The sequence below is a fragment of the Burkholderia sp. IO2 genome, from assembly GCF_029522185.1.
GTDB lineage: Bacteria > Pseudomonadota > Gammaproteobacteria > Burkholderiales > Burkholderiaceae > Burkholderia > Burkholderia cenocepacia.
In genome coordinates, this window is the sequence record NZ_JAKWFH010000017.1 from 57512 (window position 1) to 114554 (window position 57043).

50 protein-coding genes and 1 riboswitch (2 of these 51 cut by a window edge) are annotated in these 57043 nt (G+C 68.6%); of the genes, 36 read left to right on the forward strand and 14 right to left on the reverse strand.

What is annotated here, in order from left to right; all coding sequences use genetic code 11:
* From MMB92_RS13295 to MMB92_RS13330, 8 genes are all read left to right on the forward strand, one after another.
* On the forward strand, nucleotides 1-1233 hold the 3' portion of the coding sequence (locus tag MMB92_RS13295; RefSeq protein ID WP_012493173.1) for a methyl-accepting chemotaxis protein. 444 nt of this gene lie to the left of the window's left edge; the window shows 1233 of its 1677 coding nt (coding positions 445-1677); its start codon lies off the left edge, out of view; it ends in the stop codon at nucleotides 1231-1233.
* A complete protein-coding gene (locus MMB92_RS13300; protein WP_006490979.1) occupies nucleotides 1230-1751 on the forward strand; it encodes a chemotaxis protein CheW in 522 nt (173 codons plus the stop codon). Before MMB92_RS13295 ends, MMB92_RS13300 begins: the two co-directional genes overlap by 4 nt.
* Entirely contained in the window at nucleotides 1748-3169 is a 1422-nt protein-coding gene (locus tag MMB92_RS13305) for a CheR family methyltransferase (RefSeq protein WP_012493174.1), read from the forward strand. The genes MMB92_RS13300 and MMB92_RS13305 overlap by 4 nt, the downstream gene beginning before the upstream one ends.
* Nucleotides 3170-3215: 46 nt before the next feature.
* On the forward strand, nucleotides 3216-3920 hold the full coding sequence (locus tag MMB92_RS13310) for a chemotaxis protein CheW (protein WP_059722549.1): 705 nt from the start codon (nucleotides 3216-3218) through the stop codon (nucleotides 3918-3920).
* Nucleotides 3917-6226 (forward strand): response regulator, encoded by a 2310-nt coding sequence (locus tag MMB92_RS13315; RefSeq protein WP_006497326.1) that lies wholly within the window; start codon nucleotides 3917-3919, stop codon nucleotides 6224-6226. The genes MMB92_RS13310 and MMB92_RS13315 overlap by 4 nt, the downstream gene beginning before the upstream one ends.
* The gene (locus MMB92_RS13320; protein ID WP_006497325.1) at nucleotides 6223-7242 is read left to right on the forward strand and encodes a chemotaxis response regulator protein-glutamate methylesterase; all 1020 of its coding nucleotides are present in this window, start codon (nucleotides 6223-6225) and stop codon (nucleotides 7240-7242) included. The genes MMB92_RS13315 and MMB92_RS13320 overlap by 4 nt, the downstream gene beginning before the upstream one ends.
* Before the next feature lie 79 nt (nucleotides 7243-7321).
* Nucleotides 7322-7425: riboswitch (Fluoride riboswitch) on the forward strand.
* A gap of 79 nt (nucleotides 7426-7504) precedes the next feature.
* A complete protein-coding gene (locus MMB92_RS13325) occupies nucleotides 7505-8746 on the forward strand; it encodes a voltage-gated chloride channel family protein (RefSeq protein ID WP_059722551.1) in 1242 nt (413 codons plus the stop codon).
* A gap of 88 nt (nucleotides 8747-8834) precedes the next feature.
* Nucleotides 8835-9419 carry a hypothetical protein gene (locus MMB92_RS13330; protein WP_006497323.1) on the forward strand — a complete coding sequence of 195 codons (585 nt, stop codon included), beginning with the start codon at nucleotides 8835-8837 and terminating at the stop codon, nucleotides 9417-9419.
* An 18-nt stretch (nucleotides 9420-9437) separates the two neighbouring features.
* Here MMB92_RS13330 and MMB92_RS13335 read toward each other — a convergent pair whose 3' ends face one another.
* From MMB92_RS13335 to MMB92_RS13345, 3 genes are all read right to left on the reverse strand, one after another.
* Complete coding sequence (locus MMB92_RS13335) at nucleotides 9438-10151, reverse strand: riboflavin synthase (RefSeq protein WP_006497322.1); 714 nt, start codon at nucleotides 10149-10151, stop codon at nucleotides 9438-9440.
* Between the two features lie 124 nt (nucleotides 10152-10275).
* Nucleotides 10276-10848, reverse strand: coding sequence for a GNAT family N-acetyltransferase (locus MMB92_RS13340; RefSeq protein ID WP_006487806.1), 573 nt, complete (start codon nucleotides 10846-10848; stop codon nucleotides 10276-10278).
* Nucleotides 10849-10943: 95 nt separating this feature from the next.
* Nucleotides 10944-12806 (reverse strand): ABC transporter ATP-binding protein, encoded by a 1863-nt coding sequence (locus tag MMB92_RS13345; RefSeq protein ID WP_059722555.1) that lies wholly within the window; start codon nucleotides 12804-12806, stop codon nucleotides 10944-10946.
* Nucleotides 12807-13288: 482 nt separating this feature from the next.
* On the opposite strand from MMB92_RS13345, the gene MMB92_RS13350 reads away from it, so the two are divergent.
* On the forward strand, nucleotides 13289-14170 hold the full coding sequence (locus MMB92_RS13350) for a Dyp-type peroxidase (protein WP_012493176.1): 882 nt from the start codon (nucleotides 13289-13291) through the stop codon (nucleotides 14168-14170).
* A 97-nt stretch (nucleotides 14171-14267) separates the two neighbouring features.
* On the opposite strand, the gene MMB92_RS13355 is transcribed toward MMB92_RS13350, so the two are convergent.
* Nucleotides 14268-14669, reverse strand: a complete 402-nt coding sequence (locus tag MMB92_RS13355) for an OsmC family protein (protein WP_058902850.1) — start codon at nucleotides 14667-14669, stop codon at nucleotides 14268-14270.
* A gap of 98 nt (nucleotides 14670-14767) precedes the next feature.
* A complete protein-coding gene (locus MMB92_RS13360) occupies nucleotides 14768-15691 on the reverse strand; it encodes a LysR family transcriptional regulator (RefSeq protein ID WP_006487817.1) in 924 nt (307 codons plus the stop codon).
* A 496-nt stretch (nucleotides 15692-16187) separates the two neighbouring features.
* Here MMB92_RS13360 and MMB92_RS13365 point away from each other — a divergent pair, with 496 nt between their 5' ends.
* From MMB92_RS13365 to MMB92_RS13390, 6 genes are all read left to right on the forward strand, one after another.
* Nucleotides 16188-17264, forward strand: a complete 1077-nt coding sequence (locus tag MMB92_RS13365; RefSeq protein WP_006487833.1) for a helix-turn-helix domain-containing protein — start codon at nucleotides 16188-16190, stop codon at nucleotides 17262-17264.
* Nucleotides 17213-18529 carry an Nramp family divalent metal transporter gene (locus MMB92_RS13370; RefSeq protein ID WP_043205679.1) on the forward strand — a complete coding sequence of 439 codons (1317 nt, stop codon included), beginning with the start codon at nucleotides 17213-17215 and terminating at the stop codon, nucleotides 18527-18529. The genes MMB92_RS13365 and MMB92_RS13370 overlap by 52 nt, the downstream gene beginning before the upstream one ends.
* A gap of 80 nt (nucleotides 18530-18609) precedes the next feature.
* Nucleotides 18610-19200, forward strand: a complete 591-nt coding sequence (locus MMB92_RS13375; RefSeq protein ID WP_059722558.1) for a phosphatase PAP2 family protein — start codon at nucleotides 18610-18612, stop codon at nucleotides 19198-19200.
* Nucleotides 19201-19690: 490 nt separating this feature from the next.
* Nucleotides 19691-20479 carry an SDR family oxidoreductase gene (locus tag MMB92_RS13380; protein ID WP_006497301.1) on the forward strand — a complete coding sequence of 263 codons (789 nt, stop codon included), beginning with the start codon at nucleotides 19691-19693 and terminating at the stop codon, nucleotides 20477-20479.
* A gap of 37 nt (nucleotides 20480-20516) precedes the next feature.
* Entirely contained in the window at nucleotides 20517-21533 is a 1017-nt protein-coding gene (locus MMB92_RS13385; protein ID WP_006487809.1) for an NADP-dependent oxidoreductase, read from the forward strand.
* 196 nt (nucleotides 21534-21729) lie between these two features.
* Complete coding sequence (locus tag MMB92_RS13390) at nucleotides 21730-22242, forward strand: hypothetical protein (RefSeq protein ID WP_060268371.1); 513 nt, start codon at nucleotides 21730-21732, stop codon at nucleotides 22240-22242.
* Nucleotides 22243-22288: 46 nt separating this feature from the next.
* On the opposite strand, the gene MMB92_RS13395 is transcribed toward MMB92_RS13390, so the two are convergent.
* From MMB92_RS13395 to MMB92_RS13410, 4 genes are all read right to left on the reverse strand, one after another.
* Nucleotides 22289-23341, reverse strand: coding sequence for an AI-2E family transporter (locus tag MMB92_RS13395; protein WP_006487821.1), 1053 nt, complete (start codon nucleotides 23339-23341; stop codon nucleotides 22289-22291).
* Nucleotides 23342-23576: 235 nt separating this feature from the next.
* Nucleotides 23577-24161, reverse strand: a complete 585-nt coding sequence (locus tag MMB92_RS13400; protein WP_006479499.1) for a YSC84-related protein — start codon at nucleotides 24159-24161, stop codon at nucleotides 23577-23579.
* Nucleotides 24162-24225: 64 nt separating this feature from the next.
* Entirely contained in the window at nucleotides 24226-24612 is a 387-nt protein-coding gene (locus MMB92_RS13405; RefSeq protein WP_006487804.1) for a DUF883 family protein, read from the reverse strand.
* Between the two features lie 297 nt (nucleotides 24613-24909).
* Nucleotides 24910-26766 carry an ExeM/NucH family extracellular endonuclease gene (locus MMB92_RS13410; protein ID WP_277562724.1) on the reverse strand — a complete coding sequence of 619 codons (1857 nt, stop codon included), beginning with the start codon at nucleotides 26764-26766 and terminating at the stop codon, nucleotides 24910-24912.
* Between the two features lie 206 nt (nucleotides 26767-26972).
* On the opposite strand from MMB92_RS13410, the gene MMB92_RS13415 reads away from it, so the two are divergent.
* The 8 genes from MMB92_RS13415 (at nucleotide 26973) to MMB92_RS13450 (ending at nucleotide 33987) form a co-directional block, all read left to right on the forward strand.
* A complete protein-coding gene (locus tag MMB92_RS13415; RefSeq protein ID WP_006482933.1) occupies nucleotides 26973-27326 on the forward strand; it encodes a YciI family protein in 354 nt (117 codons plus the stop codon).
* A gap of 125 nt (nucleotides 27327-27451) precedes the next feature.
* A complete protein-coding gene (locus tag MMB92_RS13420; RefSeq protein WP_006482945.1) occupies nucleotides 27452-27871 on the forward strand; it encodes a YciI family protein in 420 nt (139 codons plus the stop codon).
* 25 nt (nucleotides 27872-27896) lie between these two features.
* Nucleotides 27897-28313 (forward strand): VOC family protein, encoded by a 417-nt coding sequence (locus MMB92_RS13425; protein ID WP_058902855.1) that lies wholly within the window; start codon nucleotides 27897-27899, stop codon nucleotides 28311-28313.
* Nucleotides 28310-29578, forward strand: a complete 1269-nt coding sequence (locus MMB92_RS13430; protein ID WP_006482940.1) for an RNA polymerase sigma factor — start codon at nucleotides 28310-28312, stop codon at nucleotides 29576-29578. The genes MMB92_RS13425 and MMB92_RS13430 overlap by 4 nt, the downstream gene beginning before the upstream one ends.
* Nucleotides 29579-29815: 237 nt before the next feature.
* On the forward strand, nucleotides 29816-30238 hold the full coding sequence (locus tag MMB92_RS13435; protein ID WP_006497294.1) for a rubrerythrin family protein: 423 nt from the start codon (nucleotides 29816-29818) through the stop codon (nucleotides 30236-30238).
* A 123-nt stretch (nucleotides 30239-30361) separates the two neighbouring features.
* Nucleotides 30362-31699 carry a heterodisulfide reductase-related iron-sulfur binding cluster gene (locus tag MMB92_RS13440; RefSeq protein WP_277562725.1) on the forward strand — a complete coding sequence of 446 codons (1338 nt, stop codon included), beginning with the start codon at nucleotides 30362-30364 and terminating at the stop codon, nucleotides 31697-31699.
* Nucleotides 31700-31728: 29 nt separating this feature from the next.
* On the forward strand, nucleotides 31729-32310 hold the full coding sequence (locus MMB92_RS13445; protein WP_006482947.1) for a DUF3501 family protein: 582 nt from the start codon (nucleotides 31729-31731) through the stop codon (nucleotides 32308-32310).
* Nucleotides 32311-33045: 735 nt separating this feature from the next.
* On the forward strand, nucleotides 33046-33987 hold the full coding sequence (locus MMB92_RS13450; protein ID WP_006482942.1) for a DUF6566 family protein: 942 nt from the start codon (nucleotides 33046-33048) through the stop codon (nucleotides 33985-33987).
* A gap of 130 nt (nucleotides 33988-34117) precedes the next feature.
* On the opposite strand, the gene MMB92_RS13455 is transcribed toward MMB92_RS13450, so the two are convergent.
* On the reverse strand, nucleotides 34118-35674 hold the full coding sequence (locus MMB92_RS13455; RefSeq protein ID WP_059722562.1) for a mannose-1-phosphate guanylyltransferase/mannose-6-phosphate isomerase: 1557 nt from the start codon (nucleotides 35672-35674) through the stop codon (nucleotides 34118-34120).
* Between the two features lie 431 nt (nucleotides 35675-36105).
* On the opposite strand from MMB92_RS13455, the gene MMB92_RS13460 reads away from it, so the two are divergent.
* The 10 genes from MMB92_RS13460 (at nucleotide 36106) to MMB92_RS13505 (ending at nucleotide 48923) form a co-directional block, all read left to right on the forward strand.
* Nucleotides 36106-37479 carry an undecaprenyl-phosphate glucose phosphotransferase gene (locus MMB92_RS13460; RefSeq protein ID WP_034203384.1) on the forward strand — a complete coding sequence of 458 codons (1374 nt, stop codon included), beginning with the start codon at nucleotides 36106-36108 and terminating at the stop codon, nucleotides 37477-37479.
* 74 nt (nucleotides 37480-37553) lie between these two features.
* Nucleotides 37554-38966 (forward strand): UDP-glucose/GDP-mannose dehydrogenase family protein, encoded by a 1413-nt coding sequence (locus MMB92_RS13465; RefSeq protein ID WP_006497289.1) that lies wholly within the window; start codon nucleotides 37554-37556, stop codon nucleotides 38964-38966.
* 30 nt (nucleotides 38967-38996) lie between these two features.
* The gene (locus MMB92_RS13470; RefSeq protein ID WP_006482944.1) at nucleotides 38997-39440 is read left to right on the forward strand and encodes a low molecular weight protein-tyrosine-phosphatase; all 444 of its coding nucleotides are present in this window, start codon (nucleotides 38997-38999) and stop codon (nucleotides 39438-39440) included.
* Complete coding sequence (locus MMB92_RS13475; RefSeq protein ID WP_006482941.1) at nucleotides 39434-40612, forward strand: polysaccharide biosynthesis/export family protein; 1179 nt, start codon at nucleotides 39434-39436, stop codon at nucleotides 40610-40612. The genes MMB92_RS13470 and MMB92_RS13475 overlap by 7 nt, the downstream gene beginning before the upstream one ends.
* A gap of 50 nt (nucleotides 40613-40662) precedes the next feature.
* Entirely contained in the window at nucleotides 40663-42888 is a 2226-nt protein-coding gene (locus MMB92_RS13480; RefSeq protein ID WP_006497287.1) for a polysaccharide biosynthesis tyrosine autokinase, read from the forward strand.
* Between the two features lie 62 nt (nucleotides 42889-42950).
* A complete protein-coding gene (locus MMB92_RS13485) occupies nucleotides 42951-43910 on the forward strand; it encodes a glycosyltransferase family 2 protein (RefSeq protein ID WP_277562726.1) in 960 nt (319 codons plus the stop codon).
* Nucleotides 43911-43953: 43 nt separating this feature from the next.
* A complete protein-coding gene (locus MMB92_RS13490; protein ID WP_059722565.1) occupies nucleotides 43954-45099 on the forward strand; it encodes a glycosyltransferase family 4 protein in 1146 nt (381 codons plus the stop codon).
* Nucleotides 45100-45109: 10 nt separating this feature from the next.
* On the forward strand, nucleotides 45110-46576 hold the full coding sequence (locus MMB92_RS13495) for a hypothetical protein (RefSeq protein ID WP_006482820.1): 1467 nt from the start codon (nucleotides 45110-45112) through the stop codon (nucleotides 46574-46576).
* Nucleotides 46573-47757, forward strand: a complete 1185-nt coding sequence (locus MMB92_RS13500; RefSeq protein ID WP_277562727.1) for a glycosyltransferase family 4 protein — start codon at nucleotides 46573-46575, stop codon at nucleotides 47755-47757. Before MMB92_RS13495 ends, MMB92_RS13500 begins: the two co-directional genes overlap by 4 nt.
* Nucleotides 47757-48923 (forward strand): glycosyltransferase family 4 protein, encoded by a 1167-nt coding sequence (locus MMB92_RS13505; protein ID WP_006482818.1) that lies wholly within the window; start codon nucleotides 47757-47759, stop codon nucleotides 48921-48923. Before MMB92_RS13500 ends, MMB92_RS13505 begins: the two co-directional genes overlap by 1 nt.
* Before the next feature lie 133 nt (nucleotides 48924-49056).
* On the opposite strand, the gene MMB92_RS13510 is transcribed toward MMB92_RS13505, so the two are convergent.
* Nucleotides 49057-50292: an MFS transporter gene (locus MMB92_RS13510; protein WP_058902864.1), complete on the reverse strand. Its 1236-nt coding sequence runs from the start codon at nucleotides 50290-50292 to the stop codon at nucleotides 49057-49059.
* 154 nt (nucleotides 50293-50446) lie between these two features.
* On the opposite strand from MMB92_RS13510, the gene MMB92_RS13515 reads away from it, so the two are divergent.
* Entirely contained in the window at nucleotides 50447-50917 is a 471-nt protein-coding gene (locus tag MMB92_RS13515) for a helix-turn-helix domain-containing protein (RefSeq protein ID WP_012493181.1), read from the forward strand.
* Between the two features lie 81 nt (nucleotides 50918-50998).
* On the opposite strand, the gene MMB92_RS13520 is transcribed toward MMB92_RS13515, so the two are convergent.
* From MMB92_RS13520 to MMB92_RS13530, 3 genes are all read right to left on the reverse strand, one after another.
* A complete protein-coding gene (locus MMB92_RS13520; RefSeq protein ID WP_080322338.1) occupies nucleotides 50999-52507 on the reverse strand; it encodes an MFS transporter in 1509 nt (502 codons plus the stop codon).
* Between the two features lie 126 nt (nucleotides 52508-52633).
* Nucleotides 52634-53407: an AraC family transcriptional regulator gene (locus tag MMB92_RS13525; protein WP_006482167.1), complete on the reverse strand. Its 774-nt coding sequence runs from the start codon at nucleotides 53405-53407 to the stop codon at nucleotides 52634-52636.
* 26 nt (nucleotides 53408-53433) lie between these two features.
* Nucleotides 53434-53775, reverse strand: coding sequence for an FKBP-type peptidyl-prolyl cis-trans isomerase (locus MMB92_RS13530; RefSeq protein ID WP_006479474.1), 342 nt, complete (start codon nucleotides 53773-53775; stop codon nucleotides 53434-53436).
* A 581-nt stretch (nucleotides 53776-54356) separates the two neighbouring features.
* Between MMB92_RS13530 and MMB92_RS13535 the strand changes: the two genes are divergently transcribed.
* Nucleotides 54357-55274, forward strand: a complete 918-nt coding sequence (locus MMB92_RS13535) for a metal-dependent hydrolase (RefSeq protein WP_277562728.1) — start codon at nucleotides 54357-54359, stop codon at nucleotides 55272-55274.
* 444 nt (nucleotides 55275-55718) lie between these two features.
* On the forward strand, nucleotides 55719-57043 hold the 5' portion of the coding sequence (locus MMB92_RS13540) for a sigma-54 dependent transcriptional regulator (RefSeq protein WP_059722728.1). It continues 166 nt past the right edge of the window; the window shows 1325 of its 1491 coding nt (coding positions 1-1325); its start codon is at nucleotides 55719-55721; its stop codon lies beyond the right edge, outside the window.

Below are 57043 nucleotides of genomic sequence, written 5' to 3' on the forward strand. Positions count from 1 at the left end.
GCGGTGCAGAAGGGCCGCGTGTCGCACGAGGAAGCGGTCGCCGCGTACGCGAAAGTGCTGCCCGCGTGGACCGAGGTCGTGCGCAACGCGAACGTGCTGGTGCAGGAGAACCGCAAGTTCGCCGAGCAATCCGCGAAGCTGATCCGCGAATCGGTGCAGGACACCGAGATCGTGCTCGCGACCGCGCTGGCGTTCGTGCTGCTGTCCGCGCTCGGGCTCGGGTACGTGCTGTACCGTTCGGTCACCGTGCCGATGGCGCGGCTCGTCGAGGTGCACGACGTGATGCGTACCGGCAACCTGACGCGTCGCCTCGATCTGCGCCGTCGCGACGAATTCGGCACGCTCGAGACGGGCTTCAACCGGATGGCCGACGAGCTGACCGAGCTGGTCTCGCGCGCGCAGCAGTCGTCGCTGCAGGTGACGACGTCGGTGGCCGAGATCGCCGCGACGTCGCGCGAGCAGCAGGCGACCGCGAACGAGACCGCGGCGACGACGACCGAGATCGGCGCGACCTCGCGCGAGATCTTCGCGACGTCGCGCGACCTGCTGCGCACGATGAACGAGGTGGCCGGCGTGGCCGAGCAGTCGGCGACGCTCGCGGGCGTGAGCCAGAGCGGACTCACGCGGATGGGCGAGACGATGCGCAGCGTGATGGATGCGGCCGGCTCGGTGAACGCGAAGCTCGCGATCCTCAACGAGAAGGCGCTGAACATCAACCAGGTGGTCGCGACCATCACCAAGGTGGCCGACCAGACCAACCTGCTGTCGCTGAACGCGGCGATCGAGGCCGAGAAGGCCGGCGAGTACGGCCGCGGCTTCGCGGTCGTCGCGACCGAGATCCGCCGCCTGGCCGACCAGACGGCCGTCGCGACCTACGACATCGAGCAGACGGTCAAGGAAATCCAGTCGGCCGTGTCGGCGGGCGTGATGGGGATGGACAAGTTCTCCGAGGAAGTGCGCCGCGGGATGCTCGACGTGCAGCAGGTCGGCGGGCAGCTGTCGCAGATCATCGCCGAGGTGCAGACGCTCGCGCCGCGCTTCCAGATGGTCAACGAAGGGATGCAGACGCAGGCGAACGGCGCCGAGCAGATCACGCAGGCGCTGTCGCAACTGTCGGAGGCCGCGCAGCAGACCGCCGAATCGCTGCGCCAGTCGTCGCAGGCGATCGACGACCTGACGCTCGTCGCGAACCAGCTGCGCACCAGCGTGTCGCGCTTCAAGGTCGACGCGTGACGCGCGCCGATCCGCAGAACGGCGCCCACGCGCTGTTCCTGATGTTCGAGCTCGACGGCGAGCGCTATGCGCTCGACGCGGCCGGCATCGACGAGGTGCTGCCGCTCGCCGTCATGAAGGCGGTGCCCGGCGCGCCGGACTGGATCGCCGGGCTGCTGATGCGCGGCGGGCAGCCGGTGCCGGTGATCGACCTGCCGATGCTGGCGCTCGGGCGGCGCGCGCAGGCGCTGCGCTCGACGCGGCTCGTGATGGTCCGCTGTCGCGCGAGTCACGCCGGCCACGCCGACGGCGAACGCACGATCGGCCTGATCGTCGAGCGCGCGACGCAGACGATGCGGATTGACCGCGCGGCGTTCCGCGTGAGCGGCATCGCGACCGCGCGCACGCGCTGGCTCGGGCGGGTCGCGAACACGCCCGACGGCGTCGTGCAGCAGGTGTCGGTGTCCGACCTGATCGACGACGTCGCACGCCTGTCTCTGTTCGACGGCCTGCCGGGCCACGGGGAGGAGTCCGCATGAACGTGTCCGAATCGCGATTTCGCGGCTGGTTGCTGCGCGAGACGGGCATCGACCCCGATTCGCTCGGCAACGATTTCCTGATGCGTGCGCTGACCGATCGCATCCATGCGTGGCAGGCGGACGGCGAGCGCGTGCCGTCGGCCGCGCGGCCGCCCGTGACGCCGGAAGCGCTCGACGCGTACTGGCAGCAGCTCAACGCGTCGGCCGACGAACGGCGCGCGCTGATCGAGCTGTTCGTCGTCCCGGAAACGTGGTTCTTCCGCGACCGCGAGGCGTTCGCGACGCTTGCGCGGCTGGCCGCCGAACGGCTCGCCGCGATGCCTGGCCGCGTGATCCGCGTGCTGAGCGCGCCGTGCTCGACGGGCGAGGAGCCGTATTCGGCGGCGATGGCGCTGCTGGATGCGGGGCTCGAACCGGCCAGCTTCGCGATCGACGCGATCGACCTCAGCCCGCGCGCGATCGAGCAGGCGCGGCTCGGCTGTTACGGGCGCAATGCGTTCCGCGGGACGGCGACGGAGTTTCGTACGCGCTACTTCACGCCGACCCGCGACGGCTGGCTGCTCGACGAGCGCGTGCGGGCGTGCGTGCAGTTCAGTCACGCGAACCTCGTCGAACCGCTGGCCGATACCGGCATTCGCTACGACTTCGTGTTCTGTCGCAACGTGCTGATCTATTTCGACCGCGACGCGCAGGATCGCGTGATCCGCTCGCTCGACGAGCGTCTTGCCGACGACGGCGTGCTGTTCGTCGGGCCGGCGGAGACGGGTGTCGCGATGCGGCACGGAATGCGCTCGGCGCGGGTGCCGCTCGCGTTCGCGTTTCATCGCGAGCCGGCCGGCGCGGCGGCCGAGGCTGGCGCGGCGCGACCGGTCGCGCCGCTGTCCGCGGCGGCGCCGTATCGGGGCGCGGAGCGCTTCACGATCGCACCGCTCGCCGCGCCGCGCCCGGTGGTGGCCGTCGCGCCGCCCGCCTGGCTCGGCGACGTGCGTCAGCCGTTCGCGGCGGTGCCGCCGCCGGTCGTGCCGGCGGCCGCGATCGACGCCCGGGCCGACCTCGCGCTGGCAACCGCCGGGACGGCCGCCCCGGCCAACGACGGCATCGCGGCGGCGCTCGACGATGCTCCGACGCTGGAGGATGCGCAGGCGCTGGCGAACGCGGGCGCGTTCGACGAGGCCGAGCGTGTGCTCGCGCAGTTCTCGGCGCGCGTCGGCCCGCATGCCGATGCGTTTTATCTGAACGGACTGATCGCGGATGCGCGCGGGCGCGCTGCGGAAGCCGGCGACTTCTATCGCAAGGCGCTGTACCTGCGCCCCACGCATCACGAGGCGCTGACGCATCTCGCGACGCTGCTCGACGTCGGCGGCGATCGTGCGGGCGCGCAATGGCTGCTCGAACGCGCCCGGCGTTCGGCCGGCTGACACGATGACGGAAACGGGATCGACACCGCGATGACCAGAGGAATTCATGAACCGCGACGCCGCTGCCACTGACGACGCGACGCTCGACGTCGACGATTGCTGGAACCGGATCGGCACGCGCGGCGACCGCTCGTGCGAGCGGCTGAACGACTGCCTGCGCTGCCTGAACTGCCCGGTCTACGCGTCGCACGCGGCGAAGCTGCTCGAGCGTCCGCTCGACGTGGCCGAGATGACCGACGTCACGCGCCGGATGAGCGCGTTCGGCACCGCGCAAGCGGGCGACGACGGCGATACGCGCCATGCGGCGCTCGCGTTCCGGGTGGCCGACGAATGGCTCGCGCTGCCGATCGGCGTGCTGCGCGAGATCGCCGGCACGCGCCCGATCCATTCCTTGCCGCATCGCCGCAATTCGGCCGTGCGCGGGGTGGTCAACATCCGCGGCACGCTGCGCATCGCGATCTCGATCGGCGCGCTGCTCGGCCTCGATGCCGGCAAGGCGGGCAGCGGCAGCGACGACGGCCGGTTCACGCGGCTGCTGGTGGCCGCGCACCAGGGCGAACCGGTCGTGTTTCCGGTCGACGAAGTCGAGGGCGTGCTGCGCTTCGGCGCGTCCGACTGGGTGCCGGTGCCCGCGACGGTCGGGCGCGCGAGCGCCGGCCTGTCGCGCGGCGTGCTGGCGTGGCGCGGCAAGTCGGTGGGGCTGCTCGACGACGATCGTCTGTTCGACGCCGTGACACGGAGCATGCGATGAGCGGCGATGACGACCTGAGCCACCTGTCGCTGCTCGAACTGTATCGCGAGGAGACGCGCACGCAGACCCAGGCGCTGTCGGAGCGGCTGCTCGCGCTCGAATCGGGCGAGCCCGATTCCGTCGCGCTCGAGGCATGCATGCGCGCCGCGCATTCGCTGAAGGGTGCCGCGCGGATCGTCGGCGTGCCGCTCGGCGTCGACATCGCCGGGCGGATGGAAGAATGCTTCGTCGCCGCGCAGGCCGGCACGATCGCGCTGACGGCCACGCACGTCGACGTGCTGCTGGCCGGCGTCGACTTGCTGGTGCGCGTCGGCGATCCGCAAGGGCCGCCCGTATCGCAGACCGAGATCGACGTGTTCGCGGCGGCACTGACGGGCGCCGACGGCGCGCAGACGATGCAGGCGCCGGCCGCCGTGCCGCCGCCGATACCGCCGTCGGTCGTGCCGTATCGCGATCACGACGGCGCCGCCAACGAGCCGGTCGGCGCGAGTGCCGCGGTGCCGCCGCTCGCCGTGTCGGGCACGGTGCCCGATCCGGCCCAGGCCGGCCGCGTGGCGGGTGCCGGCGCGATGCGCCGCGTGCGCGCCGATACGCTGAACCGGCTGCTGAGCCTGTCCGGCGAATCGCTGGTCGAATCGCGCTGGCTGAAGCCGTTCGCCGAATCGATGCTGCGCGTGAAGCGTGCGCAGCGCGACGCGGCCCGTTCGCTCGACCTGATGTACGAGCAATTCGCCGACGATCTCGACGCCGGCATGCTCGCGTCGATGAACGAAGTGCGGCACATGCTCAACGACCTGCAGCGCTCGCTCGCCGAGCGCATGGACGAATTCGACCGCTTCGAGCGGCGCAGCACGCATATCGCCGAGCAGCTGTACGACGAGGCGCTGCAGTGCCGGATGCGCCCGTTCGGCGACGCGACCCGCGCGTATCCGCGCATCGTGCGCGATCTCGCGCGCTCGCTCGGCAAGCAGGTGCGTTTCTCGATCGTCGGCGAAGGCACGCAGGTCGATCGCGACATCCTCGACCTGCTCGACGCGCCGCTCGGCCATCTGCTGCGCAACGCGATCGACCACGGCGTCGATTCGCCCGACGCGCGCCACGCGCGCGGCAAGCCGGCCGAGGCGAGCGTCACGCTCGAGGCGCGTCACAGCGCCGGCTCGCTGCTCGTCAGCGTGATCGACGACGGGCCGGGCGTCGACATGGACGCGCTGCGCGCGGCTGTCGTGCGCCAGCGCCTGACCGACGACGAGACCGCCGCGCGGCTGTCCGATCCCGAACTGCTCGAATTCCTGCTGCTGCCCGGATTCTCGATGCGCGACGCGGTGACCGACGTGTCGGGGCGCGGCGTCGGCCTCGACGCGGTGCAGGAGATGGTGCGCGGCGTGCGCGGCGCGGTGCGGATCTTCAACGAGCCGGGCGCCGGCATGCGCTTCGTGCTGCAGTTGCCGCTCACGCTGTCGGTGATCCGCAGCCTGCTCGTCGAGGTCGGCGGCGAGCCGTATGCGTTTCCGCTCGCGCACGTGCGCCGCACGCTCGAACTCGCGCACGACGACATCGACGTGCTCGAAGGGCAGCCGCATTTTCCGTTCGACGGCCGGCGCGCGGGCCTCGTCGCCGCGCACCAGCTGCTCGACGCGGGCGAGCCCGACGTGGCGCGCGCCAGCACGGCGGTCGTGGTCGTCGGCGGCGAACCCGAGCTGTACGGCGTCGCGGTCGACCGCTTCCTCGGCGAGCGGATGCTCGTCGTGCAGCCGCTCGACAGCCGCCTGCACAAGATCCAGAACATCGCGGCCGGCGCGCTGCTCGAGAACGGCGACCCGGTGCTGATCGTCGACGTCGAGGACCTGATCCGCTCGGTCGACAAGCTCGTGCGCGGCGGCCAGCTCGCGCGGCTCACGCGCGATCCGCAACTCGCGCTCGCCGACCGGCGCCGTCGCGTGCTCGTCGTCGACGATTCGCTGACGGTGCGCGAGCTCGAACGCAAGCTGCTGGAAAAGCGCGGCTACGACGTGACGGTCGCGGTCGACGGGATGGAAGGGTGGAACGCGGTGCGCAGCGATGCGTTCGATCTCGTCGTGACCGACGTCGACATGCCGCGCATGGACGGCATCGAACTCGTCACGCTGATCAAGAGCGACCCGATGCTCAAGCGCGTGCCGGTGATGATCGTGTCGTACAAGGATCGCGACGAGGATCGCCGGCGCGGGCTCGATGCCGGCGCCGATTACTACCTCGCGAAGAGCAGCTTCCACGACGAGGCGCTGCTCGATGCCGTGCACGACCTGATCGGAGATGCGCGCGGATGAACATCGGCATCGTCAACGACCTGCCGCTGGCCGTGGAGGCGCTGCGCCGCGTGATCGCGCTGCGTGCGGACCATCGCGTGCTGTGGGTCGCGACCGATGGCGACGAGGCGGTGGATTTCTGCGTCGCGCATCCGCCCGACGTCGTGCTGATGGATCTCGTGATGCCGAAAGTCGACGGCGTCGCCGCGACGCGCCGGATCATGGCGCGCGCGCCGTGCGCGATCCTGATCGTGACGGCGAGCGTCAGCGCGAACACGTCGTCGGTGTACGAGGCGATGGGCGCCGGCGCGCTCGATGCGGTCGACACGCCGACGCTCGCGCTCGGGCTGTCGACCGACGCATCGCCGCAGGCGCTGCTCGCGAAGATCGACCAGATCGGCCGGCTGCTCGAAAGCCGCTCCGTGGCGCTCGTGCCGCCGGGGCCGGCGCCCACGCGCGGACAGCCGACGCTCGTCGCGATCGGTGCGTCGGCGGGCGGGCCGACCGCGCTCACCGCGCTGCTGCGCGCGTTGCCGGCCGATTTCCCGGCCGCGATCGTGATCGTCCAGCACGTCGATCAGGCATTCGCGTACGGCATGGCCGAATGGCTCGACGGCTATACGCGGCTGCCGGTGCGCGTCGCGCGGCAGGGCAGCGTGCCCGAGGCCGGCGCGGTGCTGCTCGCGGCGACCAACGACCATCTGACGCTATCGCCGCGCGGCGTGCTCGGCTATACGCGGCATCCGGCCGAAACGCCGTACCGGCCGTCGATCGACGTGTTCTTCAACAGCGTCGCGGACGGCTGGCAGAGCGAGGCGCTCGGCGTGCTGCTGACCGGCATGGGGCGCGACGGCGCGCTCGGCCTGAAGGCGATGCGGGCGAAGGGCTGCTACACGATCGCGCAGGACGAAGCGACCAGCGCCGTGTACGGGATGCCGAAGGCGGCGGCGGCGATCGGCGCGGCGTCGGCGATCCTGCCGCTCGAACAGATCGCGCCCCAGTTGATCGCGCGGATCGCGCTCGCGCCGCGCGACTGACCGCGCGCCGGGCACGCGCTGTCGCTGCGTGGCGGCGCGGCGCCTGCATTGCGTGCGTGGCGCGGCGTCGCGTACAATGGCGGCCTGCGGAGATGGCATGCCTCCCTGCGGTCGTTGCCGGCGCGTAGCGTGCGGTGCGGCCCTCAACCGCCGGTTTGCCCGGCTGATGATGCCTGCGTGTTCCTGGGTCGTCAGGAGGTCGCAGGCCGTCCACGCGGTATTCTGCCGCCCAGGTTTTGATGTTCCGTCGAATCTGGAAATCATGTTTTTCACGACTTCTGCCGATCTGTTCGCGACCGCGCGCTACGTGTGCCGCTGGCTCGCGCTTTCAGCCCTGCTCGGCGCGCTGGCCGGCACGGCTTCCGCGCTGTTCCTGATCGCGCTCGACTGGGCGACCGGTACGCGTGTCGCGCATCCGTGGCTGCTGTGGGGGCTGCCGGCCGCCGGTTTCGCCACCGGCTGGATCTACCATCGATTCGGCCAGTCGGTCGCGCGCGGCAACAACCTGCTGATCGACGAGATTCACGACCCGAAGGCGCTCGTGCCGAAGCGGATGGCGCCGCTCGTGCTGGTCGCGACCGTCGTCACGCACCTGTTCGGCGGCTCGGCCGGCCGCGAGGGCACGGCCGTGCAGATGGGCGGCGCGCTCGCCGATCGCGTCACGCACGTGTTCCGTCTCGATCGCGAACATCGCCGCGTGCTGCTGATGGGCGGCATCGCGGCCGGCTTCGCGTCGGTGTTCGGCACGCCGCTCGCGGGCGCGGTATTCGGGCTCGAGGTGCTCGCGATCGGGCGCGTGCGGTACGACGCGCTGCTGACCTGCGTCGCGTCGGCGATCGTCGCGGACGTCGTGTGCCGCGCGTGGGGCGTCCATCACACGGCCTATGCGATTCCGTTCGTGCCGGCCGTATCGGCGACCGGGCTGGCCGTGACGGTCGTCGCGGGCATCGCGTTCGGCGTGGTCGGGCGGCTGTTCGCGTTTGCGACGCATGCGCTGACCGCGTGGTTTCGCCGCGTGATCCGCTATGCGCCGCTGCAGCCCGTGCTCGGCGGCCTGATGGTCGCCGTGGCCGCGACCGTGTTGAACGTGCCGCAGTATCTCGGTCTCGGCATCCCGACGATCGAGGCCGCGTTCCACGGCCCGCTGCCGCTTTACGATTTCGCGGGCAAGTTCGCGTTCACCGTCGTCACGCTCGCGTCGGGGTTCAAGGGCGGCGAGGTGACGCCGCTGTTCTACATCGGCGCGACGCTCGGCAATGCGCTCGGCCAGGTGTTGGCGCTGCCGGCGCCCGTGCTCGCGGGGCTCGGCTTCGTCGCGGTGTTCGCGGGCGCGGCGAACACGCCGATCGCGTCGACGATCATGGCGATCGAACTGTTCGGCGCGGATATCGGCGTGTATGCGATCGTCGCCTGTGTCGTCGCGTATCTGTTTTCGGGACACGCGGGGATTTATCGCGCACAGCGTGTGGCGGTAGGGAAGGGCGCGCAGGTGGAGGCGGAGTGACGCAGGGTGGCAGCCGTGGTGCGAAGTCGTTCGAGCGCGGCGGCCCCGTGCGATATCCGGAGTACAAGAATCGACTGACGGACGCTCAATGACACTGGAAGACTTTCTGACCGAAGCGAAGCGCCTCGCCAGGCCGTGCCACGCGTACCGCTTCGCGGCCGGCGGCGAACCCGTCACCGGCTACTGGCATGGGATCGACGCCGGCGCGTCGTGCATCTCTGTGGAGCGCGACGGCGCCTGGCTGAACGTGTATCTCGACGAAAGCGGTACGGGCGGCCGCGTGGAGACTTCCACGCAACCTGTCCGCTCGGATCACCCGCTGTGCCGATCCGGTGCAACGTCGCTTCCGCCCGTCGATGCGGTGTTCCGCTTCGGCTCGGCCGCGATCGGCGCGTACCTCGACGCACACGGCTGGCAGCGCGACTGGGGATTCAACGACAACTTCAAGGGCGCGGCCGCGCACGACTACGCGCGCGAATGGATGGCGCAATGCCCGCTCTACACGGGCGGGGTGGTGGCCGTCACGGGCGGATGGAACATGCCGTGGCCCGACGACGACTGGCATGAACTGACGGACCTCGACCTCGTCCTCTGGACATTCGAGGAGTCGGAGCCGTGGATCGAGGTGTTTTCCGACGGCACCCGGTTCTCGGTGATCCAGCGGATCACCTAGCACGGTGGAAATTCGCCGTTACTGCTTCGGCAGCCGCGCGACGTTGCGCGCCAGCAATTCCTCGATATCGATGCCTTTTTCCGCCAGCAGCGCGGTGACGACGCCGTTCAATTCGCCGAGCGTCTCCTTGACCGATTCCCGGATCGTATCCACGACGACCTGGGTGCTGCGTTCGATCTCGATGTTGACCTTGTCGTTGACGCCCTTCGCATCGAACGTGGTCGCGCGGCGCGTTTCGGGAATCAGCCAGACCTCGAACCAGCCTTCGTCGCGATTGACGTCCGACACGGTGAGGCTGCAGCCGTTGATCGCGATGTAGCCCTTCGCGAACACATAGCGCTTGAACTCGGCCGGCACGCCGATGCGGATCATCCGGTTGTGTTCGGACGATGCGATGTGCACGATGGTCCCCGTGAAATCGACGTGACCGGACAGCGGATGCCCGCCGATCTCCGCGCCGTCCTTCGCGGCCCGCTCGACGTTGACGCGCGCGCCGGTCGTGAGGTCGGCCAGCGTGGTGATCCGCAGGCTCGGCAGCATCACGTCGAAGTCGATCAGCACCGGCGAATGGATGGTCGTCACCGTCAGGCACACGCCGTCGACCGACACGCTCGCACCGATCTCGATATCGTCGGTGAACCGCTCGGGGAATGCGATGCTGAACGTCCTCAGCTCGCCGTGATCCTTGATGGCGTTGATGGTGCCAACACCCTGAACAATGCCTGTAAACATGGTCTGCCTTTCGTCGCGAATTGCCTGGCCGACATGATAAGTGATCCACGGGAGGGGCGCGTGTCCGCGGCGGTCTGACGGCGGCAGGCCGCTTTCATGGAAGTCCCCGCCATGGGCCGGATCACTACGAACAAGGTCGATCGTCGCGAGTTTGCCGCCTATGCCTGCCCGGGCTTTCGCAGGTCACCGGTGCCGGTATCTGATAAACGACCGACACGAATTTCGGGGTCTCGCCACGGCCCGTTACAGTGCCGCCGAGGGACTCGGCGATACGTCGGCTCGGATGGTTCTCCTCGGCAACGGGATAGTTGAAGCGCCGGACGTTGAGCGTCACGCACGCCCATTCCACGACGAGCCTGACCGCCTCTCGTCCGATCCCTTCGCGATGCCGATCTTCGCGGATCCAGACGCCCAGTTCCGGGATGGCCTGCTTGACGTGATGAATCCCCACCAGGCCGAGGAAGGTTCCACCGTCGCGTTGTCGAATCACGAACACGTAGTCTGTGCCGTCGGTTTGTGCATGCAGCCACGTCTGCCAGACGCGATCGAAACTTTCCCTGTTCGCCGGAGGGTCCCAGCCCATATAGCGAGTCAGCGACGGCGTAATGCATGCAAGCGTCGCATCCGCGTCGTTCGCCGAAAACGGTGCGAGCGAAAGGCGATTCGATTCGATACGGGTTTCGTCCGGTTGAAACATCATTTCCTCGTCGTGCGTCGATCACGCCAATCGGATCGCCGGCATGGCCCGGCGATTGAAGCCATGTCGCCGGGTCATGTGACGACCTGCCTGCATCAAACCTCCGCCGGCTCTCCCAACGGCCCGGCATCGCGATCGGCCACGCGCCGCGGCGAATCGGCGAGCCCTTTCGCCAGCTCCAGCGCCTGCCGCTCGAACAGCCGGCGGTAGATGCCGCCGTCGATGCGGATCAGCGCGTCGTGATTGCCTTCCTCGATCACCTTGCCGCGATCGAGCACCAGCAGCCGGTCGAGCGAGCGCACCGTCGACAGCCGGTGCGCGACGACGAGCGTCGTGCGGCCGACCATCAGCCGCTCCATCGCCTGCTGGATCAGCAGCTCGCTTTCGCTGTCGAGGCTCGACGTCGCTTCATCGAGGATCAGGATCGGCGCATCGGCGAGGAACGCACGCGCGATCGCGACGCGCTGGCGTTCGCCGCCCGACAGCTTGATCCCGCGTTCGCCGACCAGCGTGTCATAGCCGTCCGGCAGTGCGACGATGAAGTCGTGCGCGCTGGCCAGGCGCGCGGCGCGCTCGATGTCCGCGCGGCTCGCATCGGGGCGTGCATACGCGATGTTCTCCGCGAGCGTGCGGTGAAACAGCACGGGCTCCTGCTGGACGATCGCGATCTGGCTGCGCAGCGAATCCTGCCGCACCTGCGCGATGTCCTGGCCGTCGATCGTGATGCGGCCGCCCGACACGTCGTACAGGCGCTGGATCAGCTTGATGAACGTCGTCTTGCCCGACCCCGAATGGCCGACGAGGCCCACGCGTTCGCCGGGCGCGATCCGCATCGAGAAATCGTCGTACAGCGGCACCGGATGGTTGCCGTAGCGGAACGTCACGTGCTCGAAGCGGATCTCGCCTTGGCCGATCCGGATCGCCGGCGCGCCGGGGCGATCGTCGATGCCGAGCGGCTGGCGTTCGAGCGCGACGAGTTCTTCCATGTCGTTTACCGAGCGCTGCAGGTTGCGGATGTGCATGCCGACGTCGCGCAAATAGCCCTGCAGCATGAAGAACATCGTCAGCGCGAATGCAATGTCGCCGACGCTCGCTTCGTTGTTCACCCACAGCCGCAGCGCGACGCCGATCATCGCGGCCTGCATCGCGACGAGCATCGCACCCTGCAGCCCGCCGTTGAACGTGCCGCGCACCCACGTGCGGCGCGTGCGCTGCCGCCACTTGCCGATCACGCGCGCGAGCCGCGCTTCCTCGCGCGTTTCCGCGCCGAACGCCTTGACGACCGCGTTGCAGCTCACCGCGTCGGCGAGCGCGCCGCCCATCCGCGTATCCCACAGGTTGCCGAGCCGCGCGGCCGGCGCGACGATGCCGAGCGACACCGCGACCGTCACCGCGATGTACAGCAGCGAACCGGCGCCGACGACGAGCCCCATCACGGGCCAGTGCGTGCCAAGCAGCACGGTCGCGCCGACCAGCATCGTGACCGACGGCAGCAGCGCGATCAGCACGGTGTCGTTGAGCAGGTCGAGCGCCCAGATCCCGCGGGTGATCTTGCGCACGGTCGAGCCCGCGAAGCTGTTCGCGTGCCAGTCGGTCGAGAAGCGCTGCACGCGGTGGAACGACGCGGCGGCGATCTCGCTCATCATCTTCAGCGTGAGCGTGATGATGTTCAGGTAGACGCCCTGGCGCAGCACGGTCGCGCCGATGCCGAGCGCGGCGAGCGTGCCGAACGCGGCGAGGGCCGAATGCCACGCGGCGGCGCGGTCGGTCAGGCCGGTCGACAGCGCGTCGACGAGGCGGCCGGCGAACAACGGCGTCAGGACGTCGGCGAGCGCGGCGAGCAGCGCGAGGCCCGCGACCGCGGCGATGCGCGCCGGCTGCTTGCGCCAGTAACGAATGGTGAAGCCGAAGACGGCCTGGAATGCATGGCCGCCCAGATGGGAGGTTTTTCTGGTCATGTATCGTTGCCCGGCGCATCGCGCGACGGGGCTTTCCGGTTCGGAGAACGTCGAAAACGCAACAGCCGGGCCGCGCGAAACACGCGGGCGGAACGAAACGGGCTGTCGGGAAAAGCGCGGCTGACGGGTCAGCGGAAAACTCGGGAGCCGGCGCGGACGGCGGGCTGGATCAGCTGCGCCGTGGGACCACGTTCGGGAAGGTGGCTGGCATTCGGAACATCTGCACCTCCCTGAAGTGAACGGTTGAAAGGACGCCGAAAAGACGTGCAAGGATTCTATCAGGACAGCCGCGCACGCTGCAACGTCTGACGAATGCGGCGTTGCAGCGTCGATACGGTTAGTATTCGGGGTTTTGGCCCCTTTTCGCGGACGTTGTGCGCTGGCAGACCGGGGCCGGCGCGCGCATCGATTACACTTGCGCGTCCGCGGCGCGCGACGAGGCGGCCCGTACAGATTCACTTCGAACCATTCCCGAGGAAACGATGAGCGACGTTCAGCAAGGCATCCTGGCTCCGATCGATACGGCAGCGCGATACCTCACTTTCACGATGTCGAACGACGGCAATGTCGCGGCGGCGCTGGCCGCGCTGCGCGAGATCGTCGACGGACGCGACACGGTCGTCGGTTTCGGGCACGCGCTGGCTGCATACCTCGGCCATCCGGTGCCGGGCCTGACCGACTACCCGGCGTTCGCGGTGAACGACCGCACGCTGCCGATGACGCCGGCCGACGTATGGGTCTGGCTGCGCTCGGACGATCGCGGCGAGATCGTGCTGCGCGCGCGGGCGATCGAGCGCGCATTGGCGCCGGCGTTCGTGCTGCAGGAGGCCGTCGACGGCTTCCGCTATTCGAACGATCGCGACCTGTCCGGCTACGAGGACGGTACCGAGAACCCGGAAGGCGACGACGCGGTGGCCGCGGCGATCGTGACGGGGCAGGGCGCGGGGCTCGACGGCGCGAGCTTCGTCGCGGTGCAGCAGTGGCTGCACGACTTCGACCAGATGGAGCGCATTGCGTCGGGCGACATGGACCACATCATCGGGCGCCGCCGGTCGGACAACGAGGAACTCGACGACGCACCCGAATTCGCGCACGTGAAGCGCACCGCGCAGGAAAGCTTCGAGCCCGAGGCGTTCATGCTGCGCCGTTCGTCGCCGTGGTCGGACGCGCGTCGCGCGGGCCTCTACTTCGTCGCGTTCGGCTGCTCGTTCCGCGCGTTCGACGTGCAGATGCGCCGGATGAGCGGCGCGGAAGACGGGATCGTCGACGGCCTGTTCCGCTTCACGCGGCCGCTGACGGGCGCGTATTTCTGGTGCCCGCCGATGAAGGACGGCAAGCTGGACCTGTCCGCGCTCGGACTGTAAGCGCCGGGCGGGATCGATGAACGGGCGGGGCGCGCACGGATGCGCGCCCCGCCCGTTTCGTTTGTCAGGCGGCAGACCGGACGGCCCGCCGCGTGCGTCAGTTCAGCGTCGTTTCGATCCGCGTGCCGCGCTTGATGAACTGCGTCACCGGGGTTTTCTCGCAGATTTCCGCGAGACGCTGGCGTTGCGCATCGTCGAGCGGGCCGTCGAGCGTGACGACGCGGCGCACGTATTGCACACCTTCGCGATCGGCATGCAGCTCGGTGCGCACGGCGATGCGCGCGGCCGGCCACGTCTTGCGCTGCATGTACATGCGCAGCGTCGCGGCCGTGCATTGCGCGAGCCCGGCCAGCACGAATTCGTATGGCGCCGGCCCGCGATCCTGGCCGCCTTCGCGCGGCGCTTCGTCACCGGTCAGCGCATGCGTGCCGGCCTGCAACTGGACGACGTAGTTGGGCGCGTCGGCATCGAGGACGGCGGCGGCGTGGATGAGCGACATGGCAAGTCTCCGGTAAGCGGATCAAGGAAAGCGGGCGCCGCATGGCGGCGTGCAGCCGTCAGCATACCGTCCCGTTCGCGCGGGCGCCTGCTGCGCTGCTACGCGTCGGCGATGCCGGCGCTGCTGCGCACGAGCGCGGCGATGCGTTCGCGCACCCACTGATGCGCGCGATCGGTGTCGCGCGATTCGTGCCAGTACGCGAGCAGCGGAAACGGCTTGAGCCGCAGCGGCAGCGGTCGCACGACGATCGGCAGCAGCGCGGCCATGCGCAGCGCATAGGTGTGCGGCAGCGTGACGAGCAGGTCGCCGGCCGCGGCGATCTGGCAGGCGGCGAAATAGTGCTGGCACGTGAGCCGGATGTCGCGGAAGCGTCCGTCGTTGCCGAGCAGGACGTCGAGCGATTGCGGCTCGCCGAGCGACGACACGGCGATATGCTGCGCCGCGAAATAGTCGCTGCGTCGCAGCGCGTCGCGCGCGAGCGGATGATCGCGGCGCAGCGCGACGACGAGCGAATCGTCGAGCAGGTGTTCGGTGGCGATGCGCGGGCCGGTCTGTACGCGCCGGTCGACGACGAGGTCGAGATTGCCCGAAGCGAGCTCGCGCTCGATGTCGGATACCGCGATGCGCCGGCTGACGAGCCGCAGGCCCGGCGCTTCGTCGGCGAACGCGGCGACGATGCGCGGCAATGCGATGGATTCGAGCACGTCGCGAATGCCGACCGCGATGCTCAGGTCGAGCGTCGCGGGATCGAAGGCGGCCGGATCGCGCGCGGTGCCTTGCAAGCCTTTCAAATGCAGCTGCACGTCCGCGATGATCGACCGCGTGCGTTCGGTCGGCACCACACGGTTGCCCTGGCGCACGAACAGCGGATCGTCGAAATGCGCGCGCAGCCGGTTGAGCGCATGCGTGACGGCCGGCTGCGTGAGATGCAGCGCGCGGGCGGCCGCGCCGATGCCGCCGTGCACGTAGACGGCGTCGAGCACGCGAAACAGGTTCAGGTCGAGACGGTGAGCGGCGGGCACGGAGCGCGGGCGGCGTGGTGAAGGACGATCGATTCTAAAGGATGTGCAGGCAACGGATGCGCCGGTTGACATGCGCGGCGATCGCGCGCGTTCGATGCGTGTCGATGCCGTTCGGGCCGATACGCGAACGTCTGTTTTGCCGATGGACATCGCCCTCGAATACGCCTGTCATTACCCCCGTCATTGCGGATGACGGCCGCAATAATCGACCGCATCGCATACGCGATTCTGTGCCGGCATACCAGCGGCGGGCAGCAGCCTGTAGTAATCCGCCATCATGCTGTCCCCGTCGGCCATTTCGCGCCAAAGGCGCTACCCGTTCGGCTAAGATGCCGTCGCTTCATATTTCGGGATAGCCGTCCTGTCGCACGCATTCAAACCAAATATAAGCCTGACAGTTCGACGGTATTAGAAGAAGTCGAACAAGTCGGGGGCTTGGCCAGTGAATGCAGCAGATCAGCGGTGGGTCGTTATCTATTTGAGTACGGGGTTTTCGTTGGCCCAGGCCGCGCGCCTCGGCGAAGCTTTCAATCTGGCGAATCGCCTGCACGCGTACAGCGCGGATTACCAGCTGAAGTACGTCTCCGAAAGCGGGGGACTGTTGCAGTCGTCGTCCGGCGTGCGCATCGCGGCCGATCCGCTCGGCGACGAACACAGCCGCCGGGCGCTCGCGTTCTTTCATCTTCATGGCGAGCGCGCGGCCGTCAACTGGGACGACGCCTTGCAGCGGCGCCTGACCGACATTCGCCGGCATGCGCGCTGGATCGTCGACGCGATGGATCTGCCCGCGCTCGCCGCCACGCGACGGCCCTCGTCGGCGATCGACGTGCGGCCGGGCAGGGCCGCGCGCCGCGCCACCACGACGATCGAATTGCAGGCCGGCGAGACCGACGTGTTCGCCGCCGCGCTCGACATGTTCCGCGTCGACCTCGGCGACAGCGCCGCGCAGGAGATCGCCAGCAACATGATGCGGCCGGTCGAGCAGCGCTATGCGCAGTCGATGTGGGCGTTCCGCGAACTGAGTGCGAGCCCGTCGATCCGGATGTCCGCGCAACGGCTGCGCGCGCAGAGCGTGAACCGCATCTCGATTGCGAGCGCCGCGCAGGCGGCCGCGATGAGCGAGCGCAATTTCCTGCGGCGCTTCAAGAAGGAAATCGGCGTGACGCCGACCGAGTTCGTCCAGCACGTGCGGCTCGAACGGGCGTGCCACATGCTGATCCATACGACGCTGCCGGCCGACAAGGTCGCGCGGCGCACCGGCTTCGGCAGCGGCGAGCGGCTCGCGAAGCTGTTTCGGCAGCGGCTGCTGATGTCGCCGACCGAGTTTCGCGTCGCCGAGCGGGAAAAGATCCTCGCGCAGGGCGCGGCGTCGCCCGTTCCGGACGAAGGACGAGCCGCCGCATGTTGCGACGGCGACGGCGACGTTGACGGAGCGGGGTGCGACGCGTGCGTGGTCGCGCACGATAAAACGGGACGGATACCCGTAAAATCGACGGATCGCGATCTCGATTCCCGGTTTCCATGCCCTTCCTCCCCACTACCGCCACCGCCCCTTTCTGCCCGTCGGAAGTAAAGGGCAGCATCACGATCGACGCCGCCGCGCCGCGCTGGCAGAAGCTCAGGCGTTTCTTCGGCCCCGGCCTGCTGGTCGCGATCGGCTACATGGACCCCGGCAACTGGGCGACCGATATCCAGGCCGGCTCGCAGTTCGGCTATTCGCTGCTGTGGGTCGTCGCGTTCTCGAGCCTCGCGGCGATCTTCCTGCAGATGCTCGCGGCGCGGCTCGGTCTCGTCGCGGGCAAGGATCTCGCGCAGGCCAGCTACGACCGCTACGGCCGGTTCGGCCGCGTCGTGCAGTGGATCACGGCCGAGGTGTCGATCATCGCGTGCGACATCGCGGAAGTGCTCGGCTGCGCGCTCGCGTTCAAGCTGCTGCTCGGCGTGCCGCTCGCGTGGGGCGTCGTGCTCACCGCGCTCGACACGGTGATCGTGCTCGGCCTGCAGGGCAAGGGGTTCCGGCAGATCGAGGCGATCGTGCTCGGGCTGATCGCGACGATGGCGTTCTGCTTCGTCGCGCAGGTGGCGATCACGCCGCCCGACTGGCATGCGGTGGTCGGCGGGCTCGTGCCCGGCGATCCCGGTCACGACCGCAAGGACGCGATCGTGCTCGCGCTCGGCATCGTCGGCGCGACGATCATGCCGCACAACCTGTATCTGCATTCGTCGGTCGTGCAGACGCGGCACGTCGTCGGCGGTGCGCGCGGCGTGATCCGCGACACGCTGGCGCTGGTGCGCATCGATACCTGCGTGTCGCTGTTCGTCGCGATGCTCGTCAACGCGGCGATCCTCGTCGTCGCGGGCGCGGCATTCCATGCGACGGGCCAGCACAACGTGACCGACATCGAGCAGGCGTACCGGCTGATCACGCCGATCGCCGGCGGTGCGGCCGCGCTGTTGTTCGGCATCGCGCTGCTCGCGTCGGGTCAAAGCTCGACGCTGACCGGCACGATCGCCGGCCAGGTCATCATGGACGGCTTCCTGCATACGAAGATCCCGTGTTACCAGCGCCGGCTGATCACGCGCGGGCTCGCGCTCGTGCCGGCGCTGATCGGCGTGCTGTGGCTCGGCGACGGCTCGGTCGGGCAACTGCTCGTGTGGAGCCAGGTGCTGCTGAGCCTGCAGTTGCCGTTCGCGATGTGGCCGCTGATCCGCTCGGTCAGCGATCGCCGCACGATGGGCGAGCACGCGATCGGGCGCGGGATGCAGGTGGCCGCGTGGGCGCTGTTCGCCGTGATCACCGGCACGAACCTGCTGTTGATTACCGGTGTCGCCGGTTGATACAGCCTGTCACAGGCTGACACAGGCACGCTGCGTGCCTGCGGTAAACTGCGGTCTTTCGATCGTCTCCGAAGTCCATCATGTGGAGTGAAATCAGCAACATCGGCGATGCCGCGCTGACCCTGCCGATCGCGTTGACCTGCGCGGCGTGGCTCGCGCTGACCGACTGGCGCCTCGCCGCCCGCTGGGGCGTGCTGCTGGCCGCCGGGATGGGCGTCGTCGGCGCCACGAAGATCCTGTATGCCGGCTGCGGCATCGAGCTTGCGCAGTTCGATTTCCGCGTGATCAGCGGCCATACGATGCTGTCGACGTCCGTATGGACGGTCGCGCTGTCGATGCTGTGGCAGGCGTTCCGGCACGGCAAGGCGCCCGGCATCGCGGCCGGGCTGGCCATCGGCGCGATCACGGCCGTTGCCCGCGTATTCGATCACTCGCACACCGTGCCGGAAGTCGTCGTCGGCTGGGTGCTCGGCGCGCTGGTCGCGCTGGTGTTTCTGCGCGGCTACGACGGCGTGCGGCAGCGCGCGTTCTCGCCGCGCGTCGCGGCGGTCTGCCTGTTGCTCGTGTCGGGTATCGCGTACGGGCACCGTGCGCCGTTCCAGCAGATGATCGACACGCATTCGCCGCAACTCTGCGCGTTCGTGCGCGCGCCGTCGGGCGACGGCTTCTGACGGTTGCCGATGGCGGGCGCTGCGGCCCGCTTTCCTGCCGCCGGCGTTCGTCCGGCGCTTTCCGGCGCTTTCCGGCGCGGTGCAGGATTCGACGCCGGATCATCTTCTCGATGGCTTCCTCGCCCACGCGGAACGCAACGCCCGTTATCCCGATAATCGACGAGCCGACGCAGCCCATCCGACCGGTCGCGCCGTGCTGTTCGCGCATGGGCGCCGGTACGTTCGGCTCATGAACGGTGCCTATGGCCGGGCATAACGAATATTCATTTCATCGATCGGCGGCATTCGCGTACGCTGGCTGTCGTTCGAGCGCGGGCGCGCCGCCCGGCCGGTCCGGCGCGCGCCGCGTTCATCTCGATATACTCCCGGAATCCGTGCGGCGCGCCGTCATGTCGGCGCAGCGGCGACCGGCGCACGTCGGTTGGCAGCGACACGGAAACCCCGTCGCGGCAGCGTTCCGCGACGACGATTCACGACAGGAGCTGGTCACATGACAATCGTTTCTTCGCGCCTCGCTGGCAAGTGCGCATACATCACGGGCGCCGCCGGCGGCCTCGGCCGCGCGATCGCGCGCCGGATGGTCGAGCAGGGCGCGCGCGTGTTCCTGACCGACATCGCGGAAGCGGCGGTGCTCGACGCGTTCGCGCAGGAACTCAACGCGGGCCACGCGACACCGGTCGCGTTCGCCGCGACCCAGGACGTGCGCGACGAAGCGCGCTGGCAGGCGCTGCTCGCGCAGGCGACCGATGCGATGGGCGCTCTGTCGGTGCTCGTCAACAATGCGGGCGTCGGCTCGATCGGTTCGCCCGCGCAAATCGAGCTGGACGAATGGCGCCGCGTGATGGCGATCAACGTCGAGAGCATCGTGCTCGGCTGCAAGCACGCGCTGTCGTATCTGGCCGAGAGCCATCCCGCGTCGATCATCAACATCTCGTCGGTCGCCGCGTTCAAGGTCGAGCCGGATTTCACCGCGTACAACGCATCGAAGGCGGCGGTCGCGTCGCTGACGAAGTCGATCGCGATCGACTGCGCGCGGCGCGAGATCGACGTGCGCTGCAATTCGATTCACCCGGCGTTCATTCGCACGGGAATCGTCGAGCCGCTGTTCCAGTCGCTCGGCGAACGCGACGCGACGCGCAAGCTCGCGCGCGGCATTCCGCTGCGCCGGCTCGGCGAGCCGGACGACGTGGCGCATGCGGCCGTGTATCTCGCGTCCGACGAGAGCCGTTTCGTGACGGCCGCCGAACTCGTGATCGACGGCGGCATGTGCGCGGTCTGACGCGCATCCCGAACGACAACGATTGGAGGAGAACATCATGTCGACACCCGTGAACCGCCAGCTGCTGCTGAAGACGCGCCCGGAAGGGCGGGTCGGCCGCGACCATTTTTCGCTCGTCGAGACGCCGGTGCCGGCGCTCGCCGACGGCGAGGTGCTCGTGCGCGTGCTGTACCTGTCGATGGACCCGACCAACCGCGTGTGGATGAGTGACGTGCCGCAGTACCTGCCGCCCGTCGCGATCGGCGAGGTGATGCGCGCGCTCGGGATCGGCCGCGTGGTCGCGTCGCGCCATGCAGGTTTCGCGGAAGGCGATCTCGTGCAGGGGCTGGTCGGCTGGCAGGACTACGCGGTCGTGCCGGCCGAGCAGGCCGCGCAGCTCGTGAAGCTGCCCGCGCAGTCGGGCCTGCCGCTGCCGACCCTGCTCGGCGCGTGCGGGATGAGCGGGCTGACCGCGTACTACGGGCTGACCGACATCGCGCCGGTGCAGCCGGGCGAAACGCTCGTCGTGTCGGCGGCGGCCGGCTCGGTCGGCTCGATCGCCGGGCAGATCGGCAAGATCCACGGCGCGCGGGTGGTCGGCATCGCGGGCGGCGCGGACAAGTGCCGCTACCTGACCGACACGCTCGGCTTCGATGCGGCCGTCGACTACAAGGCCGACGATTTCCGCCAGCAACTGAAGGCGGCGACGCCGGACGGCGTGCACGTGAACTTCGAGAACGTCGGCGGCGAGGTGATGCGGGCGGTGCTGTCGCGGATGGTGATCGGCGGGCGCGTCGCGCTGTGCGGCGTGATCTCGAACTACAACAGCGGCCGCGCGGCGGACGACGTCGGCGTGCTGATCTCGAAGCGATTGACGATGCGCGGCTTTCTGATCCTCGACTACCGCAAGAGCCGCGAAGCCGTGCAGACGCTCGCGGGCTGGCTGCGCGACGGCCGGCTCAAGGCCGAGGAAACCGTGGCCGACGGTCTCGAAAACGCCCCTGACGTGCTGAACCGCCTGTTCGACGGCGACCATCGCGGCAAGCTCGTGCTGCGCGTCGATCCGCACGCGTGACGGGCGTGCGACCTCGGTCGCACCGCGCAGCGGGGCGGTGCCGGCCGCGCTGAGTTCGATCAATTCGGCTGCAGTTTAGGACTTGTCCCATATATTGTTCGGGCCGCTCTCCCTACAGTGATTGCCAGCACACAGGCGGCGTGACCGACGCGTCACGCCGCCTGTTTTTCTGGTGACGCGGTAGAGGGGAGGAACCATGCGGAACAACGCGAAGCGGTCGGCAACGGCAACGGCAGGAGGCGCCGGCGTCGTGCGGAAGATGCTGTTCGGGCTCGGTGTCGTACTCGCGATGTCGGCTGCCACGTCGAACGCGATGGCGGCTGGGCAGCCCGCGTCGGATGGCGTCGTCCGGTTCACCGGCTCGCTCGTCGATCTCTACGACGTGACGCTCGATGCCCCGGTGGGTGTGCCCGTCGACGCGGAGCAGGCGGTCGACGGCAGAGCAACGGCCACGGTCCGGTTCGATGCGCATGGCCGGCGTTTGGCCGGTGCGCAGGTGGCGCTGGTCGGGCCCGACGGCGCGCCGTTCGCGCCCGAGAGCGGCACGGCGGTGCGTGCCACGTGGCGCGATGCGCATACCGGGCAAAGCGTGCTGCTGGCGCCGGGCCGGGTGCAGCGCGTCGGCCCGTATGGCGGCGTGATGACGGTCGCGGCGGATGAAGCAACGAGCGCCGTGGCGCCCGTCCTGATCCATATCCGTCATCCTTGACCGGCGCTTTCCGCAGGCGTGCGGAGCGCCGGCGGCCGGACGTGCGTCATTCGCCCTGTTCGGAGCGTGCGTAGATGTCCCAACTGGCCATGAACAGCGCGGCGACGAGCGGCCCGATCACGAAGCCGTTGATGCCGAACAGCGCCATTCCGCCGAGGGTCGAGATCAGCACGACCCAGTCGGGCATCTTCGTGTCCTTGCCGACGAGGATCGGGCGCAGCAGGTTGTCGACGAGGCCGATCACGCCGACGCAGAACGCGACGAGGATCACGCATTTCCAGACCGCGCCAATCATCAGGAAGTAGAGCGCGGCCGGTACCCACACGAGGCTCGCGCCGATCGCAGGCAGCAGCGACAGGAACGCCATCAGCGCGCCCCACAGCACGACGCCCTCGATCCCGAGGATCCAGAAGATCAGGCCGCCCAGCGCGCCCTGGACGAGCGCGACCGCGATGTTGCCCTTCACGGTGGCGCGCACGACGGTCGTGAATTTCGCGAGCAGCAGGTTCTTGTGCTCTTCGTCGAGCGGCAGCGCGCGGCGCACGCGCCGGCCGATCTCGCCGCCGTCGCGCAGCAGGAAGAACACCATGTACAGCATCACGCCGAAGCTCACGACGAACTGGAACGTGTTCTGGCCGATGCTGAGCGCCTGGGCGGCCGCGAACTGGCTGATCTGCGCGGCGCCGTCGGTCAGCTTCTTCTGGATGCCCGGGATGTTGGTCAGCCCGTACTTCTGCAGCAGGTTCTGGATCGACGTCGGCAGCGCGTGAATGATGTCATGGAAGTACTGCGAATAATTCGGCTGCGCGTCCTTGAGCTCTTGGTACACGTATGCGATTTCCTGCACGAGCGTCGCCGTGACGAACACGAGCGGCAGGATCACGATCAGGATGATCAGCGACATCGTGACGAGCGCGGCCAGGTTGCGCCGCTTGCCGAAGCGTGCGGCGAGCCAGCGTTGCACGGGTTGGAACAGGATCGCGAGTATGGTGCCCCAGAACACGGCGCCGGAGAACGGCGCGAGGATCCAGCACAGTCCGACGGTGACCGCGAACAGCAGGAAGTAGAAGAATTTTTGGTGGTCGTGTCCGCTATCCATGGGTGACATTCGCGCAGATTGATGCGTGGTTTGATTGAATCTCGTTGTCCCGTGCGCGATCGGTTCGCGAACGTCACGGGTTCGCGGCGCAATGCGCCGCCGGGCGGCCCATGCGGAGTATGCCCGCAAAGGTGCCGCCATCATAGCCGCTGCGTGAGACACATGCGAAAACGCCGCGGCCGGGGCCGCGGCGCTGCCGGGAAGCGAACGCGGCGCGAGGCCGCGTACCGCGTCGTCAGATGTTGAGCTTGGTGACCTTCGTGCCGTTCACCGACAGGTCGCCCATCAGGCCCGCGTTGGTCAGGACCAGCACTTCCACCGGTGCGGTAGCCGTGTTGGAGTCGACCGCGCCGTTCGCGCCGACCTTCACGACCGCGACCGATGCGTCGGCGCCGGCCGACCAGCCGTCCGACTTGCGGAACGAGTCGAGCGCATCCTGCGTCATGAACAGGAACACGACCGCCTTCGACTGCGCGCCGGCCTGCAGGCCGACCGACAGCGACGACGTGTTGTAGTAGCCGACGGTGCTGCCGCCGACCCGCAGCGCGCCGTTGCCGGACTGGGCGCCGACGATGAAGCCGGCCTGCAGCACGTTCGGGAACACGAGGACGCCGCGTGCTTTCGAGACCAGGTCGCGCGAACCCGGCACCGTCGAATACAGGCGCGACAACGTGGCGTTCACGCTGGCGTCGATCGACTGACGCTTCGACGCGCTGGCCGCGGCGCTATCGGGTTTGCCGGACGTGGTCGTGCAGCCGGCGAGGGCGAGGCTGCCCAGCATCACGGCGGCGGCGGCTTTCATGGCGAGGGACTTCTGCATGGCGGTTCTCCTTCGTTGTCTGATGGATGACGGGCGGGGCGGGCGGCGTTGCACGCGGCCCCGTTCAACGGCGGGAAAGGAGCAGGCCCGCAACGAACGCGAGGCCCGCGACGACGCCGGCGGTTTGCCAGGGGTTGTCGTGCACGGCCTGCGATACGCGTTCGGCCGAATCGCGCAGCCGGGCGGCCGCGCTGCCCGACGCGTAGTCGAGCGCGCTGCGCGCTTCATCGAGCCGCGATTGCACGCGTTTGCGCAGGGCGGCGATATCGCCATCGCCATCGTTCTTCAGCAGATCTTCCAGTTCGTCGACTAGCCCGCGCAGATCGTCGGTCACGTCGGCATGCAGGTCGCGGGCCGCCGAGCGCGTCGTGCGGCCCACGCGCCGGCCGGTGCGACGGATGTCGGACAGGCCGCGGTCCAGCTTGTGTTCGATCGAGTCGGTAAGCGCCATGGTGTTTATCCTCCTTTGATTCCAGGCAATTTGAAGATAAGACGAATCGCAGCAACTGATGTGATTCACTTGATCCGATTGAGTTTCGAGACAAATTTTCAATGCGTCGGCAGGATCGCCGGGGAGCCCCGTCGCGCGGGGCCGCGCAGCGGTTGAAAAAATTTCGCGTGTCGGGGCGGTACAGCGTGTCGAGCAGCGGGGCGCAGTGAAGGTCCGGTAAATATGGCGTCGCCAGGGGCATCAGGTAAATAGTGCCGTTGCAGGTTGGTTGTTGATGCAAATGCACTACTCGACGCGTCATCGATGCGCACGATTTGTGCCCGGTGCCGGTTGCGCGGCGGCGTCGTCCAGCGCGACGTCGATGACGACGGGATCGTGGTCCGACGAGCGGTAGGCGTCGGGTGCGTAATAAGTCGACCGGCGCGCGGACGTTTTGTAATCGGGCACGGGTTGCAGAACGAGCGGTTCGTCGGCGTTGATGTGCCAGAACCGCACGGCTTTCACGCGCGCGGCGAGCGGCGGCGTGGCCAGCGCATGGTCGAGATTGCCGGCTTCGCCGCGAAATACGTAGCTGTACGCAGCATCGCCGACGAAGCGCGCCGCCAGGTTCGCGTAGCCGCGCGCCTCGAGCGCGCGAACCGGGTCTTCCTTCGCATAACTGTTCAGATCGCCGATCAGCAGCACGCCGCCGGCGGCGACGCCCGTCGGCGAGGTGGCGAGCCAGTCGGCGACGCGCGCGGCGGCCCGCGTGCGCGCCGCATTCCAGCAGCCCTGGCCGTCGGACTGGTCGAGATTGGCGCCGCTCGCGTGCGGGCAATTCTTCGACTTCAGGTGATTGACCGCGACGGTGAAAGCGTGCGTGCCGCCGATGCGCCGGAACGTCTGCGCGAGCGGCGGGCGATGGCGGCCGCCGAGGGCGACGGTGGCGGCGCGCCCGACCGGCTCGACCGTGCGGCTGTCGTACAGCAGTGCGACCGCGATCGCGTCGCGACCCAGCCGCGCGGTGCCGGGGTCGACCGTGCGCCAGCCGTCGCCGAGCTGCGCGGCGAGCCGCCGGATGGCGCTCGCGTCGCCGTGGCCGTTGTTCGCGATTTCCATCAGCCCGATCACGTCGGCGCGCAGCGCGCGCAACGCCGCGACGATCTTCGCTTCCTGCCGTGCGAACGCGGCGGGCGTTTTCGCGCCGCGGTTGCCCGGCGCGTCGAATCCGCCGCCATGGCCGTCGCCGTTGAAATAATTGAAGACATTGAACGACACGACGCGCACGTCGGCATCGGGATGCCGGGCCGGTGCCGCGCGACGCGGATTCGCGGCGGGATCGAAGACGGGCGCCGCGCCGGCCACCGGCTGCAGCCGCCAGGTGCCGTAGCGCCATTCGAGCACGCCTTCGACGCCGCGTACCGTATAGCCCGCGCGCAGCGTGTTGGCGGCGCTCAGCGCGGGCGGCGGATATTGGACGGTCGCCGGGTCGCGCCGGTTCGACCCATCGTCGAGCACGATGCGGTTCAGTGCGTTGGCCGCGGCGTGCGCGGCGGCGTCGGCCGGCGGCCCGACCTGGGTCGGCGTGCGCAGCCGGCCGTTGCTCAGCACGATGCTGCCGTAGCGGCCGAGTTCGTGGGTATCGCTGACCGTCAGCGTTTGCGGCAGGCGTACGCGCATCGCTTCGTGCGCGGCCAGGACGGCCGGCGACGCGACCGGCAGCGTGAGCGTCGCCGGCGTGACCGTCTGCCCGCGCGCGCAGACGGCCATGCCGCCCGTCAGCGTGAATTGCGTGCGGCCGTATTGCTCGTCGACCTTGCCCGTCAGATGCACGAGATCGCCGGGCGCCGCGCGCGCGTTCGGTGCGTAGACGAACAGGCCTTCCGGGATACCCGGCCGGCGCCGCCGCTGCGCGTCGGCCTGCTGGACGAAGAAGCCGCCCAGGCCGTCGGCGCCACCGAACGCCGCGGTGACGACCGCTTCGATCGACGTCGTTTGCCCGGCGAGCGGCGACGGGCCGCCGGCGCGACGGATCTCGGCGATCGCCGTGGCCGCGCCGCCGCAGCCGCTGCTGACCGGCAGCGCGGCGGCGGGCCGGGCACAGAGGGCCACGGACAGCCCGACGGACGACGCCACGAACGGCGCGACGGCAAACAGGGGAAGCGGGCGTGACATGAGACGGTCCACAGGATCAAAATCCGACAGTTCGGGACCGCATCTTGAAGGCAAAATGTCAGGCTGCGGCCGAAATGGCCGTCCGGCCAGTACCGATTGGCCAACGATGCGGCAAGCCGCCTCGCGGCTGTTACGCTTTCGCACCGGGCGCCGCGTGCCGCTCGCCCGGCGCATGCCGCCGCGCCCCGTCCCCACAGGAGAAATCCATGTCTTACATGCTGTTGATTGTCGAACCGACCGAACAGCGCGCCGAGCGCACCCTCGACGAAGGTCAGGCGCTCTATGCGCGGATGGTCGATTTCGCCGAGTCGCTGAAGGCCCGCGGCGTGCTGCGCGGCGTCGAGTCGCTCGAGCGGTCCGAGCGCGGCACGCGCGTGCAGGTGCGCGACGGCGAGACGCGCCTGCTCGACGGCCCGTTCGCCGAGGCGAAGGAGATGGTCGGCGGCTTCTTCCTCGTCGACGTCGACACGCGCGAGGAAGCGATCGAAATCGCGCGCCAGTGCCCGGCCGCGCAATGGTGCACGGTCGAGGTGCGCGCGGTCGGCCCGTGCTTCCTGTGAACGTCGCGACTCGGTATTTACCCTGATTTGTCGTGGCGCATGTCGATCGGGCCATCTTCCGCCCGTCGTCCGGATAAGGCGCCGCGGAACGGGCGCCGCCTTCCACCGACGACAAGGAGTAAACGATGCGATTCATGATCATGATCCGGGCGAACGCCGTCAGCGAATCCGACGCGTTGCCGGACAACCGGCTGGTCGAGGCCATGACGGTCTATCACGAGGAGCTGGCGAAAGCCGGCGTGCTGCTCGACGCCAACGGCCTGCGGTCGAGCGCCCACGGCTGGCGCGTGCGCTACACGGGCGGCAAGGGCACGGTGATCGACGGCCCGTTCGCCGAAACGAAGGAACTGATCGCCGGCTATACGCTGATCCAGGTGCGCTCGCGCGACGAGGCGCTCGAATGGACGCGCCGGTTCCCCGCGCCGTTCGGCGCCGAGCTCGACTGCGAGATCGAGGTGCGGCCGCTGTTCGAGCTCGACGACCTTACGCCGAGCGATGCGGTCGAGCGGTTCCGTGATCTCCACGTCGGCCGCAGCCACGCCTGAATCCCACCTCACCGGAGTATCCGTCATGCACAAGATGGTTTTCATCAACCTGCCGGTAGCCGACCTGCCGCGCGCGAAGACGTTCTACCAGGCGCTCGGCTTCGAGGTCGTGCCGGCCTATACCAACGAGCAGGCCGCCTGCATCAAGATCAGCGACACGATCTTCGCGATGCTGCTGGTGCGGCCGTTTTTCCAGACTTTCACCGACAAGACGATCATCGATCCGGCCACGCATATCCAGGTGTTGTCGTGCCTGTCGTGCGACAGCCGTGCCGAAGTCGACGGGCTCGTCGCGAAGGCGCTGGCGGCCGGCGGGGCCGCGCCGCAGCCGCCGCGCGAGTATCCGAACATGTACGGCCACGGGTTCACCGATCCGGACGGTCATACGTGGGAGCTGATGGCCATGCCGCTGGATGCGTCCGCCCAGGGGCAGGCGTCGTGACGCATGAGGCCACGCATCGTGCGATCGAGGCAGTCTGGCGAATCGAGGCGCCGAAGATCATCGCGCGCGCCGCGCGCGTGGTGCGCGACGTCGGCGTGGCCGAGGAACTGGCGCAGGACACGCTCGTCGCGGCGCTCGAGCACTGGCCCGTCGACGGCGTGCCCGACAACCCGGCCGCCTGGCTGATGACGGCCGTGAAGCGCCGCGCGCTCGACCGGGTCCGGCAGGAGTCGCTTCATGCGGCGAAGCGCGACCAGCTCGGTCACGAGATGGACGCGCTCGAAGCGCACGTCGTCCCCGACATCGCGGACGCGCTCGCCGACGCGAGCGACGACGACATCGGCGACGACCTGCTGCGGCTGATCTTCACGTCGTGCCACCCGGTGCTGTCGACCGACGCGCGTGTCGCGCTGACGCTGCGGCTGCTCGGCGGGCTGACGACGGGCGAGATCGCCCGGGCGTTCCTGACGCCCGAGCCGACGATCGCGCAGCGGATCGTGCGCGCGAAACGCACGCTCGCGGCGGCGCACGTGCCGTTCGAGGTGCCGGCCGCCGATGCGCGGCCGGCGCGGCTCGCGTCGGTCCTCGAAGTGATCTACCTCGTGTTCAACGAGGGCCATGCGGCGACGGCGGGCGACGACTGGATGCGTCCGGCGCTCTGCGACGAGGCGTTGCGGCTCGGCCGCGTGCTGGCCGGGCTCGCGCCGGATGAAAGCGAAGTGCTCGGGCTCGTCGCGCTGATGGAGCTACAGGCGTCGCGCATGCATGCACGCGTCGATGCACAGGGCCGGCCCGTGCTGCTGCTCGACCAGGACCGCAGCCGCTGGGATCCGTTGCTGATCCGGCGCGGCCTCGCGGCGCTGGAGCGGGCGACGAAGCTCGGCGGCGTGCGCGGGCCGTATGCGCTGCAGGCCGCGCTCGCGGCTTGCCACGCGCGGGCGCGGCAGGCGGCGGACACCGACTGGGCGCAGATCGTCGCGCTGTATGACGCGCTCGCCGAAGTCGCGCCGTCGCCGGTCGTCGAACTGAATCGCGCGGTGGCGGTGGGCATGGCGTTCGGTCCGGCCGCGGCGCTCGAACTCGTCGACGTGCTGCGTGACGATCCGGCGCTCGCGCGCTATCACTGGCTGCCGAGCGTGCGCGGCGATCTGCTCGCGAAGCTCGGCCGCGCCGACGAGGCCAAGCTGGAGTTCCGCCGCGCGGCGGATTTGACGCGCAACGAGCGTGAGCGCGAATTGCTGCTCAAGCGCGCGATGGATGCGTGACGCGCTGCCGTATGACGCGTGACGCATGACGCATGACGCGCGCGCTCCGTCTTCCCGACCGTCCGCCTCGCACCCCGCACCCGACACTATCGTCCGCATTGAAAAAGCCTATTGGGTGATGCGAACGCGAGCGCCTAGATTGAAGAGCACGATGCGCGCCCGGCGCACGCATCGTTCCCCACATATCTGATCGGCCCGGCGCCGCACGCGGCCGCGCCGACTCGAACGGAGGCGCAAATGGCTCAACTCAAGGGCAGCAAAACCGAAGAGAACCTGAAGGCCGCATTCGCGGGCGAATCGCAGGCGAATCGACGCTATCTGTATTTCGCTTCGAAGGCCGACGTCGAGGGGCAGAACGACGTCGCCGCGCTGTTCCGCTCGACCGCCGAAGGCGAAACCGGCCATGCGCACGGCCATCTCGAATACCTGGAAGCCGTCGGCGATCCGGCCACGGGCTTGCCGTTCGGTTCGTCGCGCCTGAATCTCGAATCGGCGATCGCCGGCGAAACGCACGAATACACCGACATGTATCCGGGCATGGCGAAGACCGCGCGCGACGAAGGTTTCGACGAAATCGCGAACTGGTTCGAGACGCTCGCGAAAGCCGAACGCAGCCACGCGAACCGCTACACGAAGGCGCTGGACAGTCTCGTCGACTGACGAGCCGCCGCGGGCCGCACGGCATCGCCGTGCGACCGGCCCGCAGCCGGCCGTTCGTTCCGTCGCCGCCCGCAGCGCGCGGGCGGTGCGCTTGCGCACATGCGCGCCACGCGGGAGCGTCCCATGCCCCACAAGGAAGGCAGTCTCGAAGCGCCGACCCGGCATCCGCTCGACTGGCAGTCCGAAGCGTTCTACGACCAGGCCGCGATCGATGCGGAAATGACGCGTGTATTCGACATCTGCGCCGGCTGCCGGCGCTGCGTGTCGCTGTGCGGCGCGTTTCCGGCGCTGTTCGACCTGGTCGACGACACGCCGACGGGCGACATCGAGGAAGTGCCGAAGGCCGCGTTCGGCAAGGTCGTCGACCAGTGCTATCTGTGCGACCTCTGCTACATGACGAAATGCCCGTACGTGCCGCCGCACGCATGGAACGTCGATTTCCCGCACCTGATGCTGCGCGGCAAGGCCGCGCGTTACAAACGCGGCGAAGCGACGTTGCGCGACAAGGTGCTGTCGAATACCGATGCGCTCGGCCATTTCGCGGGCATTCCGGTCGTCACGCAGGCGGTCAACGCGGTGAACCGCACGCCGCCCGCGCGCCACGCGCTCGAAGCGGCGCTCGGCGTCGATCGTCATGCGTGGCTGCCGGAATTCGCGCCGCGCAAGTTCCGGCGCGCCGCCAGACGTTCGGACAACCCGCCCGTGCGCGACGGCGAACGCACGCCCGGCAAGGTCGCGATCTATGCGACCTGCTACGTGAACTTCAACGAGCCGGGAATCGGCCACGACCTGCTCGCGATCCTCGCGCACAACGAGATCCCGTACGAACTCGTCGCGCGCGAAGCGTGCTGCGGGATGCCGCTGCTCGAGCAGGGCAATCTCGACGGCGTCGCCGCGAAGCAGGCCGTCAACATCCCGGTGCTCGAACGCTACGCGCGCGACGGCTATGCGCTGATCGGCGCGATTCCGAGCTGCGTGCTGATGTACAAGAGCGAGCTGCCGCTGATGTTCCCTGATGACGCAGCCGTGCGCGCGGTGGCCGACGCGTTCTGGGACCCGTTCGAATACGTGATCGCGCGGCATCGCGACGGGCTGCTGAAGACCGATTTCAAGACCGGCCTCGGCACCGTGTCTTATCACGTGCCGTGCCATGCGCGCGTGCAGAACATCGGCCGCAAGACGGCCGATGCGCTGTCGCTCGTGCCCGATACGCGCGTGAACGTGGTCGAGCGTTGCTCGGGCCACGCGGGCACGTTCGGCGTGAAGAAGGCATTTCATGCGGAGGCGATGCGGATCGGCGCGCCGGTGTTCAAGGCGATGGCCGAGCCGCATCCGGACGTCGTGTCGTCAGACTGCGCGCTCGCCGGCCATCACATCGTGCAGGGCATCGACGAAAAGGGGCTGCCGCACGCGCCGCTCGCGCATCCGTTGACGCTGCTGCGCCGCGCGTACGGCATCTGAGCCGCTGCCGGCCATCCACGAGGACATCCATGACGCTGACCCGCGACTCCCTGCTGACGCTCGAAGCGTACGCGAAGATCCGCAAGGCCGAACACGCGCGGCTCGTCGCGTACAAGCGCCGCCGCGCGGTGGCGCTCGGCAACCACCTGCGTTTCCTGTTCGAGGACGAGACGACGATCCGCTATCAGATCCAGGAGATGCTGCACATCGAGAAGATCTTCGACGAGGCCGGCATCGAAGGGGAGCTCGACGCGTATCTGCCGCTGGTGCCCGACGGCACCAACCTGAAGGCGACGATGCAGATCGAGTACGAGCATGAAATCGAACGGCGCGCGGCGCTCGCGCGGCTGATCGGCGTGGAGGATCGCGTGTACCTGCGGGTCGACGGGCACGCGAGCGTCTACGCGATCGCCGACGAGGATCTCGAGCGCGACAACGCGGAGAAGACGTCGGCCGTGCACTTCGTGCGCTTCGAGTTCGATGCGCCGATGCGCGCGGCGCTCAAGGGCGGCGCGGCGCTGTCGATCGGCTGCGATCACCCGGCCTACACGATGCCGCCGCAGCGGGTGGACGCGGACGTGACCGCGTCGCTGGCCGGCGATCTGCGCTAGCGCCACGGCCTCCCCGCGCTGCGTGCCACGCACGCGGGCTTGCGCTTTTCCGTTCCGACCCGAAGAAACCCGCGCCCCGCGCCGTCCGGCGCGGCCGTGCGGCGCTCGCCGCGAAAATGTAACAAGCGTGACGGATTTGCATGCGGGGACACATTGGGCGCGCGGCGTCAGCGTGTTTTCATCACTCGCAGAGAAACAATAAAGAGATTGTGCATGAAGATAATTTGATTCAGCGCAATTTGAATGATTTACCGATTCATGAATATCTTGTTACGAATTTTCCCCTGATTTACCGATTTTCGGAGGCTATTCCGGGCGGTGTTGCCGGCAGGGGTCGGAGCAGCCCGAAACCGCCTGTTTCAGCGCATTCTTCAGACGCTGCGGAGCCCCGCCGGACGGGCCTTTGCAGCCATCGGCATAAAGATCTCGCAAAAAAATTCAAGCGTAAATGGATTGCCCGCCCATGGCAGGTTGTTTCAGTGCGTAACATTAAGTCATTGTCATATTGAGATAAACCCTAGGGATGGTATGCTTCGTGCACAAAAATTCCCACATTGGAGTGAGACCGCGATTTGTGCGCCATTGCCGGGAATCGCGGCACCGTGAAAGTGCGGTGTCGCCCGGTATGCACAACGCCGGATAACCATAATGTGCAACCTGGCCGCCCCGCGACGCGATGTGTCGCGACGGCGCCGCCAATCGCAGCCCCGGCCTGGCTGCGTGGAGAGATCGACTATGTTCTTCGATGAGCTTAACGATGAAGAGTGGTTTCGCCTTTCAGCGCTGATCGCCGATGAACCCATCCGGCTGAACCGTCGCGGGCGTCCACGCGCCGAACCGCGTGTCGTCGCCAACGCGGTGCTGTGGATCCTGACGACCGGGGAAGCCTGGTCCAAGCTGCCCGGTCGCTATCCGTCCGGGCCGACGTGCCGTCGTCGCTACGAGGAGTGGCTCGCGAACGGCACGCTGCTGCAGATGATCGACGTGCTGACCCAGTTCAGCGGGCGCACGTTCGCGTATATTCCGCCGCCGCCGGAGGCCGTCGTGCCGGCTCGCCGCGCGGAGCCCGTGCCCGACAACGATCGTCTGCGTGGCGTGTTCTGGCAAAACCCCGAGTCGTGGCAATTGCCGGTTGCGCAGGCAAACGTTTGGGAGGGCGAGGGTGCGTCGTTGAGCACGATGTCGGCCGACCAGGTGGACGGCCGCGCCGACGTGTCGTTCTCGGTGCCCGGCGCGCCGGCCACGGAGCTGCGCCATGCGCGGGCGTCGTCCGCGAGCTTCTCGTCGGCCGAGCCGCAGATCGACGAGTATCGCGGCTATACGATCAGCGGCACCGCGCAGCCCGTGCAGAACCTGATGTATCGCGCGTGGGCCGAGATCTCGCAGGACGACCGGCGCGTCGAACGCTCGGGCCTGATCGGCCCGCGCTTCACCGATGCCGAGGAAGCCGAGCAGTATGCGCTCGACTGGGCGCGCCAGTGGATCGATCGCCACGGTGCGAGCGACGCGCCGGCGCGCGAGCCGCAAGGCGAAGTGCTGGCCGGTTTGTCGGCGCTGGCGCGTGCGGAATCGGACATCAAGCGCTTCATCGCCGAGCGTCGCGCGGGTGCGTTGTCGGAAAGCCGCAACGATCCCGTGCAGTCGGAGCGTCGCGAATACGCGTATCGCGTCGGTTGATCGTCGTCCCCGCGCGACGCGCGGGCCGTCGTGTGCCACGATGCCCGCGCCGCGCGCCCGTCCGGTTTTTCCATCATGTCCGTATTGCCCGGGCGCCGCCGTCGAAGCGGCGCCCGGGGTGCATGGCGCGTTACTGCCGGCCGTAGGTATCGTCGAAGCGGACGATGTCGTCCTCGCCGAGATACGCACCCGACTGCACTTCGATCAGTTCGAGCGGCATCTTGCCCGGGTTCTCCAGGCGGTGCGATACGCCGAGCGGAATGTACGTCGATTCGTTTTCGGACAGCAGGAACGTTTCGTCGCCGCGCGTGATGCGAGCGGTGCCGCGCACGACGATCCAGTGCTCGGCGCGGTGGTGGTGCATCTGCAGCGACAGTTGCGCGCCCGGCTTCACGACGATGCGTTTCACCTGGAACCGCTCGCCCGTGTCGACCGAGTCGTAGTGGCCCCACGGACGATGGACCTTGCGGTGATCGGTCGCTTCGGTGCCTTGTCGCGCCTTGATGTGCCCGACGATCTTCTTCACGTCCTGCACGCGCGATTTGTCCGCGACGAGCACGGCGTCGGGCGTTTCGACGACGACCAGGTTCTGCGTGCCGACGCACGCGACGAGGCGGCTTTCCGAATGCGCGAACGTCGATTCGGCGCCTTCGAACAGCACGTGGCCGCGGCCGACGTTGCCGGTCTCGTCCTTCGCCGAGATCTGCCAGATCGCGTCCCACGAACCGACGTCCGACCAGCCCGCGTCGAGCGGCACGACCACGCTCTCGCACAGTTGCGGCTGGCTCGCGAGCGGCTCCATCACCGCATAGTCGATCGAGTTCGACGGCGACGCGGCGAACGCCTCGCGATCGACGCGGAAGAAATCGCCATCGTCCCGGCCCTGGGCGACGGCCTGTTCGCAGGCTGCGTAGATCGCGGGTTCCAGCTGCCGGATCGCCTTCAGCCAGACCGACGCGCGCACGATGAAGATGCCGCTGTTCCACCAGTATTCGCCCGACGCGACGTACTGCTGCGCGAGTTCGAGGTGCGGCTTCTCGACGAAACGGTCGAGGCGGCGCACGTCGAGGGTGCCGGTCCCGGCGTCGCCGAGCGGCGCGCCGACGCGGATGTAGCCGTAGCCGGTCTCCGCGTGCTTGGGCACGATGCCCATGGTCGCAATCTTGCCTTGCGCGGCGCAGTGCACGCCGGCCGCGACGGCCGCGTGAAAGCGCGGCAGGTCGGCGACCGCATGGTCGGCCGGCATCACGGTCATCACCGCATCGTTGCCGTCGGCGACGAGCCGCAGCGCGGCGAGCGTCAGCGCGGGCGCGGTGTCGCGGCCGAGCGGCTCGAGCATGATGGTCGCGCGCTTGGCCGTCAGGCGCAGCTGTTCGGCGGTCGTGAAGCGATGATCCTCGCCGCATACGATCAGCACGTCGTCGTTCAGCGGGTGATCGGCCGTCAGGCCGTCGAGGCGCAGCGCGGTCGACTGCAGCAGCGAATGATCGCCGAGCAGGCCGATCAGCTGTTTCGGGAAACGCTCGCGCGACATCGGCCACAGGCGCGTGCCGGAACCGCCGGCAAGAATCACGGGCTGCACGGCGAGACGCATACCGGCTGCGGGCATACCGGCGCCGGGCGTGCCGACGGCGGTTGCGGCGGAAGAAGAATGGCGCGTTTCGGCGGCCACTGCCGGAGCATTCATGATGACACTCTCCACGGTTGAAGTCAGTGCCTGTCGTTGTAGCATGAAGTAAATCGACAATAAAACCGGACCCAATGCCGAATATCCGCCACGCATTCATCCGGAAGAATTTTCCTCGATGGCATCGGCTGGAAATAAAAAAATAAAAAATAATTCCGGTCGCCGGCCGGATGTGCCCGCCCGCAAAGGGTGCACGGCAAGCGTAACGAGTCTGAAAAAATCCCCGTTTCCGCCCGATTCGGGAAAACCTGCCGATTTAATTAAAAAAGATCGCGGCAAGAATTTCCGATTATTTTTCGAAATACTTGTGCGCTTGAGGGGGAATTTTCTTGTCGCTTCAATAGCATCATGCAACGTTTGAATCGAAGGTGCGGCACGGGTCGCACGAGGAGCTGTTCGGCAAACGCCTGTTCAAGGAAGAGGAAACGGACATGTTGAGCGTGCTGGCGAGAGTCATCGATATCGCGATGGTCGTGACGGGCGCGCTGATCGCGGCCGCGCTGCACGACGGCAGCATCGGGCTCAGCGACCTGCAGCGCACGACGGTGCTGTTCGACTGCCTGCTGGTCGTCGTGTTCTTTCCGGCCGTCGGCATCTACCAGTCGTGGCGCGGTAAGCGTCTCGTCGGGCTGATGGGGCGCGTCGCGTTCGCGTGGCTCGCGGTCGAGCTCGCGGGCATCCTGATGAGCTTCAGCTTTCACCAGTCGGGCGACCTGTCGCGGCTGTGGCTGGGTTACTGGGCGCTGGTGACGATGGCGCTGCTCGCCGGCTCGAAGGCCTGCGTGCACGTCGTGCTGCGGCAGTTGCGCCGCGGCGGCTACAACCTGAAGGCGGTCGCGATCGTCGGCGGCACGCCGGCGGCGCGGCGGCTGATCGCGCAGATGCGGGCGCGGCCGGAGGCCGGCTTCAACCCGGTGTGCGTGTACGACGAAAGCGAGGCGCCGGGCGAAGTCGCGCTCGACGACGTGCGCATCGAGCGGCAGTTCGAATCGCTGGTGTGGCTGGTGCGCAGCCGCGCGATCAGCGAGCTGTGGCTCACGCTGCCGATCACGGAGGAGCGCCGGATTCACCAGATCGTGACGGTGTTTCGCCACGACTTCGTGAACATCCGCTTCATTCCGGACGTGCGCACGCTGTCGTTCTTCAACCAGGAAGTGGTCGAGGTGCTCGGCGTGCCGGCGATCAACCTCGCGGCGTCGCCGATCACCGACGTGCGGATCCTGCCGAAGTTCGTGTTCGACCGGCTGTTCGCGCTGGCGGCGCTCACGGCGCTCGCGCCGGTGATGGTGCTGATCGCGGCGCTGATCAAGCTGACCTCGCGCGGGCCGGTGTTCTTTCGGCAGAAGCGCAAGGGCATCGACGGGCACGAGTTCGAGATCTACAAGTTTCGCTCGATGAAGGTGCATCAGGAAGTGGCCGGGCAGGTCACGCAGGCAACCAAGAACGACTCGCGCGTGACGCCGGTCGGCCGGTTCCTGCGCCGCACGAGCCTCGACGAGCTGCCGCAGTTCATCAACGTGCTGAAGGGCGAGATGTCGGTGGTGGGGCCGCGCCCGCATGCGCTCGCGCACGACGACATCTACAAGGATCTGGTCAAGGGCTACATGTTCCGCTACCGGATCAAGCCCGGCATCACCGGGTGGGCGCAGATCAACGGCTTTCGCGGCGAAACCGACCAGATCGAGAAGATGATGGGCCGCGTGAAGCTCGACCTGTACTACATGCAGAACTGGTCGTTCTGGCTCGACATCAAGATCGTCGTGCTGACGCTGTGGAAAGGGTTCACCGGCAGCAACGCGTACTGACACCGACGCGCTGCGTCACGCAGGCATTCCGGTTTTACGAATTTCGAATCATTGGTCAAGGGGTCCGACACATCATGAATCTGACTATCATCGGCAGCGGTTACGTAGGGCTTGTCACCGGCGCCTGTCTCGCCGACATCGGGCACGACGTGTTCTGTCTCGACGTCGACCAGGCGAAGATCGACATCCTGAACGACGGCGGCGTGCCGATCCACGAGCCGGGCCTGAAGGAAGTGATCGCGCGCAACCGTTCGGCGGGCCGCCTGCGCTTCTCGACCGACATCGAGGCCGCGGTCGCGCACGGCGACGTGCAGTTCATCGCGGTCGGCACGCCGCCCGACGAGGACGGTTCGGCCGACCTGCAGTACGTGCTCGCGGCGGCGCGCAACATCGGCCGCTACATGACCGGCTTCAAGGTGATCGTCGACAAGTCGACGGTGCCGGTCGGCACGGCCGAGCGCGTGCGCGCGGCGGTCGCCGAGGAGCTCGCGAAGCGCGGCGGCGACCAGATGTTCTCGGTCGTGTCGAATCCGGAATTCCTGAAGGAAGGCGCGGCCGTCGACGATTTCACGCGGCCGGACCGCATCGTGATCGGCTGCGACGACGACGTGCCGGGCGAGCGCGCCCGCGAGCTGATGAAGAAGCTCTACGCGCCGTTCAACCGCAATCACGAGCGCACGCTGTACATGGACGTGCGCTCGGCCGAGTTCACGAAGTACGCGGCGAACGCGATGCTCGCGACGCGCATCTCGTTCATGAACGAGCTGGCGAACCTCGCCGACCGTTTCGGCGCGGACATCGAGGCCGTGCGCCGCGGGATCGGCTCCGATCCGCGCATCGGCTACCACTTCCTGTACGCCGGCTGCGGCTACGGCGGCTCGTGCTTCCCGAAGGACGTCGAGGCGCTGATCCGCACGGCCGACGAGCACGGCCAGTCGCTGCAGATCCTCAAGGCCGTGTCGTCGGTCAACGCGACGCAAAAGCGCGTGCTCGCCGACAAGATCGTCGCGCGCTTCGGCGAGGACCTGAGCGGCCGCACGTTCGCGCTGTGGGGCCTCGCGTTCAAGCCGAACACCGACGACATGCGCGAGGCGCCGAGCCGCGAGCTGATCGCCGAGCTGCTGTCGCGCGGCGCGCGCGTCGCCGCGTACGACCCGGTCGCGCAGCAGGAAGCGCGCCGCGTGATCGCGCTCGATCTGGCCGATCACCCGAGCTGGCTCGAACGCCTCACCTTCGTCGACGACGAGGCGCAGGCCGCGCGCGACGCCGACGCGCTCGTGATCGTCACCGAATGGAAGGCGTTCAAGAGCCCCGACTTCGTCGCGCTCGGCCGCCTGTGGAAGACGCCGGTGATCTTCGACGGCCGCAACCTGTACGAGCCGGAGACGATGAGCGAGCAGGGCATCGAGTATCACCCGATCGGGCGGCCGGGCTCGCGCCAGGCAGTCGCCGCCCGCGTGCCGGGCGCTGCGCGCGCCAGCGCGTAACCCGCTTTCCGTCACTCGTTACGAGACGCCATGTTCCGGAACATCCTGATCGTCTGCCACGCGAACGTCTGCCGCAGCCCGGCGGCGGAAATGCTGTTCAAGTCGCACGCCGCGTCGCGCGGCGGCCCGCGTCCGACGTTCCACTCGGCCGGCGTGCACGCGAACGACGGCGACGGCATCGATCCGGTGATGCGGCAACTGCTGGCCGAGCGCGGCGTCGATGCGACGACCCACCGCTCGCGGCGGCTGTCGCGCCGGATCGTGCGCGACGCCGACCTGATTCTCGTCAGCGAGCGCCGACAGATCGCGGCCGTCGAAGCGGTCGATCCGTTCGCGCGCGGCAAGGTTCACCTGCTCGGCAAGTGGGAAGGGGCCGAGATTGCGGACCCGCACGGCGGCCCCGAGGCCGACTACCGCGAGAGCTACTCACTGATCGAACGTCTGGTTCAAGGATGGCTACAGAAACTATGCTGAAACGCCCGATGCGCCCGGTGGCGCTTGCCGTCGCGCTGACGACTTTCCTGTCAGCCTGTGCAACCGCGCCCGGCAACTACCTCGACTCGTCGAACCTGAAGGACGAAGGCCGGCAGGAAGCGGCCGAAACCTATCCGGTTCATTACATCGATGCCAAAGTGGTGATGGACCAGCTGCAGAAAGCGCAGGTCGATCACCCGCTGCCGCCGGGACGTTACACCGATCCGTCGCAGTACACGTATCGCGTCGGCCCGCAGGACATCCTCGGCGTCACCGTGTGGGATCACCCGGAGCTGACGACGCCGCAGGGCCAGTCGTTCTCGAGCGGCGGCAACACGACGCAATCGGTCGCGGGCGCGCTGCAGCAGCCGTATACGACCGCGCTGCCGGGCCAGGCCGATCCGTACGGCCAGACGGTCGCCGCCGACGGCACGATCTTCTTCCCGTTCGTCGGCCGCATCCGCGTGGCGGGCAAGACGGTCGCGCAGATCCGCGACGAGATGGCGTCCAGCCTCGCGCGCTATGTGAAGAATCCGCAGCTCGACGTGCGCGTGCTGTCGTTCCGCAGCCAGAAGGTGCAGGTGACGGGCGAGGTCAAGCAGCCGGGCCCGCTCGCGGTGAGCGACGTGCCGCTCACGCTCGTCGACGCGATCTCGCGCTCGGGCGGCTCGACCGCCGAGGCCGACCTGCAGCGCGTGCGCCTGACGCGCGACGGCAAGCTGTACACGCTCGACGCGAACGGCGTGCTCGATCGCGGCGAAGTGAAGCAGAACGTGATGCTGCAGCCGGGCGACATCGTCAACGTGCCGGACCGCAGCGACAGCCGCGTGTTCATCATGGGCGAGGTCAAGACGCCGGTCACGGTGCCGATGCTCAAGGGCCGGCTGACCATCGCCGATGCGCTGACCGCGGGCGGCGGGATTCTCGACACCGATGCGAACCCGCGCAAGATCTACGTGATGCGCGGGATGCGCGACAACCCGACGAAGCCTGAAGTGTTCCGTCTCGACATGACGCAGCCCGACGCGCTGATGCTGTCGAGTCGCTTCCCGCTTCAACCGCTCGACGTCGTCTACGTCAGCACGGCCAGCTCGGTGCAGTTCAACCGCGTGCTGCAGCAGGTGCTGCCGACGATCCAGACGATCTTCTACATGCGGCAAATCACGCGCTGATAGCCCGCCGGGGTGGCGTCCGCCCCCCGGCACCACTCAAGCGGGAACGAATGGTGAACACGCAAGCGAAACACTCCTACGCGGACCTGACCGCGAAGACCGAGGAAGAGGACGTCGTCCTCGGCCAGTTGCTCCAGGTCATCATGGACGACATCTGGCTGCTGCTCGGCATCGCGGTGACGGTCGTCGCGCTCGCCGGCCTCTACTGCTTCATCGCGAAGCCGGTCTACCAGGCGGACGTGCACGTGCGGGTCGAGGGCAACGACAATACGTCGCAGGCGCTCACGCAGACGCAGACGGGCGCGTCGATCAACAGCGGCCCGCAGCAGGCGCCGACCGACGCGGAAATCGAGATCATCAAGAGCCGCGGCGTCGTCGCGCCGGTCGTCGACCAGTTCAAGCTGAACTTCACGGTCGCGCCGAAGACGCTGCCGGTGATCGGCAGCCTCGCCGCGCGCCTCGCGACGCCGGGCGAACCGTCGCGGCCGTGGCTCGGCCTGAAATCGTATGCGTGGGGCGGCGAAGTCGCCGACATCGACACGATCAACGTCGTGCCGGCGCTCGAAGGCAAGAAGCTGACGCTGACGGCCGGCCCGAACGGCACCTATTCGCTGGTCGACGAGAACGGCACGCGGCTGCTGGCGGGCCGCGTCGGCGAATCGGCGCAGGGCGGCGGCGTGACGCTGCTCGTGCAGAAGCTCGTCGCGCGCCCCGGCACGCAATTCACGGTGGTTCGCTACAACGATCTCGACGCGATCAGCGGGTTCCAGGCCGGCATCCAGGTGAGCGAGCAGGGCAAGCAGACCGGCGTCGTGCAGATCTCGCTCGAAGGCAAGGACCCGGACCAGACCGCCGCGATCGCGAACGCGCTCGCGCAGTCGTACCTGAACCAGCACGTGGTCGCGAAGCAGGCCGAAGCGACCAAGATGCTCGACTTCCTGAAGGGCGAGGAGCCGCGCCTGAAGGCCGATCTCGAACGCGCGGAGGCCGCGCTCACGCAATACCAGCGCACGTCGGGCTCGATCAACGCGAGCGACGAGGCGAAGGTCTACCTCGAAGGCAGCGTGCAGTACGAGCAGCAGATCGCCGCGCAACGCCTGCAGCTCGCGTCGCTCGCGCAGCGCTTCACCGATTCGCACCCGATGGTGATCGCCGCGAAGCAGCAGCTCGCGGAGCTGCAGGGCGAAAAGGACAAGTTCAGCAACCGCTTCCGCAGCCTGCCGGCGACCGAAGTGAAGGCCGTCCAGCTCCAGCGCGACGCGAAGGTCGCCGAGGACATCTACGTGCTGCTGCTGAACCGCGTGCAGGAACTGTCGGTGCAGAAGGCCGGCACGGGCGGCAACATCCACCTGATCGATTCGGCGCTGCGTCCGGGCGCGCCGGTCAAGCCGAAGAAGGTGCTGATCCTGTCGGCCGCCGTGTTCCTCGGGCTGATCCTTGGCACCGGCGTCGTGTTCCTGCGTCGCAACCTGTTCCAGGGCATCGAGGACCCGGACCGCATCGAGCGCGCGTTCAACCTGCCGCTGTACGGGCTGGTGCCGCAAAGCGCCGAGCAGGTGAAGCTCGACGCGGCGGCGGAGAAGGGCGGCAGCCGTGCGCGGCCGATCCTCGCGAGCCTGCGGCCGAAGGACCTGAGCGTCGAGAGCATGCGCAGCCTGCGCACCGCGATGCAGTTCGCGATGATGGACGCGAAGAACCGCGTGATCGTGCTGACCGGCCCGACGCCGGGCATCGGCAAGAGCTTCCTGACGGTCAACCTCGCGGTGCTGCTCGCGCATTCGGGCAAGCGCGTGCTGCTGATCGACGCCGACATGCGGCGCGGGATGCTCGACCGCTACTTCGGCCTCACCGTGCAGCCGGGCCTGTCGGAGCTGCTGAGCGATCAATCGGCGCTCGAGGATGCCGTGCGCGAGACGCCGGTGCAGGGCCTGTCGTTCATCTCGGCCGGCACGCGTCCGCCGAACCCGTCGGAGCTGCTGATGTCGACGCGCCTGCCGCAATACCTCGAAGGGCTCGGCAAGCGCTACGACGTCGTGCTGATCGATTCGCCGCCGGTGCTGGCGGTGACCGACGCGACCATCATCGGCCGCATGGCCGGCTCGACCTTCCTCGTGCTGCGCTCGGGCATGCATACCGAAGGCGAGATCGCTGATGCGATCAAGCGCCTGCGCACCGCGGGCGTCGATCTGGAAGGCGGGATCTTCAATGGCGTGCCGCCGAAGGCGCGCGGCTACGGCCGCGGCTATGCGGCCGTGCACGAATACCTGAGCGCGTGACCGGGTCGCGCGAAACCGGGCCGGCGCCACGCGCGCCGGCCCGGCCGACTGGAGAACCTCGAATGAAAATTTCCGTGCTCGTTCCGACCTATCGGCGTCCCGCCGACCTCGCGCGCTGCCTGCTGGCGCTGCAGCGGCAGCAGCGGCTGCCCGACGAGGTGATCGTCGTCGCGCGCCCGGAGGACGACGCCACGCACGAACGGCTCGCCGATCCGGCGGTCGGCGGCGCGCTGCCGCTGCGCCTCGTGCCGGTCGACGTGCCGGGGCAGGTCGCCGCGCTGAACAAGGGGCTCGACTCGGCGAACGGCGACATCGTCGCGATCACCGACGACGATGCGGCGCCGCGTCCCGACTGGCTCGCGCGCATCGAAGCCGCGTTCCTGTCCGATCCGCGCGTGGGCGCGGTCGGCGGACGCGACTGGGTGCACGAGAAAGGCCGCGTGCTCTACGAATCGAGAGAGCTCGTCGGCCAGCTCACGCTGTCCGGCAAGATCGTCGGCAATCATCACCTCGGCGTCGGCGGCGCGCGCGAAGTCGACATGCTCAAGGGCGCCAACATGAGCTACCGGCGCGCGGCGATCGAACGGCTGCGCTTCGACACGCGGCTGCGCGGCGCCGGCGCGCAGGTGCACAACGACATGGGCTTCAGCATGCACGTGCAGCGCGAAGGCTGGAAGCTCGTCTACGACCCGTCGATCGCGGTCGATCACTTCCCGGCCGAGCGCTTCGACGACGACCGGCGCGATGCCGCGTCGCTGAACGCGATCAGCAACGGCGCGTACAACCTGCATCTGATCCTGCGCGAGCATCTGCCACCGCTGCGGCGCGAGATCGCGTGGTGGTGGTGGACGCTGGTCGGTACGCGCGTCTATCCCGGCTTCGCGCACGTGCTGCTGTCGCTGCCTGGCGCCCGGCGCGAGCGTGTGCTCGCGCACTGGCGCGCGGTGCGCCGCGGCGCGCGCGATGCGCGCCGCACGAATCTCGCCCCCCACCGTGCGGCGATGCCGCCGGTAACGTTTTGAACGGCCCGCGCGCACCGCGCGCGGCCCCCTCCGGAGGGCTCGCATGACCACGAAGGCTGCAACGAAAGTCCACGTCCATCTGTTCCACGGCGCCGATCCGCGTACCTACCGGAAAGGCGACGAGATCGGCTGCCTGTACGGCTATCACCACGCCGAATCCGACGAATTCCGGCTGACCTATTCGCAGGACGGCGCCGAAAACCGCGTCGTGAGCGTCGCGCGCCGCGCGCTGAAGGCGGCGCTCGGCTTCGACGTCGTGCATGCGTGGCGCAATCGCGCGGCGTTGCTCGATACCGACGTGATCTGGACGCATACCGAGCAGGAGCATCTGGCTGCCGCGTTGATCCTGAAGCTCGCCGGTGAGCAGGGCAAGGGCCCGCTGCTGCTCGCGCAGAGCGTGTGGCTGTTCGACAAGTGGGGCAGCTTCGGCGGCCCGCGCCGCTGGCTGTACCGCAAGCTGATCGCGCGCGCCGACGCGCTGACCACGCTCGCCCGCGACAATGCCGACCTGTGCCGCCGCTATCTCGGACGCGACGCCGAGTTCGTCTACTACGGGCTGAACACGCAGGATTTCCCGCCGGTCGAGCCGCAGCAATGGACGCCGAACCGGCCGTTGCGGATCGCGGCGATCGGTAACGACCGCGACCGCGACTGGCGCACGTTCCTCGCCGCGTTCGGCGGCGACGCGCGCTACGACGTGCGGCTCGCGACGCGCCGCCGCGTGCCGCGCGAATGGCACGCGCCGAACGTGAAGATCGGCCCCGCGTCGGGGCTCGCGAAGCAGCATGAACTGTACGCGTGGGCCGACGTGATCGTCGTGCCGCTGCGGCCGAATTTCCACGCGTCCGGCATCACGGTGATGCTCGAGGCGGCAGCCGTCGGCAAGCCGATGATCGTGTCCGACGTGGGCGGCCTGAGCGACTACTTCCCGCACGATACGGCCGCCTACGTGCCGGCGTTCGACGCGCAGGCGATGCGTCAGGCCGCCGATCGCTTCGTCGCCGATCCGGTGGCGGCGCTCGACTGCGCGCGGGCGGCCGCCGCGTGCCTGCGCGAGCGCGACCTGACCACGCAGGCGTTCGCCGAGCAGCACGTGCGGATCACGCGCGACATGCTGCGCCGGCGCCGCACGCCCGCGGCGGCCGGCGTCGCGATGCCGCTCGCGGATTCGCGTCCGTCGTCGCGCTGAGAGCGGATCGATGAGTACGATTGCCGCCGAACGTGCGCCGTCGCGCGCCCGCAGCTGGTTCGCCGAGCCGAAGCACTGGGCCGGCCAGGCCGGGCTGTGGACGTTTACCGCCGCGCTGATCGCCATCCACCAGGGCAAGGTGCTGACGCTCGCGTTCCCGGTGCTGGCCATCGCGGTCGGCATCTGGCTGTATTTCAAGAGCCCGGCGCGCTATGTCGGCTTCATGTGGTGGGTGTGGTTCCTGAGCCCGGAGGTGCGTCGCCTGGCCGACTGGTCGAAGGGCGCGTTCACGCCGACGAGCCTGATCCAGGTGGCGCCGCTCGCGGTGACGATGATCGCCGGCCTGGGGCTGCTCAGGCATTACCGCGTGCTCGCGCAGCGGCGCGGCATCCCGGTGCTGCTCATGCTGTTCGGGCTCGCGTATGCGTACCTCGTCGGGATCGTGTCGAGCGGCGTGATGGCCGCGACCTACGATCTCGCGAACTGGGTGTACCCGGTGCTGATCGGCTTTCACATCATGGTCAACGCGCGCGACTATCCCGAGTATCGCGACGTGCTGCTGTCCACGTTCATGTGGGGCATGCTCGTGATGGGCCTGTACGGCATCGTGCAGTACTTCGTGATGCCGCAGTGGGACGTGCTGTGGATGATCGGCTCGGACATGGGCTCGCAGGGCGAGCCGGTGCCGTACGGCGTGCGCGTGTTCAGCACGATGAATTCGTCCGGCCCGTTCGCGTTCGCGATCATGGGCGCGCTGGTGTTCGTGTTCGCGGCGCCGCAGAAGATCCGCTGGTTCGCCGGGGCGGCCGGCTTCGTGTCGTTCGCTCTGTGTCTCGTGCGCTCGACGTGGGGCGGCTGGGTGATCGCGCTCGCGATCCAGCTCGTGCAATCGAGCAACCGCGTGCGGATGCGGATCCTGATCAGCGGCGTCGTGCTGGTCGGGCTGTGCGTGCCGCTGCTGACCGTCGGGCCGGTGGCCGACCGGCTCGGCGCGCGCCTGCAGTCGATCACGAACCTGAAGGACGACCGCAGCTACGACGACCGCAACAAGTTCTACGCGACCTTCGCGCAGACGGCGTTCACCGACGTCGCCGGCGAAGGGATGGGCGCGACCGGCGCGTCCACGAAGCTGTCGAGCGACAGCGGCGAACTCGGCAAATACGGCAGCTTCGACAGCGGCGTGATGAACGTGCCGTTCGTGCTCGGCTGGCCCGGCACGCTGCTGTATCTCGCCGGCGTCGTGATGCTGTTCGGCCGCACGCTGCGCGCGGCGTTCAAGTTGCGCCAGGACAAATTCGTCGCGGCATGCCTGAGCCTGTGCCTGTCGACCTTCGCGATGCTCGTGTTCACGAACTCGCTGATCGGCACCGGCGGCCTGCTGATGTTCACAGCCATTTTTTCGATACTTGCCGCGGCGCACTGGCAGAAGGCGCAACGCCTGCTGGCCGCCGCGCGTTCACGGGGAGGCGACCATTGAGAATCGCGATCGTCACGCACGTCGTGCGACATAACGACGGGCAGGGCCGCGTCAATTACGAAATCGCGCGCGCGGCGCTGGCCGAAAACTACGAGGTCACGCTGGTCGCGTCGCACGTCGCGCCCGAGCTGCTGGCCGACCCGCGCGTGCGCTGGGTGCCGGTGAAGGTCGGCGGCTTCTGGCCGTCGAATCTCGTCAAGCAGCAGGTGTTCGCGCTGAAAAGCGCGGCGTGGCTGCGCGCGCACCGCGGCGAATACGACGTGCTGCACGTGAACGGCTTCATCTCGTGGATCAAGGCCGACGTGAATACCGCGCACTTCGTGCACGGCGGCTGGTTCAAGAGTCCGTACTATCCGTTCGGGCCCACCAAGGGGCTGTGGTCGGCTTACCAGTACGTCTATACGCGCGTGAATACCGTGCTCGAGCGCTGGGCGTACAAGCGTTCGCGCGCGATCACCGCGGTATCGCAGAAGGTGGCCGACGAGATCGCCGGGCTCGGCATCGACAGCCGCAAGATCAGCGTGATCTACAACGGCGTCGACGGCAGCGCGTTCGCGGGCGCGCAGGCCGACCGCGCGGCATTCAAGCTGCCGGACGACGCGTTCCTGCTGCTGTTCGTCGGCGACCTGCGCACGCCGCGCAAGAACCTCGGCACCGTGCTGAAGGCGCTGACGAAGCTGCCCGCGAACGTGCATCTCGCGGTGGCCGGCTATCTGCCTGGCAGCCCGTATCCGGAAGAAGCGCGCGCGCTCGGCATCGATTCGCGCGTGCATTTCCTCGGTCTCGTGAAGAACATGCCGACGCTGATGCGCTCGGTCGACGCGTATGTGTTTCCGTCGCGCTACGAAGCGATGAGCCTGTCGCTGCTGGAGGCGATGGCGGCCGGGCTGCCGATCGTCACCGCGCGCACGGCGGGCGGCGCGGAAATCATCACGCGCGAATGCGGGATCGTGCTGGAGGACCCGGACGATCCCGCCGCGCTCGCGCAGGCGATCGGCGCGCTCGAGGCATCGCGCGACACCTGTCGCGCGATGGGCGACGCGGCCCGCGAACTGATGACCCGTTTCGGCTGGGCGCACATGGGCGCCCAGTACGTCGCGCTTTACCGGCGCATCGGCCAACCCACGCAGCCGTCCGCCTTCGAGCGGGTCGAGCATGCAATCACGCAGGAGCAACCGTGATGTCCCAATCTTCCCGGCCGATCAAATCGTTGCAGATCGGCATGCACTGGTTTCCCGAACGCGCGGGCGGCCTCGACCGGATGTACTACTCGCTCGTCGGCGCGCTGCCCGGCGCGGGCGTCGAGGTGCGCGGGCTCGTCGCCGGCTCGCCGAAGGTCGCCGACGACACGGGCGGGGCGATCCAGGGCTTCGGTCCCGCGTCGGAGCCGCTCGCGCGCCGGATGCTCGCCGCGCGGCGCGCGCTGCGCGACGAGATCCGCAGCGCGCGGCCGGACGTGATTTCGTCGCACTTCGCGCTGTACACGTTCCCGGGGCTCGACGTGACGCGCGGGATTCCGCAGGTGTCGCACTTCCAGGGGCCGTGGGCCGACGAAAGCCAGGTCGAGGGCGCCGCGTCGCTCGGACAGCGCGCGAAGCGCTATCTCGAACAGGCCGTCTATACGCGCTCGTCGCGGCTGATCGTGCTGTCGCAGGCATTCGGCCAGATCCTGACGAACCGCTACGGGATCGATCCGTCGCGCGTGCGTGTGATCCCGGGCTGCGTCGATACCGCGCAGTTCGACACGCCGCTCACGCCCGCCGAGGCGCGGCACAAGCTGCAACTGCCGCAGGACCGGCCGATCGTGCTGGCCGTGCGCCGGCTCGTGCGGCGCATGGGGCTGGAGGACCTGATCGATGCGATCGGCCTCGTCAAGCGCCGTCACCCGGACGTGCTGCTGCTGATCGCCGGCAAGGGCAAGATCGGCGAGGAACTGCAGCAGCGCATCGACGAAGCGGGGCTGCAGGACAACGTGAAGCTGCTCGGTTTCGTGCCCGATCATCATCTCGCGGCGTTGTATCGTGCGGCGACGGTCAGCGTCGTGCCGACGGTCGCGCTTGAGGGCTTCGGCTTGATCACCGTCGAATCGCTGGCGTCCGGCACGCCGGTGCTGGTCACGCCGGTCGGCGGGCTGCCGGAGGCGGTCGCCGGGTTGTCGAACGATCTGGTGTTGCCGTCGACGGGCGCCGATGCGATCGCGGAAGGGCTCGGCGGTGCGCTGTCGGGCGCGATCGCGCTGCCCGACGAGGCCGCGTGCAAGCGCTATGCACGCGATCATTTCGACAATGCGGTGATCGCGCGCCGCGTGGCCGGCGTGTACGAGGAGGCGATTCAGGCAGCCGGCTGAACGCCCGCGGCGCGCCGCCGAACCGCAGCGGAACCGAAAGCCCGACCGGCGCGCGTGCGCGGCCGGTTCGCGTGCCGGCCGCCCGCCGAGGGCGGGCCGGCTTTTCCCGTTCGATCCGCACGGCCGGCGCGCCTCACGCGCGCCTGAGCGTCGCGGCCCACACGCCGAGCGCGGCCACGCTCACCGCCGCACCGAGCACGCAGACGCCGGTCCAGCCGGCGCGCGCGTACATCATCGTCGCCGCAATCGCGCCGAGCCCGCTGCCGGCCGAATAGAACAGCATGTAGCAGCCGACGAGGCGCGCATGCGCGTCGGGCCGCGCGCCGAGAATCATGCTCTGGTTGACGACGTGCACGGCCTGTCCGCCGACGTCGAGCAGCACGATGCCGACGATCAGCAGCGCGATCGACGTATTGCCGAACGCGAGCGGCAGCCACGCGCATGCGAGCAGCGCGAGTGCGGCGCCGGTCGTCGCTTCGCCGCGCCCGCGATCCGCGAGCCGGCCCGCGCGGGCGGCGGCCGCCGCCCCGAGTGCGCCGACGAGGCCGAATGCACCAATTTGCGTGTGCGACATCGCGTGCGGCGGCGCGCTCAGCGGCAGCACGAGCGCGCTCCAGAAGATGCTGAACGCCGCGAACATCAGCAGCGCGATCGCGCCGCGCACGCGCAACACACGTTCGTCGCGCAGCAGCGCCACCATCGACCGCAGCAGCGCCGCGTAACCGATGCGTTCGCGCGGTTCGCGCATAGCGGGCAACAGCCGCGACAGCACGACCAGCATCGCGATCGCGAGGGCGCCCGATACGAGATAGACGGCCCGCCACCCCGCGATGTCGGTGACGACACCCGCCAGCGAGCGCGCGGCCAGCAGCCCGACCACGACGCCGCCCTGCGCGGCGCCCACCACGCGCCCGCGTTCGCCCGCGCCGGCGAGGGCGGCCGAGCACGCGATCAGTCCTTGCGTCATCGCGGTGCCGAGCAATCCGACCGCGACCATTCCCGCCAGCAGCGCGACGCGTGTCGACGCGGCGGCCACGCCGATGCAGGCCGCGGTCAGCAGCAGAAGCTGCACGGTGATCAGGCGCTTGCGGTTCAGCAGGTCGCCAAGCGGCACGACGAACAGCAGCGCGAGCGCGCAGCCCAGCTGCGTCGCGGTGACGACGCCGCCGACGGCGGCCAGCGATACGCCGAAATCCCGCGCGATCGAATCGAGCAGCGGCTGCGCGTAGTAGACGTTCGCGACGCTCGCCGCGCAGCAGACGGCCAGCAGCACGACACGTGCCGACGACAGGCGGGCGCCCTCAGCCGGATGGATCGCGCCGGTTGGCGCGTTCGATGCAACGGTGCCGGAATGGCAGGACGATTCCATGGGTTGCCTCACGCAATGTAGTTGCAATTTGAAACTGGGTTGGAGTGTAGGGAAAGTAGTTTTAAAATGCAACCTGTTGGGTGACGGGCCAGCGGCCCGTGCCCGGATGGCCGGCATGCCTGCGAAGGCGGCCGGCGTGATTGCGGAGAGCAACATGGCCAGGCAGAAAAGTCTTGCGGATTCGCCGTGCCCGGTGGCGCGCGCGACCGATATCGTCGGCGATCGCTGGGCGTTGCTGATCGTGCGCGATGCGTTCGACGGCGTGCGCCGCTTCGGCGATTTCCGCGCGAGCCTCGGCGTCGCGAGCAACATCCTGTCCGACCGGCTGAAGATGCTGGTGGACGCGGGCGTGTTCGACGTCGTGCCGGCGTCCGACGGCACCGCGTATCAGGAGTACGTGCTGACCAAAAAGGGCGAGGGGCTGTTTCCGGTCATCGTGATGCTGCGGCAGTGGGGCGAGGCCAACCTGTTCGCGCGCGGCGAGCGGCATTCGGTGCTGATCGATCGCGGCACCGGGCGTGCGATCCGCAAGCTCGCGTTGCGGCACGACGACGGCCGGCCTTTGAAGGCGGCCGATACGGTCGTGAAGAAGATCGATGACGAAGCGGGCGCGGCGCGTCGGTGAGCGTCATGCGCGAGGGTCGTGCCGTCGGATGGCATTCGGCGCGACAGCACGAGCGCGGCACTGCCGGCTACGCGAGTCGATTCACGCAGACCTTCTTTCGTCGGCGTTACCTGGTCCAGCCTCACCTCGGTGACGCGTGACCGCACGCGTGCGATCGACCGGTAGCGTCGCCCGAGGCGCGGGAGAGGCACCGCGATCCGCATCGGTCCGCACACGGGTCGCGAGCAGCGCGGCCGCGAGCAGCAGCGCGACCGACACGGCGGTTTCGATCCGCAACCCGCTGACGACCTGCGCTGCACCGCCGCCGCCGGCGAGCGCACCGAATGCCGCGACGCCGATTGCACCGCCGGCCTGCCGTGCGGTATTCAGCACCGCCGACGCGATGCCGGCCCGGTCGGGCGCGACCGATGCGAGCACGGCCGTCGTCATCGCGGGCACCGCGAAGCCCATGCCCGACGGAATCAGCAGGAACGGCACCAGCACCATGACGAGCGGCGTCGTTGCATCGACGACATGCAGCGACCCGTAGCCGAGCGCGGCGACGAGCGCGCCGGCCACCATCGGCATGCGCGGACCGTGGCGGGCGACGACGCGTCCGCTCGCGAGATTCGACAGCAGGAACCCGCCGGTGAGCGGCAGGAACGCGAGCCCGGCCTGCAACGCCGATTCGCCGCGTGCGCGTTGCAGGTACAGCGCGAGCACGAACACGGTGCCGTAGTACGTGAGGTTCACGCAGATCCCGAACAGCACGGCCGCACTGAACGAGGGGCGGCGGAACAGCGTCAGCGGCAGCATCGGCGTGGCCGTGCACGATTCGATCGCGACGAACGCGAGCGCGGCCAGCGCCGCCAGCGTGAAGCCGCCGGTCACGACCAGGTGCGTGAAGCCGAGCGGCCGCCATTCGATCACGGCGCCGGTCAGCGCGGTCAGCATCGCGATCGCGACGAACTGGCCGCGCGGATCGAGCGAACGGGCCGAGCGTGCCGGGGCAGCCTGCTCGCGGCGCGTGGGCACCCACGCGAACGTAGCGGCGAGCCCCGCCGCGCACAGCGGCAGGTTCACGAGGAAGATGCCGCGCCAGCCCCACGCGGCGATCAGCAGGCCGCCGACGACCGGGCCGGCCGCGATCGCGATGGACCCGGCCGCCGTCCACCCGCCGACCGCGCGGGCGCGCAGGCGCGGGTCGTGCCGGCACGCGTCGTTGAGCAGCGCGAGCGAATTCGGCAGCATGGCCGCGGCGCCGACGCCTTGCAGCGCGCGGGCCGCAATCAGCATCGCGGGCGCGACGGCGGCGCCGCATGCAAGCGACGCGAGCGCGAACAGCAGGAGGCCGGCGACGTACAGGCGGCGCGCGCCGAAGCGGTCGCCGAGCGCACCGGCCGACAGCATCAACACCGCGAACGCGAGCGTGTACGCATCGACGACCCATTGCAGGCCGGCGACCGGCAGGTGCAGGTCGGCGGCGAGATGCGCGAGCGCGATATTGACGATCGTCACGTCGAGCTGCGTGACGACGAAACCGATGCTGACGGTGGCGACGACGCGCGCGAGCGCGGGCGGGAAAGCGGGGGACGGTGTGGTCGTATCCATGCGTCCATCGTAGGCGGCGACGGACAGGCGATGTTTCAGCGGGACGCGAAGCGTCGATACGGATGCCGACGCGAATGCGTGCCGCTGGCTACGTGCGTCGATGCGTATTCAGCGAGGCCGATGCGTTCAATGCCGTTCGCCGCGCCAGCGTCCCGGCGCCACGCCGAAGCGCTTCGTGAACGCATGCGTGAACGTGCTCTGGTCCGCGAAGCCGACGCTGCCCGCGATGTCGACGAGCGCATGCCGGCCGTCGGCGAGCAGCACGATCGCGGCGTCGAGCCGCAGCCGCTGCAGGTAGCGATGGGGCGTTTCGCCGAATGCATCGACGAACAGTTGATGAAAGCGCCGCATCCCGTAGCCGCAGTGCGCGGCGAGATCGGCGATGCGCAGCGGTTCGGCGAGCCGCGCGCGCAGCCAGCGGTCGATGCGCGCGAAATCGAGGCCCGACGCAGGCGCGGCGATGCCCGCATCGTCGAGCAGCGCGTCGCACAGGCGAGCCGCGGCCTGCCACTGAAAGCGGTGCGCGGCGGCCTGCCGTGCGTCGCCGTCCGGCGCATCGTGTTGCGCGGCGGCCGCCGCGACCTGCGCGACGAGCGACGTGAGCGCCGGGTCGATCGACACGGCCCGTGCATGGTCGAACAGCCGCTGCGGTACCGCGAGCGACGCGGCGGGCAGGTCGATCACGAGCTGGCGATTGTCGCCGAGGCCCGCGTAGTCGTGACGCGCGCCGGCCGGAATCAGCCAGGCCGCGTGCCGGTCGATGCGCTGGCCGATTCCGTCCACCGCCATCACCATCGCGCCATCGACGCCGAGCACGACCTGGTGGAAGTCGTGCACGTCCGACGCTTCGCACGTGGCGTAGCGGCGCAGCGCGATGGCGGGGGAGGCGATGCGTTCCATCGGGAAGGAAACGGCCGGGTGCAGGGTCAGACGTCGAGCAGTTCGACTTCGAACACGAGCGTCGCATTCGGCGGAATCACGCCGCCTGCGCCGCGCGGGCCGTAGCCGAGTTGCGGCGGGATCGTCAGGCGACGCACGCCGCCGACCTTCATGCCCTGCACGCCTTCGTCCCAGCCCTTGATGACCATGCCGCCGCCGAGCACGAACGCGAACGGGTCGTTGCGATCCTTGCTCGAATCGAATTTCTGACCGTCGGTCAGCCAGCCCGTGTAGTGGACGCTGACGGTCTTGCCGGCTTGCGCTTCCGCGCCGGTGCCTTCGGTCAGGTCTTCGTACTTGAGGCCCGATTCGGTCGTGATGACGGACATGATTTCTCCTGAAAGAGGTTGCGTGAAACCGCTATTGTAGGCGAGCGCGCAGCGGGCCGGCGCGCGTGGATTTCGCGCCGTTTCACGCTGAGCGGCGCAGCGTGGCGGGGCGTGCCGGCGTGAGCGCCCGGAACGCAATTGGAACGCGCGTTTGAATTTTTCGCGAGCCGCGGGGGCGAGGGTGCACCGCGACGGTGCGCGGCGCGTATGAATCGATGCGAACGGCTCACGTGACAGCCTGCTGCACGAGCGTTGCCCGATCCCGCGAAAGGCCCGCCGCACGGGGCCTGCGGGCCGATAGCGGGGCACTGCGCCGCATCCGGCGCCTCGCCCCGACGCGCGCGCCCGCGTTCGAATCGCGGCCCGGCCGAATGTCGTTCGAGCGCCGTTTTTTCCGTCTTTCCGACCGTGCCCTGTTTGGAAGCGCGCATCTACCGCGCGGCTTGCATGCGCCGGCGCGCGCGGCCTATCGTTACATCTGTCGATGTCAGGATTTTGGCGGCGCGCGATGCGCCGCCCGGGCTTGCGCCGGCCGCGTCGGACGATGCGCCGGACGGCTCCGCAACAGGAGAACGATGAACATGAAGTCAGCCGCTTCCGCCACCGCAGTCGGGATCATGCCGGTGCGCCGCGACCTGCGCTTCGACCTGCCGGTCGAACGCGCGAAGGACTGGCATGGCCTCGGGTCGCACGTGACCCATTTCTTCAACGCGCTGTCGCTGCTGTTTCCGGCCGGCGAGCGCTTCTTCATGGATTCGGTGCGCAACTATCGCGACCGGATCGACGATCCCGTGCTGAAGCAGCAGGTGCTCGGCTTCATCGGCCAGGAAGCGATGCATACGCGCGAGCACATCGAATACAACGAGCTGATGCAGGCGAACCGGCTACCCGCGCGCAAGCTGGACCAGCGCGTGTGGACGGTGCTCGGCTACATGAAGCGCAAGCTGCCGCATTCGGTGCAGCTCGCGCATACGGTGGCGGCCGAGCATTACACGGCGATGCTCGCCGACTGGCTGCTGCGCGACCCGACGCGCCTCGACGGTTCGGTCGAAGGCTACCGGCAGATGTGGATCTGGCACGCGCTGGAGGAAACCGAGCACAAGGCCGTGTCGTTCGACGTGTGGAATGCCGCGATGAAGCCGGGGCTGCGTCGCTACCTGATCCGCATCGGCGTGTATCTGCTGACGACGCTGACGTTCTGGCCGACCGTGTTCCTGATGCATGCGACGCTGCTGTGGCGCGATCGCGGCGCCGGCCATCACGTGCGCGGCATGCTGCGGATGATCGCGTTCCTGTACGGGCCGCGTCGCGGGCTGTTCCCGCGCATCGCCGGCGAATGGCTGAGCTTTTTCCGGCCGGGCTTCCACCCGTGGGATCACGACAATCGCCACCATCTCGCGCGGGTCGATGCACTGGCCGCCACCTATGGCGAACACGGCGGCGCGCCGGCCGGCCGCGGCCGCGCGAACACGCCCGCGCCGCTCGCGTCGGGCCGCTGACCCCTCACCCCGCCGCACGGCGGGGCGCCGCGCATGTTGCGTTCGTGCATCAGCCGGCTTCTTCCGACGATTGACGAAAATCAACCGGAACCGGTTGCCCGGGCGTCCGCCTGCCCGGCGGACCGGTTGCGCGGCATGGGCCGGCGCACGAATCGGGCGTGCGCCGCGTCCTCCACGATCGCCGTGCGCCAGCACCGGCGCGGCTTTGCGCGTTCGGGGCCGGGCCTTTCCGGTCGCGCGCGGCGCCCGCCACCGGGATAACACCCATCTAGCCGCGGGCCGGCCGCATCGATATACCGTTCATGACAACGTCGACCTCCGGCGCGATTCATGCGCAGGGGGATTTTATTCGGACGGAAATACGGCCAATATGTCGGTTCGATCGTGTCCGTCGTACGCGGCGGCGAGCCGGCGCGCGATACCAACGCCAAGCGGGGAACAACGATGGTTGCAAGGTCACCCGACGCAAACGGGCAGGCGGCGCCCGAGATGACGGACGTGTCCGTCACCGCCCCCGAGGCCGGACGCAAGCTGTTCGTGATCATGCGCACGCCCGACGAGCCGTTGCTGGCACAACTGCGCGGGCTCGGCTGGGAGATCGCGGTCGCGAAGACGGCCGGCGCCGCGCAGAACATGACCTCCGGCGTGAGCGTGGCCGCGGGGCTCGTCGATTTCACCGGCTTCACGTCGCGCGACTATCCCGCGCTGAAGATGTGTCTGAGCCAGCCGGCGATCGGCTGGATTTCCATCGCGCAGGCCGGCATCACGATCGGCCCCGCCGTGCGCGAACTGATCCGCAGCTATTGTTTCGATTACGTGACGCTGCCGCTGCCGTACGAATGGATTTCGCACGTGCTCGGCCATGCGCGCGGGATGGCCGCGCTCGATCGCGTCGACGGCGCCGCCTACGCGGCGTCGATCGGCGAACACGGGATGATCGGCAACTGCGAGGCGATGCAGCAGCTGTTCAGCACGATCCGCAAGGTCGCGAAGACTGACGCGAGCGTGTTCATCTCGGGCGAGTCGGGCACCGGCAAGGAGCTGACGGCGCTCGCGATTCACGAGCGCTCCGGCCGCGGCAAGGGGCCGTTCGTCGCGATCAACTGCGGCGCGATTCCGCATCACCTGCTGCAGTCGGAACTGTTCGGCTATGAACGCGGCGCGTTCACCGGCGCGAACCAGCGGCGCGCGGGCCGGATCGAATCGGCGAACGGCGGCACGCTGTTTCTCGACGAGATCGGCGACATGCCGGTCGAAAGCCAGGCAAGCCTGCTGCGCTTCCTGCAAGAGGGCAAGATCGAGCGGCTCGGCGGGCAGGAATCGATCGCGGTGGACGTGCGGATCATCTCGGCCACGCACGTCGATCTCGACGGCGCGGTCGAGGCCGGGCGCTTCCGCGCGGATCTCTATCACCGGCTGTGCGTGCTGCGCATTCACGAGCCGCCGCTGCGCGCGCGCGGCAAGGACATCGACATCCTCGCGCACTACGTGCTGCAGAAATTCAAGGCCGACAGCGGCCGCAAGATCAGCGGCTTCACGTCGGCCGCGCTCGACGCGATGCGGCGCTACGAGTGGCCCGGCAATGTACGCGAACTGATCAACCGCGTGCGGCGCGCGATCGTGATGGCCGAGAGCCGGCTGCTGACGCCGCACGATCTCGGGCTCGACACGCCCGGCGAAACCGAACCGGTGACGCTCGAACAGGCGCGGGCGCTGGCCGAACGCACCGCGATCGAGAATGCGCTGCTGCGCAACGACCACCGGATCAA

Excerpts from the sequence above, each read along its gene's own strand:
- MMB92_RS13305 (WP_012493174.1), top strand. The coding sequence starts at position 1,748 with ATGAACGTGTCCGAATCGCGATTTCGCGGCTGGTTGCTGCGCGAGACG.
- MMB92_RS13465 (WP_006497289.1), top strand. The coding sequence starts at position 37,554 with ATGAATCTGACTATCATCGGCAGCGGTTACGTAGGGCTTGTCACCGGC.
- MMB92_RS13530 (WP_006479474.1), bottom strand. The coding sequence starts at position 53,775 with ATGTCCGTCATCACGACCGAATCGGGCCTCAAGTACGAAGACCTGACC.
- MMB92_RS13520 (WP_080322338.1), bottom strand. The coding sequence starts at position 52,507 with ATGGATACGACCACACCGTCCCCCGCTTTCCCGCCCGCGCTCGCGCGC.
- MMB92_RS13475 (WP_006482941.1), top strand. The coding sequence starts at position 39,434 with ATGCTGAAACGCCCGATGCGCCCGGTGGCGCTTGCCGTCGCGCTGACG.
- MMB92_RS13460 (WP_034203384.1), top strand. The coding sequence starts at position 36,106 with ATGTTGAGCGTGCTGGCGAGAGTCATCGATATCGCGATGGTCGTGACG.
- MMB92_RS13415 (WP_006482933.1), top strand. The coding sequence starts at position 26,973 with ATGTCTTACATGCTGTTGATTGTCGAACCGACCGAACAGCGCGCCGAG.
- MMB92_RS13340 (WP_006487806.1), bottom strand. The coding sequence starts at position 10,848 with ATGTTTCAACCGGACGAAACCCGTATCGAATCGAATCGCCTTTCGCTC.
- MMB92_RS13310 (WP_059722549.1), top strand. The coding sequence starts at position 3,216 with ATGAACCGCGACGCCGCTGCCACTGACGACGCGACGCTCGACGTCGAC.
- MMB92_RS13440 (WP_277562725.1), top strand. The coding sequence starts at position 30,362 with ATGCCCCACAAGGAAGGCAGTCTCGAAGCGCCGACCCGGCATCCGCTC.
- MMB92_RS13525 (WP_006482167.1), bottom strand. The coding sequence starts at position 53,407 with ATGGAACGCATCGCCTCCCCCGCCATCGCGCTGCGCCGCTACGCCACG.
- MMB92_RS13420 (WP_006482945.1), top strand. The coding sequence starts at position 27,452 with ATGCGATTCATGATCATGATCCGGGCGAACGCCGTCAGCGAATCCGAC.
- MMB92_RS13495 (WP_006482820.1), top strand. The coding sequence starts at position 45,110 with ATGAGTACGATTGCCGCCGAACGTGCGCCGTCGCGCGCCCGCAGCTGG.
- MMB92_RS13450 (WP_006482942.1), top strand. The coding sequence starts at position 33,046 with ATGTTCTTCGATGAGCTTAACGATGAAGAGTGGTTTCGCCTTTCAGCG.
- MMB92_RS13335 (WP_006497322.1), bottom strand. The coding sequence starts at position 10,151 with ATGTTTACAGGCATTGTTCAGGGTGTTGGCACCATCAACGCCATCAAG.
- MMB92_RS13385 (WP_006487809.1), top strand. The coding sequence starts at position 20,517 with ATGTCGACACCCGTGAACCGCCAGCTGCTGCTGAAGACGCGCCCGGAA.
- MMB92_RS13505 (WP_006482818.1), top strand. The coding sequence starts at position 47,757 with ATGTCCCAATCTTCCCGGCCGATCAAATCGTTGCAGATCGGCATGCAC.
- MMB92_RS13485 (WP_277562726.1), top strand. The coding sequence starts at position 42,951 with ATGAAAATTTCCGTGCTCGTTCCGACCTATCGGCGTCCCGCCGACCTC.
- MMB92_RS13515 (WP_012493181.1), top strand. The coding sequence starts at position 50,447 with ATGGCCAGGCAGAAAAGTCTTGCGGATTCGCCGTGCCCGGTGGCGCGC.
- MMB92_RS13480 (WP_006497287.1), top strand. The coding sequence starts at position 40,663 with ATGGTGAACACGCAAGCGAAACACTCCTACGCGGACCTGACCGCGAAG.
- MMB92_RS13355 (WP_058902850.1), bottom strand. The coding sequence starts at position 14,669 with ATGTCGCTCATCCACGCCGCCGCCGTCCTCGATGCCGACGCGCCCAAC.
- MMB92_RS13375 (WP_059722558.1), top strand. The coding sequence starts at position 18,610 with ATGTGGAGTGAAATCAGCAACATCGGCGATGCCGCGCTGACCCTGCCG.
- MMB92_RS13345 (WP_059722555.1), bottom strand. The coding sequence starts at position 12,806 with ATGACCAGAAAAACCTCCCATCTGGGCGGCCATGCATTCCAGGCCGTC.
- MMB92_RS13405 (WP_006487804.1), bottom strand. The coding sequence starts at position 24,612 with ATGGCGCTTACCGACTCGATCGAACACAAGCTGGACCGCGGCCTGTCC.
- MMB92_RS13445 (WP_006482947.1), top strand. The coding sequence starts at position 31,729 with ATGACGCTGACCCGCGACTCCCTGCTGACGCTCGAAGCGTACGCGAAG.
- MMB92_RS13425 (WP_058902855.1), top strand. The coding sequence starts at position 27,897 with ATGCACAAGATGGTTTTCATCAACCTGCCGGTAGCCGACCTGCCGCGC.
- MMB92_RS13325 (WP_059722551.1), top strand. The coding sequence starts at position 7,505 with ATGTTTTTCACGACTTCTGCCGATCTGTTCGCGACCGCGCGCTACGTG.
- MMB92_RS13370 (WP_043205679.1), top strand. The coding sequence starts at position 17,213 with ATGCCCTTCCTCCCCACTACCGCCACCGCCCCTTTCTGCCCGTCGGAA.
- MMB92_RS13390 (WP_060268371.1), top strand. The coding sequence starts at position 21,730 with ATGCGGAACAACGCGAAGCGGTCGGCAACGGCAACGGCAGGAGGCGCC.
- MMB92_RS13410 (WP_277562724.1), bottom strand. The coding sequence starts at position 26,766 with ATGTCACGCCCGCTTCCCCTGTTTGCCGTCGCGCCGTTCGTGGCGTCG.
- MMB92_RS13380 (WP_006497301.1), top strand. The coding sequence starts at position 19,691 with ATGACAATCGTTTCTTCGCGCCTCGCTGGCAAGTGCGCATACATCACG.
- MMB92_RS13350 (WP_012493176.1), top strand. The coding sequence starts at position 13,289 with ATGAGCGACGTTCAGCAAGGCATCCTGGCTCCGATCGATACGGCAGCG.
- MMB92_RS13400 (WP_006479499.1), bottom strand. The coding sequence starts at position 24,161 with ATGCAGAAGTCCCTCGCCATGAAAGCCGCCGCCGCCGTGATGCTGGGC.
- MMB92_RS13510 (WP_058902864.1), bottom strand. The coding sequence starts at position 50,292 with ATGGAATCGTCCTGCCATTCCGGCACCGTTGCATCGAACGCGCCAACC.
- MMB92_RS13455 (WP_059722562.1), bottom strand. The coding sequence starts at position 35,674 with ATGAATGCTCCGGCAGTGGCCGCCGAAACGCGCCATTCTTCTTCCGCC.
- MMB92_RS13315 (WP_006497326.1), top strand. The coding sequence starts at position 3,917 with ATGAGCGGCGATGACGACCTGAGCCACCTGTCGCTGCTCGAACTGTAT.
- MMB92_RS13435 (WP_006497294.1), top strand. The coding sequence starts at position 29,816 with ATGGCTCAACTCAAGGGCAGCAAAACCGAAGAGAACCTGAAGGCCGCA.
- MMB92_RS13470 (WP_006482944.1), top strand. The coding sequence starts at position 38,997 with ATGTTCCGGAACATCCTGATCGTCTGCCACGCGAACGTCTGCCGCAGC.
- MMB92_RS13330 (WP_006497323.1), top strand. The coding sequence starts at position 8,835 with ATGACACTGGAAGACTTTCTGACCGAAGCGAAGCGCCTCGCCAGGCCG.
- MMB92_RS13395 (WP_006487821.1), bottom strand. The coding sequence starts at position 23,341 with ATGGATAGCGGACACGACCACCAAAAATTCTTCTACTTCCTGCTGTTC.
- MMB92_RS13490 (WP_059722565.1), top strand. The coding sequence starts at position 43,954 with ATGACCACGAAGGCTGCAACGAAAGTCCACGTCCATCTGTTCCACGGC.
- MMB92_RS13320 (WP_006497325.1), top strand. The coding sequence starts at position 6,223 with ATGAACATCGGCATCGTCAACGACCTGCCGCTGGCCGTGGAGGCGCTG.
- MMB92_RS13535 (WP_277562728.1), top strand. The coding sequence starts at position 54,357 with ATGAAGTCAGCCGCTTCCGCCACCGCAGTCGGGATCATGCCGGTGCGC.